This is a genomic window from Ottowia thiooxydans DSM 14619 (genome assembly GCF_000422885.1).
GTDB classification, from domain to species: Bacteria; Pseudomonadota; Gammaproteobacteria; order Burkholderiales; family Burkholderiaceae_C; genus Ottowia; species Ottowia thiooxydans.
The window spans coordinates 57,165-113,610 of the sequence record NZ_AUGX01000016.1; the positions used below are offsets into that span (position 1 = coordinate 57,165).

The window sequence follows — 56,446 nt, forward strand, 5'->3', positions numbered from 1 at the left end:
GGTCGTATGTTCGTACGCCCAAATGACCCTGTCTATGAGGGCATGATCGTCGGTATTCACAGCCGTGATAACGATCTGGTGGTCAACGCCACTCGTACCAAGCAGCTGACCAACTTCCGCGTCAGCGGCAAGGAAGATGCGATCAAGATCACGCCACCGATCATGCTCACGCTGGAATACGGCGTTGAGTTCATTGAAGACGACGAACTGGTCGAGATCACTCCGAAAAGCATTCGTTTGCGTAAACGTTACCTCAAGGAAAGCGAGCGCAAGCGCGCTGGCCGCTAAGGCTAACTCGCTTGCCCTTTAAGGGTGTGCTGCGTAAATCGAACGCTCGATTTACGCAGCACATTCTTAGAGGCAATTTGAATGGTCTACTCAGCTACCCCCGCCTGGAGCCATGCTCGCGCCGTATGGAGCATGGTCGCCGTCACGCTGATGTGGTCCATTGCTGGTGTCGTCACGCGCCAGCTGACTCAAGCAGGGGGCTTTGAGGTCACCTTCTGGCGCAGCTTCTTCACGCTGCTGGCTTTACTGGTCATCTTGCCCTTATGGCAGGGCGCGGGTTGGTTCCGTGCAGTGCACTGGCGCAACAAAGCATTGCTGCTCTCAGGTGTGTGCTGGTCTTTGATGTTCACCGCCTTCATGCTGGCCCTGACGCTGACCAGCGTGGGCAATGTGCTGGTGACCATGGCGGCAGGACCGCTTTTGACCGCGCTGGTAGCGCGAATCGCGATCGGTCATCGTATGCCTGCCCGTACCGCATGGGCGATTGTGGTCGCTGGTGCTGGAATTTTCTACATGTTTGTGCGCCAGTTCGATGCTCAAGGCTCGCTGGCCGGTATGGCTGTAGCGCTTGGAGTTCCTATAGGCAGTGCCATCAACTGGACGGTGGTGCAACGCAGCCAATCTCATGGCGAACGCGTAGATCTGGTGCCTGCCGTCTTGGTGGGCGCTGTAATTTCCACGCTTGTGACCTTACCCTTGGCTTTTCCGTTCACAGCGACACCGGCGGATCTAGGCTGGCTCAGCCTGCTAGGCGTCGTTCAATTGGCCATTCCATGTGTGCTGTGCGTTCTATGCGCGAGCGTCCTGAAGGCGCCGGAGGTTTCGCTGCTGGCTTTGCTCGAAGTGATCTTCGGCATTCTCTGGGCCTGGCTAGGTGCTGGTGAAGCGCCTGCGCGAGAGGTATTGATTGGCGGATCTCTCGTAATCGGCGCACTTCTCGTCAATGAGCTGCTAGGCTGGCGCAGCAGGCAAAGCACACCTCGCATTCAAGTGTCGGAGTAGCGCGAAACCTCGCTCCCTCTCCCGCTTGCGGGAGAGGGTTGGGCGGGGCCGGCCAACCGGTGAGGGGAGCGCTAGCGCTCTACGGCCATTCTTAAATAGCGGAAGCATCTAGAAGGCACCTAACGCTCCAAACCCCAAAGGAAATTACGGCTTCGCAACTTTCCAGTTACCACCCACGCCGTCGCCAGTCTTATCTCCGACCTTAGCGTCCTTCACAAAGTAATAAAGCGGCTGGCCTTTATAAGCCCATTGGCGTTTGCCGTCGTTGCGAATGATGATGTTGTAGTCACCGATAGGCTTAGCCGTTTCGGCGACAGCAAGGGGTGGCCAGTTCGTGGCGCAGGCGTCGTAGCACTCGGAAGCGCCACTGCCTTTGACATCCTTGGCGAAGAAATACAAGGTCTTGCCGGTTGGTCCGATCATCGTGCCATCAGCTGCTTGGGTGGGCGTGCTGGGAGCAGAAGACGAAGTCCCCATGCTGCCGCAACCCGCCAATGCCAGAGCGCCGAGAAGAGCAATACCAGAGAGTTTCATGTGTTTCTCCATTGTTGAAAGACCTCAGCAGTTTACTCACTGGCCTGCCAGATTTGTGTCAGGAAAAAGGCATTTCAATGACAAATGAGCGGGTGTCTCGACGCATGAGCGTTGTCAAGTCGCTATGCAACGCCCATGGATTTGGCATAGCTTGCAGGTGTCAATCGTCTCACCAGCGCGATGGCCACTGCGACGCAACCCAAGTGCAGCAGCCACCCGACCACAAAGCTGCCTGTGTATTCATGAAGCACGGCCACAATCCAAGGCAGAATAGCTGCAATCAAAAATCCCCCACCTTGCATGAGTGCGGAAAGCGCACCAGCTTGAGCCGGATCGGATAGGTGGTCCAGCGCCACAATAAAGGTGAGTGCAAAGCAACCACCCAACCCGGCTCCCAGCAGAATGGCCCAAAGGGTAGGCGCACCTTCAGGCCAAAAGCTAAGCGCAGTAAAGCCCAGCACCTGCATGGCCAAAACCAACCAGATCCACGGGCGCCGGTCTTCGTTCTTGCGAGCGAACACCGGCATAAGCAAGGCCGAGGCCGCCTGGCTTACAGCCAGGATTGCCAGCAGGCTGCCGCTGGCAGGCGCGCTCCATCCAAGCTCTCTGTAGAAGGGCGATAGCCAAGCCACCACGGTGGAGTAACCTCCATTCACTAGACCAAAGCAGGCCATCAGCAACCAGACGCGGGGCCGTCTCAAATACGAACCCACGGCGATGCGGCCCGTTTTCGCGGCGGTATCCGCGGGGAGAGTAACGGCTCCCAAGGCGAGAGCAAGGGCTGCCAGCAAAGCCATCCAGGCCAGGCCCATATGCCAGTCGCCGCTGAGAGCTGTCACTAGTGGAGAGATTTGAGCGCCCAGCGCGCCTCCTCCCATCAACATCGCGGAATACAAGCCCATCACCAAGCCCACTTGGTGCGGAAACATCCGCTTGACGATGCCTGGCAGCAAAGCCTGCACCACCGCCGTGCCGAGACCCAGCAGCGCTGCCGTACCTACCAATTGCCACCCACTGGTCGTGAAGAGGCGCAGGAACGAACCAACCACAAGCAATGCAAGCGCCACCAGAACGGAGCGCCGCTCTCCCACCTGGTTCTGCAAGAAAGGGCCTGCAAACGCGAACACCCCCATGAGCAGCATCGGCACCAGCGTAAGCAGTGCCATGCCCTGCAGTTGTAGCCCCGTGTTTTGACTGATATCGATGGCAAGCGGCCCAATGCCGGTCATGAATGGCCGCAGGTTCAGTGCGATCAAAGCTATGGCCGTCAGCAGCACGATGCTGGAAGATTTCTCGCGCTTCACGCTCATGTTTTTTCGGTCTGCGCGTTGTGCTTTTTCGCCCAATGCGCATAAAGACCGGGCTGGTCCTCGTGGATCGCAGGCGCATGCCGAATGCGCATGCTCTGCATAGAGAACGGCGCCGCGCGGGCCAGTTCAACGGCTTGGCGCAGGAAGCTTTCTTCGTTCGTCGTATTACTCATCTGGATCCAGATTATGAAAGATGAACATGGTCGCGATGGCAGCACGGCCGCTGGAATGGTTGTGAACTCCAGCGGCGCATATGTATGTGATTTTTTCTTCGTCGACTACCCCGAGTGCGCTCAATAGCATTGGCTTCAGAGGTTGTAGCGTTCTGCTGCCTCCTCGCACATATCGCAGTACTTGAGGGAAGCACAACATGAAAAGTCAAAAACGCAACGCAGTCTTTTTCGCCGCCTTGGCACTCACCGCCAGCCTGTCCTGGGCTGACAGGCTCGGCGATATCAAGAAGGCCGGCGTGGTCCGCGTGGCCGCATTCGATGCCAATCCGCCCTTTGGTTCGGTCGATGGGAAGACAAGAAAAATCGTAGGTCTTGATGTCGACTACGCCAACGCGCTCGCGAAAAAACTAGGGGTGAAGTTGGAAATCGTTCCCACCAATCCGGCCAATCGCATTCCGCTTCTTACTTCCGGCAAAGTGGACCTGGTGCTTGCCAACTTCACCATCACCGAAGAGCGCACGAAGGTGGTTAATTTCAGCATCCCGTACTTTGCTTCGGGCACGCAGTTCATTGCCAAGAAAGGGACACTCAAATCTCCTGAGCAGTTGAGTGGTCTACGCATTGGTGTCGACAAGGGAACAACCAACGAAATCCAGCTGCGCGACAAATTCCCCCAAGCCACGTTGGTGGCATACGACGACACGCCCTTCGCATTCACTGCGTTACGTAACGGCAATGTTCAGGCAATTTCCCAGGATGGTCCCAAGCTGATTGGCTTGTTGGCGAACGTTCCTGATCGCGAAAAGTATGAGATCCCACCGTTCGCTATTTCGCAAGACTACATCGGAGTAGGTGTACCCAAGGGCGAAACCGCGCTGACGGAGTTCGTGAACACCACCTTGCGTGAGTTGGAGGCCAATGGCCAAGCGCAGAGGGTTTACGACACATGGTTTGGCCCCAAGACCAAGACGCCGCTCAAGCGAATCTTCAAGATCGGCGATCACACCTGAATGAGTCTTGGCTGCGATGGATTGTCATGACGGCGACCGTCGTAGCTCAGCAGTTGATGCCTTCGTTTTTGAACAGCATAGGGGAGGGCTGGCTCTCTCCCAAATACCTGGGTTGGTTGTGGGACGGCTGGCTTATGACGCTGTGGGCGTCGCTCGTCGTCACGCTCGGCGCACTGGCGTTCGGCACCTTGATTGCCGCTGTGCGCGAGAGCGGCCGCACCGTATGGGTGGCTGCTACTGAGGTCTACCTCTCGGTATTTAGAAATACGCCTTTATTGGTGCAACTCTTCTTCTGGTACTTTGGCGTCCCCGCCGTTCTCCCGGAAGGAGTCTTGCCATGGCTCAACGAAGTTCATGCGTTGACCGTGGCGGGGTTCGAGATTCTGCGTTGGCCATCTTTCGAGTTTTTGGCTGCCATCGTTGGCTTGATTTTCTACTCCAGCGCCTACATCAGCGAAGACATCCGCTCCGGCTTGCGCGGTGTTCCGGCCAGCCAACGCGCGGCGGCACAAGCGCTGGGGTTCGGCCCGGTACAGGTGCTTCGCTATGTGGTTCTGCCGCAAGCGATGCGCATTGCCACACCTGCATTGGTGGGCCAGGTCATGAATATCGTCAAGAACACCTCATTGGGTATGGCGGTTGGATTGCTTGAGTTGTCTTACCGAGCCCGCCAGGCAGAGGCCGAGAGTTGGAAAACTTTCCAGGTCTACGGTGTGGCCACCGTGCTCTACATCGTTGCCATCGCGCTCCTGGAAGTGATGGGCCACTGGCTCCAGCGTCGGCAATCCAGATCTCTCGTGCGCTGAGGCGAACACTAAACTGGCCATCATGGATTTCTCGTTTCTCAATGACGATCTGACTTACCTCCTGTGGGGCACTTTTCCTGAAGGGCCGCCAGGAGGCGCTCTGTTGACCTTGCTGCTGAGTCTCGGTTCGGGCATGGCATCCGCCGTGCTTGGGCTTGCATTCGGGGTGCTGCTAGTGTTGCTGCGTGGCACCGCGCTGGTGGCATTGACCGCTGTGTTGGGTTTCTTGCGCGCTATTCCAGTACTGATGCTGATCTTCTGGACCTATTTCCTCTTGCCCGTATTGCTTGGCATCTCTATTCCCGGGGTGTTCTCCGTCATGGCCGCGCTGGCTTTGGTCAGCGGCGCTTATCTGGCGCACGGCGTTGCGGCCGGCATCAGAGGTGTAGACGATGGCCAGTGGAATGCGGCGCTGGCGATGGGTTTCACCCGGTGGGGCGCTCTGCGCCACATCATCTTGCCTCAGGCCTTGCGGATGATGCTTCCATCGTTCATCAACCAGTGGGTCACGCTGGTGAAAGACAGCTCACTCGCCTACATCGTTGGTGTGAATGAGTTGTCGTTCCTGGCGACGCAGGTGAATGCGCGCATCATGATCCACCCCATGGAAGTCTTCCTCTTCGTGGGTGCCGTGTACTGGGTGCTGTGTACCTTGTTGGACCTTGCCAGCCGCTTTGCGGCGCGTGCTGCCCGAAACTCCGTGTTGCAGCCAGAAGCTACGCCGGCGAGCACTCATTAAGTGTGTGTGGCTGTCATTGGACTGGTCCTAGGCATTTACGTTCGCGCTTGCCCGATCAGACCCTTGGCGGTTTCAACCCAATAGCCACACATAGCCCACCAGCAACGCTGTTGCACTTCGGCTATTGCGCGAGTCAATGCTCGCTGTTTGCATTTTGTTCTACGATGGGGGGAATAGACGGCGCGTCGGCGTGCCGCCCTTACAGACTGACTCGAAGAATCGCGCCTTCGCTCGAAACGATCAAGGTTCGATCATCTTGCGCATGCAAGCTCGAAACCACATTAAGTGCGCCAGGAAGCGCCCCAAGTCGGACACCAAGTTGATTGGGCCCTTCGCTCCCAGCTACAACACGCAACGTCCTCCCCGGCCCCACCGTGTAGATGACGCTTCCTCCGCCCGAGATGTACGGTACGGTATATGACCCAAAGATCTGCCCTGAAGGAGAAACCGAAACTTGGGCGAAACGAGGTGAGGTCCCCTCCGTTCCCCATACCTCGATAGGCTGACCACCTGCCCCGTCAATGCGATGGATGCCTGCATTCGTGCCGAATAAATACACTCGCCCTAAGGTATCGACTTTGATACCGGTCCAAAGTTGCCACAATGGTGATACCCGCTCAAACCCCTGTTCTATCACTTGCCCAGGTGTTCCCGCGTGGGTAGTAACCGATCCGTCCGGTGCGATGCGGCGTATGGTTTGGCCGTACCAGATGCGTAGTAACCGCTCGCTGCCCGGCCATCCCGAGAGGCTGTCTGGGTCATATTCCTTCACCGGAACGTCAATGACCCACAGGTTGCCCGTCTGATCAAAGCAAAGGTGCCGAGGTGAGGCAAAGCGGGCGTTTGAAGCGGGTCCGTCGGCAAACCCTTTTTCCTGGACACTTCCTGCAAACACAGCTAAGGTGCCGTCGGCCTTAAGCTGCATGATGGCGGAGCCAGCCCAGTAATAGAGGTTGTCGTTGGCGTCAGCAACAAACGCGGCCCAACCCGAAGACAGTCGGCCAGGAAGTGTCGAGACGACCCCATCAGCCGTTATCTTCCTGGCGACCTGTTGCGCATCTTTGGTTCTAATCGTGTCCGGATCAAAATCCAAAACGTAAACAGTGCCTTTGGTGTTAGTGACCACGCCGTCCATATTTCCATTGAATCGAGCACTGGAGCCGACTCCATCTTTGTGCACCTTGTCAAGGTTGGCACCCACCCAAGAGGTGACTTGCTTCGTTTGAGGGGTAATCCGACGCAGCGCCGCGAGACCTTCGGCAACCAACAGGTCGCCTCCCTGCAAACCAACCATAGATCTGGGGCGCTCGAAACGCACATCCTCACCCACACCATCCTTGACGTCCCATATAACTTTATTTTCCTCGCGAACGCCCGCAATCGCAGAGATAGTGCCATCGAGCGTCAAGAGCACGATTCTGTTGCCCTGCAAACCATAAAAAGACGTGGCACTTGCTTGTACCAAGCTGCCGACATCGAACGCACGCGCCTCATAGTTCTCTAGGTTGGAGATGCTGCTGACGTTTCCATCCAACGTGACGCGACGAAAGAAGCCACCGTCAAAGGCAACTATTGAGCCGTCTGCTTGCGGAATAAGCTGCCGCAGCCCGGCAAACCTTGCAGCGCTGCCTTGGCCGTCTTTCCAACCAGGTTCCACTCCCGGCTGGCCTGCAACCGTGACAATCTGGCCACTGCTGGTGAGTTTGCGAATGGTCATGGTGTCGGTCAGGCCCACCGACGTGCCTGTATCGATAAAGTAAAGGCTGCCGTCCGCAGCCAGTACCGGGGAAAATATATTTCCCATACGTGCAGATGTACCCAAACCGTCTTGGTAACCCGCCTCTGCTTCATCAGGGTGGCCTGCAATCAATGTCCAGCCGGCCGGGCTTTGCCGGTAAATAAATCCCCAACCAAACGCGTGCAGGTGCCCGTTTGCGTCAGCCACATAGTAAGGACAGGAGGCCGGGGGAGATCTGCCGTAGCTCAATTTCCCATCCTGGTCAATTATGGCTAGGGCTCCGCCTTCAGTCCGTGCATAGATCAGGCCATTTGGCATGATATTCAGGGGCTGATTGACGATGCGTAGGCGGGCTGCGGGTCCCTTGCCCTCAAGTACCCCAAAGCCGCCGAGCTGGCCGGCGAGCAAATAGACGCCTGGGTCGCGCGAAACCGGATCAGGTGGAGGAGGCGGTGGTGGTACGGGTGGTTGACTTGAATCAGAGCCACCGCCGCAGCCTGACAGCACCAGAGTTCCACCGATCATCGAAAGAAAAGTACGCCGTGTAGGTACATCACCTGAAGGAGGGATGGGTTCGGGCTGACCGTTTACTGAAAGATTCAAGGCAATTTCCTCGCTCTAGTCGATGGGGCATAAGCCACACGAAATATAGATCATGAAAGACTATGGCAATAGCGATTCTCAAAGACGATCTGACTTGCCTTCTGTTCCTTGCGACGCAGGTGAATGCGCGCATCATGGTCCACCCCATGGAAGTCTTCCTCTTCGTGGGTGCCGTGTACTGGGTGCTGTGTACCTTGTTGGACCTTGCCAGCCGCTTTGCGGCGCGTGCTACCCGAAACTCCGTGTTGCAGCCAGAAGCTACGCCGGCGAGCACTCATTAAGTGTGTGGGGCCGCAAGCGCTCACGCAAGCCCTCGGAGAGGTGCTCCGCCAGCGTTGACAGCCGAGCAGACCCATGGCGGTTGCGCGGGTAGACAAGCGAGAGCGGTCGAGCTTTAGGCGCATAGGCCTGCAGCACAGGAACCAATTCTCCCCGCTCAATCGCTCCCAGCACCTGATAGTGAAGAAAGCGGCCGAAGCCCTGACCAGCCATGCAGGCGGTAAGGTTGGCGCCTACCGTGTTGCACCCCATTCGCCCATCGATCTTGATGCGCTCGCGCCGGCCTGCGCTGGAGAACTCCCACAGTCGGGCGTCGCCGAAACCATCGAAGCGAATGCAAGGCAAGCTGGCCAGATCTTGTGGCTGCTGAGGTTGCCCCCACGACTCGATCAATGCAGGGCTGGCCGCGATCACCTGATGCACGTCGGCGACATGTCGGGCGACCAGTGATGAATCAGGAAGAGATGCAATGCGGACGGCCAAATCAATGCCTTCCTCCACAAGGTTGACCACACGGTCCAACAACAGCAACTGCAATTCCACGCTTGGGTAACGCTGCAAATAGCTGGCGACTAGCGGAGCCACATGTAATTCACCGAACTTCACGGAGGCCGTCACCGTGATGCTGCCCGTGGGCTCCGCCTGCGCGCGGCTCATCGCTTGTTCTGATTCAGCCACTGCCGCACGAATAGCCAATGAGTGCTCCCGATAAACGCGGCCCTCTTCGGTAATGGCCAACCGGCGGGTATTGCGGTTGAACAGCCGCACGCCCAGGTGGCGCTCAAGCGCCGCCAAGGTGCGTACCACGCTCGGCAAGGAGAGCGAAAGTGCATCTGCAGCCCGAGTCAAGCTGCCGCGTTCAGCAATTTCAAGGAACACCTCAATAGCGTGCAGCCGGTCCATGGAGAATGAATTACTTCGAAAAGTGGATTAATTAAATTAAGTCTACGGCATTTATTGTTGTCTGGCGAATGGATAAATTTGCTTTCACGGCGGCACCAAACCTGTTCAAACCTAAATTCAATCCCCGCGCCGCCATTGAAAGGAATCCTTATGAAAACCGTCATCGTTGTGTTCTCCGATCCCAAGTCAGGCAGTGAAGAGGCCCTTGGCCGCGTCTTCAACGCGCTCTTCCTAGCCTACGAACTCAAGGACAAGGGGCAGGAGTTCGATCTGGTATTTCAGGGTACGGGCGTCCGCTGGCCTGCCGAACTGGCGAAAAATGATCATCCTGCACATGCGCTTTATGAAGCTGTGCTTGACCACATCGTGGCGTGCGGTGGCTGTGCCGATGTGTTTGGCGCCGGCGCTGGCTTGGCTCCGACTGGCATCGCCCTGGTGCGTGACAAAACCATTCCCGGTACCACTGGCGTCCTTGACCTATCTCGACACCTCGATGCTGGGAACCGACTTGTGACCTTCTGAGCTTTTCGGTTGCCGCTAAAGGAGCGATATGAACGACACCATCTTCCATCCAGGCGAGCGACTGGTTCAGGAGCGCACGGGCGAGCGCAGTGTGGCGCTCATCAATAGCCGTCACATCAGTTCGGCCATCCCGGCGCCAGCACGGGCATTTATTGCTCAGCAACCCTGGTGTGTCATTGGCGCGGCCGATGCCTCAGGCGTTGTCTACGCCAGCCTTCTCATTGGTGAGCCTGGTTTCGTGCTTGCCAGCGACGACCTCGCAACCTTGCAGGTTGTTTTTGACGACCCCCATAGCCGGTTGGCAACTACGGCTCCGTTTTCCAGTTTGGAGTCTGGTCAGTCTATTGCGGTGCTGCTCATTGAGCTGCAAAAACGTCGGCGGCTACGCGTCAACGGCCAGGTTGCATTTGCCTCGGCTACAGGGTTTGAAGTGGCTGTTGGCCAAGCATTCCCTGTGTGCCCCAGATATATCCAGAAGCGCGAGCCCGAGGCCGACCAGCCGGCTGACCGAGCGCACGGCGCGGCGCCTGTGGCTGGGCACACCCTCGACGAAGCCGTATCAGAGTGGATTGCCGCGGCTGATACGCTCTTTATCTCCACCCTGGGCCCTGCGAGAGAGGCCGATGTCTCGCATCGCGGCGGCCGGCCCGGCTTTGTAAAACAGCAAGATCAGGTGCTGCGTATCCCTGATTTCAGCGGCAACAGCATGTTCAACACGCTGGGGAACCTTGCCGTCGAATCGCGGTGCGGCTTGGTCTTTCCGGATTTCGAGGGCGCGAGGCAATTGCAGCTCACGGGACATGCACGGGTCTGTTTTGACGTGATTGATGAGATCCAACTTACGGGCGGGACCGGCCGATGGATTGAATTCACGGTTGATGCCTGGTGCATTTCACCGCTCAATCTTCCACTGCGGTGGAGCTTCGTTGAAGCGTCGCCCTACAACCCCTGAAGACGATTTGCTCCCGGAGGGCCTCTGGAAAGAAGAGCGCTCTTGCTGGCAGTCGTGATTCGTGGCATAAGCTGCGGTGTGATCTGACCCCAACGAAGGAACCACCTATGTGCGATGTGAATGACCAGGAAGAGCAGAGCAAATACACCCGCCGCGACTTTGGTACGTGGGCCGCATCCGCCGGCCTGCTGGCCGCGCTGCCCAGCGTGGCCAACGCCGTGGCTGTATCTGAGCGCGAGGTGAGCATCACCACGCCTGACGGCGTTTGTGACGCGTACTTTGTCGCACCCACGTCGGGCTCCGCGCCTGGCGTGCTGATATGGCCAGACGTGTTTGGCCTGCGTCCAGCCTTCAGGCAGATGGGGCGGCGGCTGGCCGAATCTGGCTACAGCGTGCTGGTGGTCAACCCTTTCTACCGGCAGAAAAAGGCGCCCACCGCTGCACAAGGTGGCCAGACGCCGATCGAAGAAGTGAGGCCGCTGATGCAGGCCCTGACGCCAGCCATGCACCTGAGCGATGGCAAAACCTTCGTCACCTGGTTGGATGCCCAGGCCGAGGTAGACAAAACGAAGAAGCTCGGCACCAGTGGGTATTGCATGGGCGGACCGATTGCGGTACGTACTGCCACCGTAGCACCGGACCGCGTGGGCGCCGTGGCCTCCTTCCATGGCGCAGCCATGGTGACGGCTGCGCCGGAAAGCCCGCATCGCTTGGTGGCTCAGACTAAAGCGCGCTACTTGATCGCGATTGCGGAGAACGACGACACCAAAGAGCCAGAAGCCAAAAATACCCTGCGTGCCTCGCTCGACAGCGCAAAGCTGAAATCCGAGGTGGAGGTATATCCCGCAGCGCACGGCTGGTGCCCGCCGGACTCCAGGGTCTACGATGTCGCCCAATCAGAACGCGCCTGGACGCGCCTGCTGGCGACACTTAGCAACGCATAGGCCTGATCTAAGAAGGTAACTTGCGCACCCACCCGGCACCTTGGTGCCTGGGTGTGGTCATGCGCATAGCGAAGATCCGCACTCTTTTTAGATGCCCGAATCGGCTTTATGAGGTCGCGGTTCGCTACGGTTGTTGCTTGAACAAAGCGCAGAGCTCATGCAAGTTCGTGACTTGCAGGTCTGGCGCCACCTCGTGAGTCCAAGAGTGGTCACCGCGGTTCACCCATGCCGTTTTCATGCCTGCAGCGTGTGCGCCAAGCACATCCAGCGAGGCATCGTCACCAACGTGCAGTATGTTTTCTAGCGGAACGCCAACCACATCAGCCGCCGCCTGAAAAATACGAATGTCGGGCTTTCCCACGCCGAACTTGCCCGCGGCAAGGGCGCCACGGAAGAGATGCGACAAGCCAATCCGGCCAAGGTCTGCATTGCCATTGGAGACCGCAATCAATGGAAAACGACCCGCAAGGTACTGGAGCGATTCCAGGGAGTCTTCGTACAGTTCGACCTCATTGCGCATGTTCATGAACACGTCAAAGGCCGCATCTGCCAACGACTCGTCGTCACCAGCGCAGAGCAGGGCGGACCGAATGGCTTCACGTCGTAATGAGGCGAGGTCATGGGCCAGTTGAGGGTTGTCTTGCTCAATTTTTTGGCGAATCGCTTGGCGCTTCTCAACGTCCCGGAGCAGTTCGCGTGTTGCTGCCGCGTTCGTCAATAGCCAAGTATCAAGCGCTGCTTCAGCCTTCTCGATAATGGGCCAGATAGGCCAGAGGGTATCGTCAAGATCGAGCGAAATGGCGCGAATTTTCGTGGTGTCAAGCATGACTCCAGAATACCGCAGATGTCGGCGTTGGGCTCCAGTGAGGCGCTGTGCATGTGCGAGCGGGCTATCGCACTGCCTTACCACTCACCCAAAACCCAACTGCTGGCCACGGCAAAGTACTCTCTTAGCCAGACATTGAAACGAATGATAGGCGGCGTAGGCGCGCCCACGCCAATTGGCTGAGCATAGCCTTGGCGCTTGGCAATCCGCAAGGCACGCCACAGGTGAAAGTCACTGCTCACAACAGCAATCGGCTGGTTCATATCCACGCCGCGTTGTTCAAGCAGAGGTTTGGTTAGCGCCAGGTTGAGTTCAGTACTGGTGCTGACTTCTTCCACGACCAAGGCGTTCTGAGTCAGCCCATGCTTGGCCGCCAGATAGCGCGCCATGATGATGCCTTCGCTCTCTTTTTCGCCAAAATCCACGCCGCCGCTGACAGCAACGACAGCCCGGGGCTGAGCCGCCGCCAGTTCAGCCGCAGTATCCAGCCGCAAGGCGAGTGGTGCACGCGGTTGACCGTCTTGCGTGCCGCTGCCCAGCACCACCATAGCCACTACCGGCGGAGCGGTTTGCGGATCTGAGCCCAGGCCAGCAATTACAGCCCACAACCAAGCCACGCTAGCGCACCAGAGCGCCAACGCACTCCAACCAGCGCGCCAGAGCCAAGCGCGCCAAGGTGTTGCTGCACGCCAGCATTGCACCGCCCGCCAGCGCCATACCAGCAGCAAACCACTCATGCCCAGCGCAAGCGGGACGACTACACCCAAATGCAAATTCCCGGTGACCAGCGGCGCAACTCCCAAGGCCACCAATATCAAGCTCACGATAGCTATCAGGTATCTCATCAGTCCTTATATCAATTACTCAAAATCACCGTGAATACTTGTCACACGAAGCAGTTTGCCAAATCACTCCAGAAGCATGCGGCTGCGCTTGGAGGTGGGCGCCACTGATCTCGCAACCACAGCATCGCCCTTCAATTCACTTTCATGGATCCTATGGGCGTCAACGCCAGCTTTTTGTCTGTTGGCAAAGCGCCGAGACTACGGCTTTAACTCAGACCATTGGGGCCTAAGTGCGCCAGAGCGGCACGGCCCAGCGGGCTGTCGGCATCTGCCAGCGTCTCAATGATCTCAAAATGATTGAGGCCTTCGGCCGTTACCAAGCGCACGGGCTTGCCAGCCGTTGCAACTTCCGCCGCAAAGTCATGCGATTGACGCAAAAATTCGGGCGTTTCCAGCGTGCCGCACGCCACGACCAGTGGCGCATTGAGATGCGCGATATGGCGCTGCGGACTAAACGCCTGCTCTGAATTTTCGGTGATACGTATATATCTGCTGCGCGCAGACAGCCGCACGGGTGCCAGGTCAAAAATACCGCTGCAGCACAGCCCGCTCTTGATGAAATCAGGCGGCAGCCCAAACTCGCCGGCCCAGTCGGTGGTCAGCACTACCCCCGCCAGGTGCGCGCCCGAAGAATGGCCCAGCACGTGTACACGCCGCCCATCGCCGCCAAAGCGCGCTGCATGGCAGTGCACCCAGGCCACCGCCCGCCTGACCTGCGCCACCATGACGGTAAGATCGCCACCAACATCCTGCACCGCGGCAAAGTCCGGCACCACCAGGTGCACACCGGCGCGCACAAACAGTTCAGCCGCAAAGGCATAGTTGCAGGCAAGGCCAGCGCGCCATGCACCGCCATGAATGAAGATCGCCACGGGCGCATCAGCTTTGTCGGTGGTGTAAACGTCAAGCGCCTCAATGGCGCTGTCGCCATAGGCAAATCGCAGCGGCTCACCCAGCCTACTGCGCATTGCCACGCTGTTGTCGGCATAGCGCTGCAACACCTCGGCCTGGTTGGGTGCGTAAACGACCTGGTTGTAGGACGCGTCAAGTGCGGGTTGGTCCATGCCCAGCCACACTGCAGGGGTCGCCGCACCTGCCGCGCGACCCAAACCCATCAAGACAAGCTGAGCAGTAAAAAGTGCGCTGGCCGGGTCAGCCCATTCGAGCACTGCATCAAAATGATGGCGGCCAGTTAGCGCCATCAAGGTGGATTGCCCGCCCAGCGCCTTCCAATAGTCCGCCACCTCACGGCTTTGCCTGAGGTAGTCAGTGGTTTCATGCCCACCCACAGCTACTAGCAGCGGGCAACTGGCCACTGCACCGTGCCGCAGCAACGACACCTGGGCCACCAGGTCTGGCGTGAGGCCCAGCTTCTCGTTGCGAAACGACAGGCGCACCGGCTCCAGATCACCCAGCCCGCTCATGAACACTGCGCTTTTGACGAGGTCTGCGGGAGCACTGAAGTCTTTCACCCAGTCGGTCATGAGCAACTGGCCGACGAGATTAGCGCCTGATGAATGCCCGGCAATGTGGATTCGACTCGGGTCACCCCCATGTGCCCCAATGTTCTTCCATACCCAGTACAAAGCGCGCCTGACCTGCGCGCCCATCTCCGGCAAGGTGGTTGCGGGCACCAGCGTGAAGTCGAGTGCCACAAACATCGCGCCTGCGTCCACAAAAGCCGGTGCGGCAAACCCGCTGTCTTCTTTGGACAGGGCACGCCAGTCGCCACCATGCAGAAACACCATCACCGGTGCGTTTGGCGTCAGGGCTTGGTAAATGTCGAGCCTATCATCGGGGCCATCGCCATAGGCCATGTCTTCAACACAGCGCAGAGACGCTTTGGCTGCAGCCGTGCGGCTGGCGTATTCATTCAAGTAAATGCTGACATCCGGCACCGTGCCCCGGCTGTTGTACTGGCGATCAAGTTCAGCCTGGTCGTATGCACGCCAGACAGCGGCAGCCGAAACCGCTACGCGATTTGCCACGGCTATTCGACTCTAGCGCCAGAGATTTTCACTGCGCGCATGTTGCGCACGCTATCGCCCACTAAAAAAACCGCAAATTCTTCTGGTGTGCTGGCCACAAGGTCATAGGACTTGGCCACGACTTCCTTCTGTATAAACTCCGGATCTTTCATGATACGGGTCACCTCTGCATGTAGCTTCATCACAATCCCGTGCGGCGTGCCCGCTGGGGCAAACAGGCCAAACCAGGCGTTGGCCGGTACATCCGGGAAGCCGGACTCCGCAAAGGTCGGAACATCGGGCAACAGCGCCATGCGCTTTTTGCCGCCGACGGCCAGCGCCTTCAGCCTGCCGGCTTTGATGAATGCCTGCGATGACGCCGCGCCGGAAAACGTTAGCTGAACTTCACCCGCCACCGCCGCTGGCACCGCCTGCGGAATGCCTTTATAGGGCACATGCAAGATGTCTATGCCGGTCTGGGCCTTGAGCGTTTCCATCGCCAGGTGCGGCTGGCTGCCGCTGCCGTAAGAGGCGTAATTGAGCTTGCCCGGGTTGGCTTTGGCATAGTCAATCAGTTGCTTCAAGTTGTTGGCTGGCACCGCGGGGTTGGCCAGTAACAGTTGGTTGAGTAGCACCAACTGTGTGATGGGCGTGAAGTCTTTCACCGGGTCATAGGGCAGTTTGGCATAGAGGTGCTGGTTGATGGTCATGGTGGAGTCGGTCGTGATCATCAGCGTGTAGCCATCTGCAGCGGACCGCGCCACAAACTCCGCACCCAACAGCGTGCCGCCACCAGGTTTGTTGTCGACCAGCACCGGCTGGCCCAGGGCGCGCCCCAGGCGCTCGCCGATCACGCGCGACAGGACGTCGAGGCCGCCACCCGCCGGGTAAGGCACGACGATGCGTATGGGCTTGGTCGGGTACGGGGCTGCGTCCTGCGCGAATGCCATCTGAAATGCGGACGCGGCCAGCAGCACCGCGGTCAGGGAAGCTTTGTACAAGGTCATGGTGGGCTCTCTGGGTAAGCTGGCGTGCAGAACGCTCAGCGAAATTAACATGCGCTAAACGAAGCAGTTGTACCTCAGGTTTGGACCGCTCTTGCACGAACGAGTGATTCTCCCGTTACCAGAGATTCATTAATACTTGAAAGCTCTCTCGGAAATTCCCGACTGGAATCGATGCATCCTCCCTCGCGGTAAATACCGGTCAAATCTCGGTAACGCAACATTTGAGTGAAAACCTGTTGCTGCCTCACCGGATTAAGTTGCGTTGCTGCAACTTTGGCATCTACCAGATTTTCATCCATTTGCAGCATCCGTTGGTCGTCGAGATAAGCACAGTCGCGCCAATGGTAGATCTCCATCATTTTGTCTTGGAGCGTGTAAGGGGTATTTCGCTTCCAGAAATTGCCGAACCATCCGCCGCCAAGGTAGATGGTCCAGGAGCCTTCATATCCAGGGGTATCCGATGAGCGTTCATCGGGATTTTTGAACCACACCCGATCCCCCGGAACATAATAATTCATGGGTATAGGCGCGTCAGCAGTGCCGTATTCGGAAAGAAAAACCTCATGAAATAAACCAGACTTGATGCATCGCGTCCTGGCAGTATTCTGTAGCAGCTCGTACAGGCTTGGCCGCGAGTTCTGAGTTTCCTGTGCGATGCCAAGCAAAATGACGTATTCGGTCGCGCGATAACAAGAAAAGTCATATAGCCGCCCGGTAATATCGGGCTGCGTTGCGGCGATCAGTGCATCCGTCAGGCTGACCTGTGGCTTGAGCAAGAATCCTACATCGGGCTCATCGTGCCAGAAAGCGCTGGGTCTTTCTGCTGCATCGGTTTTGAATGCAAGCGCAGTTTTTTCGGCGGCTAGGGCAATGTTGCACCGAATTCGCACATGCGCTTGCAGTTCTTCGAGGTCTGCAAAATCAATCCTGACCGGCGCACCGAGCAGGGCCACCCACACCTCAAGCAGCAGCAGATCATCGCCACCAAGGTCTGTAGACTGGGTTAGCCGCTGGCGCAGTTCCAGCGTGTCATGTGCTGGCATTAACGTAGTGAAATGGCGTTCCTTCAAGCGCAGACGCAGGACTCGACCTTGCGCCAAGTACAGGGGCTCCCTTTCACACCACTCAAACGCTCCCAGTCCCGACAGTACTCGGGTGATCTGGTAGTACATGTGATCGGCGTCTGATCCAGAAGGCAATCTGATGCTGATTCCTTCCGGCAGTGAACCGACATTGTCCATACAGTAGCCTCCAAGAGGCTGTTTTCAGCCTTCATTTTTTAATGCATCAAGCCTCGACTTGACCCGCGTCTACGTCAGTGTTTTGAACACAGTTCCTCAAGACACAACCGCCCAATCACAGTGAAACTCTGTTTGTGAATTGGCAATGCCTCCGTGCATGAATCGACCCGCGTCACTGACCACTTCAAAATACTGACCTCCCAGGTCATCTTACTGCATCATTTCACCAATATTCGCCAATGATGGATTAGATTCCCAAGGGTTAATCCTCACAAGGAATGAGTATTGGAATCATTTCTCGCCGGCTCCAACCACACGCGCAGTTGAACGTGATCCATGGGGCGCTCTTGGCTTACCTCAGAGACGAGACGGCCAGAATTCTTTAACTAATCCTGAACTTGGGATGTTTTCATTGAGCAGAATGAATGCAGGCATTCTCTGTCTTCCGAGCAACTGTCAGCAAAGATAGAAAGGTCTCGCGGTCTTCGCGACGAGTCCGCGATCGCGAGCGAAGTTCCGGCGAACATCACTAATACGGGGCAGGGTGCCCGCACGCCAGTTTCAAGCCGAAGGACTTCTTATAAGGCCGTGATCAGGAGCCGTCTCGGGGCGTTTTCTGCGGGCCCTCTTGCGGGCCATGAGGTTTCGCCTCTAAAGGGAGTCCTCGATGGGCACCTTCTGCAGGATGCGCCGTAGACGGGACAAATAACCAGTCAATGAGCTTCACGGTGTCTGCTCGCGGGCCTTCTTCGAACTTGGATGCAAGTCAGGCGACTGCTTCCTGGCTGGCTGCGATCCTGCCTCGCACTCCTGCTTTGTATATGATGCGCATGTTTTTATTTTCGCAACAATAGTTACAAAAACTTGCGCCAGCTTTGGTGCGTCCAATCGTAAGGAAAATCCAATGGCAGTTTCCGTCAATCGCCTTCCCTTAGGCCTTACCGGCGTCGTTCTTGTCGGCGCGATGCTCGGGCAAACCGCACTTGCGGGGAGTTGTGCATTCACTTCTGCCGGAACATCGGCCACAACGCCTTATAGCTGTGCCATTCCTGCTGGCGTCACGTCGATCAACGTGACGGCAGTCGGTGGGGGCGGGGGCGATGGTAGCGTCAGCTCGTCTGGTGGAAACGGGGCTCAAGTGGTGGTTACCCAGCTTGCTGTGGCAACCCCTGTCACCGCCTCGATTGTCGTAGGCGGTGCCGGCATGGCGGACTATAACGGCGGCGGCGGTGGTGGCTCCTCCAGTGTCACTCTGGGCGGCGGCGTCAATCCCACCATCATTGCTGGTGGGGGCGGTGGTGGTGGCGGTTTCGGGTCCTCCGGCATTGGAGGCAACGGCGGCGATAACGGCTCCAGCGCCGGCGGAAATGGCGGTGGTGGCGCGAATGGCGCGCCAGGCACTAGCGCCACCGGTGGCGGCAGCGGTGGAGCCGGCTATGGCGGGCCTGGTGGAAGCGGGGGTAACGGCGCTGCGGGCGGCGCAGGTTCAGGCAGTGGCAAAGGCGGCGACGCCAATTCTGGGTTTGTTGGTGGCGGCGGTGGTGGGGGTTATGGCGGCGGTGGCGATGGTGGAGTCGGCGGTGGTGGCGGTGCGGGCGGTTCGCTAGCTGTCACGGCAGGCGGTGCCACCACGGTGTTCTCCGCAGCGAGCAACATGGGCGTAGACGGCTCCGTCACCATTTCATGGGCTGACCCGGCCCCGCCTGTCGTAGCAGCGGTTCCCACCTTAGTAGCGGTTCCCACCTTAGGAGTGGGGGGCCTAGCGGCATTGGTGGGATTCATGCTGATATCTGCGCTCGTTCTTGTACGGAGCAGATCCCGGGCCTGATTTCAAGTCTTACACTGCGATGCTGGATTTGATCGCGGTGTGGCGGAGGGGATGTCGTCCCAACGATCTCGGCCGGACCAAACCAGTACTCGCGAAATGGTTTGGCTTGGGACCCTATGCCTCAGTTATCCTGCTTGAATCGCTCGAAAATCATTGTGAATTTTCGAGTCCAAGGCGTGCCAAGCGTCTAAAGGCTCAAATCGCCCAACGCACCCAACGCACAATGCTTTCCGATACGCATTCGTAGCCGATATGCCCCCGATCCGTTCCTCAGACGTTGGTGATCGATACTGCGCGAGTGTTCAGGTAAGCGTCGACGGCCTCTGGGCCACCTTCAGAGCCGTAGCCCGAATCCTTGATACCCCCGAAGGGCAGTTCGGCCGACGGCAGCGCCAACTGGTTGACCCAGAGCATGCCTACTTCGACGCGACGCGCCAGGAGGTCGGCGTTCTTCAGTGAATGAGTGAAGGCGTAGCCGGCAAGGCCGTAGGGAAGTCGGTTCGCCTCGATAATCGCGTCTTCGAGCGTGTTGAATTTGCGGATGGCTGCTATCGGGCCGAAGGGTTCGTCGTTGAAGACCTTGGCATCGATCGGCACGTTGGCCAGGACGGTGGGCTGGAAGAAGTTGCCCGAGTCACCGATACGTGCGCCGCCGGACAGCAACTCGGCCCCGCGCTCGATTGCGTCCTTGGCGAATTCATTTATGGCAGTAAGGCGACGCGGGTTGGCCAGCGGGCCCATCTGTGTGCCTTGTGTGAGGCCATCACCCACCTTGAGCGCCGACGCCTGCTTGGCCAGTGCGGCGCCGAATTCGTTAGCAATGCTCTCGTGCACCAGGAAGCGTGTGGGTGAGATGCAGATCTGCCCTGCGTTGCGGAACTTGGCCGCGCCTGCGGCCTTGACAGCCAGCGCGATGTCGGCGTCTTCGGCAACGATCACCGGAGCATGGCCGCCGAGTTCCATGCTCACGCGCTTCATGTGCTGGCCCGCAAGTGCGGCCAACTGCTTGCCCACTGGTGTGGACCCGGTGAAGGTGACTTTGCGGATGATCGGGTGGGGGATCAGATAGCTTGAGATTTCAGCTGGATCACCAAAGACGAGGCCCAACACACCGGGCGGCAAGCCTGAATCGGCGAACGCCTGGATCAGGCCAGCAGGTCCAGCCGGGGTTTCTTCAGGTGCCTTGACCAGTATCGAGCATCCAGCGCTCAGAGCCGCCGCCACTTTCCGGACCACTTGGTTGATGGGGAAGTTCCACGGCGTGAAGGCGACGACCGGTCCGACCGGATCCTTTAGCACCATCTGGCGGATGGCGAGGTTGAAGCGCGAGGGAACGATGCGGCCGTAAACGCGAAAACCCTCGTCGGCGAACCATTCGATGATGTCGGCAGCGGCCATGGCCTCGCCTTTGCTTTCGGCGAGCGGCTTGCCCTGCTCCTGTGTGATCAAGCGGCCGATGGTTTCGGCGCGCTTGCGCAGCAGGCCTGCGGCCTTGCGCATGATTTGGCTGCGGGCTGAGGCGGTCATGTCGCGCCAGGTTTCGAACCCCTTCTGTGCGGCAACCAGAGCGAGGTCGAGGTCGGCCTTGCTGGCATGTGCGACGTGGCCGAGTTCCTTGCCGGTGGACGGATTGACTACGGCAATCGTCTTGCCGCTAGCGGCGTCTAGCCACTTGCCGTCGATGAAGAGTTGCGTGTTGGAATAGGTCATGTGTGTCTTCAAGCTGATGGCAAGGTGATTAAGTCTCGGCTGTCGATTCACGGCGTTGCGAATTGATGTCGAGGTTTGTCAAGTGACTGCAAAACCCAAGCGAGACTCTGGTTTAACGACGGGCCTCATTGGAGAACTCAAACTCGTTTGAGAATCGCTGTAACGCGTTGCCTCACGCGGACGTGCTTTGTCATTTCCAGAGCTACGCTGCGTTCATGAGGTGGCGGCCGATCACAAGCTGCTGAATTTGCGTTGTCCCCTCATAGAGACGAAGCAGACGCACGTCGCGGTAAAAACGTTCAACCTTGTACTCATTGATGTAGCCAGCCCCACCGTGAACCTGGACGCCCCTATCCGCCACGCGTCCGACCATCTCGGTAGTAAACATCTTCGCGCAGGAAGCTTCCATACTGACGTTAGCGTCAAAGGTACCCGTTGGTTTTTTGTCGTAGCGGCGCGCGACCGACTGAACCATTGACCATCCTGCTATCAACTCCGCTTGGCTGTCTGCAAGCATCGCCTGCACAAGCTGAAAATCACCAATGCGCTGGCCAAACTGACGACGCTGTTTTGCATAGGCAATGCTCTCATCAAGAATTCGTCGTGCCATTCCGCAGGCCAGTGCAGATACATGTAGGCGTCCGCGATCCAGCACCTTCATCGCCGTCTTGAATCCGTGCCCCGGTGTGCCGCCTATGACGTTCCCGCTCGGAACACGTACTTGATCCAGAAGCACGTCACAGGTCTTTGTACCGCGTTGCCCCATCTTTTGGTCGGGCTTTCCCAAGGAAATTCCGGGCAGATCTGCAGGGACAATGAAGGCAGATATCCCACCGGGCCCTGGACCGTCAGTACGAGCCATGAGCGTAAAAGCCCCTGCACGCGGAGCATTGGTAATGAATCGCTTTGAACCAGTGAGGACATAGTCATCACCTACCTTTTCGGCGCGTGTCTTGATTGAGGCAGCGTCGGATCCAGAATCTGGTTCGGTCAGTGCGAAAGAGACGATCAGATCACCACTTGCGATACGCGAGAGATACGTTCTCTTCTGCTCTTCAGTACCGTCCATCAGGATGCCCTGGGACCCGATCCCCACATTCGTGCCGATCACAGAACGAAAGGCAAGCGCAGTTTGGCCCAGCTCAAATGCGATCTCGCATTCCTGCGCCATTGTCAGCCCAATGCCACCATACTCATCTGGGATCGAAAGGCCGAAGAGCCCCAGCTCCTTCATGTCTGAAACGATGTCATCCGGTACGACATCATGTTCTTCAACTGTGTCTTCTGCTGGCATGAGGCGTTCTCTAACGAATCGCGTGACGCTATCCTTCAAAATCACAAACGTTTCTTTATCAACTGACATTCTTTATCCCGTTCGGATAGGTTTCGAACTGTCCTGGTCTTCACCGACTCTTCCCTGTGTGGTGAACTAGGGCGTGTTCACACTAGATTTGCCCCCGCGTGAGGTTCTGGCGAGCCGCAATCAAGGCGCAAACCGCAGCCGGGTTGGACACCCGGGGAGGGTTTGGAACGCCGAGTGCGGCTTGCTAGAGCCTCACCCTTCGGGCCGGGGTTTGCCGGGCAGCATTGCCGCGTTGCGCCTCTTGCCAAGGATCGCACCTTGGCGGCACGGCGTGCCTCGCACTGCAACCCGGCAAACCCCGGCGCGGGGGTGAATTTAGTGTGAACACGCGCTAGATAACGCCCTTAGTCTTCAGCTGCGCCAAATCATCTGCTGTAAGTCCGAGCTCGGAGCCGTACACTTCAGCGTTGTCTGCTCCCTTAGACCTCCCCGCAAATCGGACTTTTCCCGCTGTTGCTGAGAAACGTGCAAGTACGTTTGGCAAGAGCGCTTCTCCAAGCTCATCGTCTGCGATCCGAACGAACGCCTGCCGGCTTTTCAGTTGCTCATCTTCAAGGAGCTGCTCTGCGTCGTAAAGAGGTGCATGCGCGACTTTATGAGCCTCAAGTGCCGCAATGGCCACTTGGTAGGACGTGCGGTTGAACCACTCCTGAAGAACTTGTTCGATTGCGTCGACGTTCGCGAGCCGATCTCTGTTAGTGAGGAAGCGAGGATCTGCGGTGAGGCCAGGCATGTCCATCGCAGAAGCCAAACTGGCAAAGGTACTGTCATTACCCACCGTCACCGAGATCCACAAGCCATCGGCAGTCTTCCACGCGCCTCGTGGAGCGAGGTGGTTGACTCTGTTTCCCTGCCGCTGCATGGAGGTTCCAGTGACGCTGCGTGTCAACGACTGAATGCCCAGAACAGCAAGAAGCGGCTCAACCAAAGCGAGATCGATCTCCTGGCCCTCACCCGTTCTTTCGCGATGGAATAGAGCCATCATTACCGAGAATGCCCCGGCAATGGCGCCAATGTTGTCGCCCAGTGCAAGCGGGGGCAGCAGAGGCGGTCGATCGGGATAGCCAATGAGATGGGCCATGCCGCTCATTGCCTCGGCTAACGTGCCATAACCGGGACGGCCGGAGTATGGCCCCGTCTGACCAAACGCCGTCACATGCAGCATGATGAGATTCGGCCTAATCTTGCGCAGCGACTCGTAATCGACGTTGAAACGCTTTAGCGTTCCTGGCCTGAAGTTCTCGACAACGACATCCGCTTCGGAAACCAGCTTCCGGAAAATTTCTTGTCCTTCTGCGTGGTGTAAATCCAGCGTGACGTTTCGCTTGTTCCGGTTCACCAGCTTGGACCAGAGTGAAATTTCGTTATGCACCGGCTCAAAGAATCTAGCTTGATCTCCATCCGGATGCTCGATTTTCAGAACCTCTGCCCCGAAGTCAGAAAGATAGGCAGCCGCAGCAGGACCGGCAAATACCGTCGAGCAGTCGACGATCTTGATACCCTGAAGCAACATGGGAGGAAGACCATGCTGATTCTTGCTCACGTCTTTGTGATCATTTGTCATTAGATCTCACTCCGCCTTGATGTTCGAATCTCGGATCAATGTCTCCCACTGATCTAGCTCCCGGCGTATGCGTTCCTGCAAGCTGCTACTGGATTCAACAGCTTGTGGAACTTCAACGCCAAGGGTGGCGAGGCGTTCAACGACATCGCCTCGCCGAAGAACTTGCGAAATCGCGGTCTGAAGCTTGACAACTGATTCCTTAGGCGTTCCTGCCGGGGCAAGCACGGCGTACCAGGTCACTGCCTCGTATCCCTTCAAGCCTTGTTCAGCCACAGTCGGCGTATTCGGCAGGAGTGGTGATCGTTTCGTTGATGTCACCGCAATCGGACGCACACGGTTTCCCTTGATGAAAGGGAGGGCTGGAGCCATTGTTGACATCACCAGTTGAGTTTGGCCGGCAATCAAATCGGTAAGCGCCGGGCCGCTGCCCTTGTAGGGTACATGGACCATCTGGAATTTGCCCATGCTCTTGATGAGTTCGCCTGATAGATGCGGACCTGTTCCCGTGCCCCCACTGCCGTAAGAAAGCTTTTCGGGGTTTGCTTGCGCGAATGTAATGATTTCCGGAACGGTGCTTGATGAAAAACCGGAATTGGTTAATAGGACGTTGGGGGAGGTGCCGACGAGCGCAATGGGAACAAAGTCCATCACCGGGTTGTACTTGGCATTTGCAGGGGTCAACTTGGGCCCGATGGTCAGCTCCGCAGATGTTCCCATCAGAAGCGTGTATCCATCCGGCAACGCCCTCGCGACGAAGTCTGCACCTAGCATGGCGCCGGCGCCTGGCTTGTTCTCAACCAGTACGGTTTGCTTTAGCGCTTGCGATAGATTCTCGGCCACCAAGCGGCCAACAATATCTGTTCCGCCGCCAGGCGCAAAGGGAACGATGAGCTTGACGGGTCTTTCCGGATATTGAGCCCATGCCGAGAACGACATGCTCAAGGTCCCTAGAACCAGACTCATTGAGAGTAAACGACGCTTCATTAATTAGTCTCCTGGAATGTCGAGCTACGGCTCGATCAGCGACAAGTCTCCTTTCGTGAGCTGGTAGGCGACATACCTGACAGCAGGTATTCACGCCCCCATTTGCCAGGGATATAACATCTTCTCGCACTGCGAGATCTCCTTCAAGTTCTAACTCGGTCGTCGAGGACGAAGGGTCAATGAAATCGGGAAGCAGAGCCATCGCAAACGGGAATGCCTTGACACGTTTGCCCAAATTGAGAAAGTGAGAATGGAGACATGCAGAAGGAAGATCGCGGTGCATCAAGAAGATTTGATTTCCTGACACTGCAGATGTTTGTGACCGTGTGCGATGCAGGGTCAATACAGCGTGCCGCTGAGCGTAAGTTCATTGCTGCATCGGCGGTTAGCAAGCGAATTGCGGATCTCGAGGTTGCACTGAATGCACACCTCCTTTACCGGCATGCACGCGGGGTTACCCCGACCGCTGCAGGGATCACCCTGCTTCATCACGCGCGCGCGCTCCTCTTCAAGTTAGACAGAATGCAGAGCGAGCTAAGCGATTACTCCGTCGGGATCAAGGGACATGTCAGACTTCACGCAAACATCTCAGCCATTCTCCAATTTCTTCCCGAGGACATATCTGGATTCCTTCGCCGGAGTGCTGGTATACGAGTGGGACTGGAACAGCAGGTAAGCTCGCACATCATCCGTAACGTTCAAGTGGGAGAGGCTGACATTGGTATCTGCAATCCGCAAGTGAACATGTCGGATCTGCAGCGTCGTCCTTATCGCGAAGACCACTTGGTGCTCGCGGTTCCTAAGCATCATCCATTGGCACCGATGTCCGGCGTGCGCTTCTCAGAGACCTTAGATGAGGATCACATAGGACTCCCGCATGACAGCGCACTCTATCTCGGAATGAGGCGAGCCTCCGCAGAGACAGGAAAAGCCATGAAGGTTCGCATCCATGTCAATGGTCTGGATGCAATGTGCCGAATGATCATCAACGGTCTTGGCGTCGGTGTACTACCCAACCGGGCGTTCGAACTGCTTGGCGCCGCAGGGGATCTCGTGGCTGTCCCGCTACTTGACGAGTGGGCAAATCGTACTTTGTACCTTGTCGCCCGAGATTTCGAAAATCTTCCTGTTGCCGCCAGGCTGTTTGCGGCGCACCTGCTGGCAGGGAAGAGCGCCGCCACCACTAACAGTTAGCCCTTGACCGTCCGTTTACCTGTGCTCATCCGAGCCTCGATGAGTACGGGCCCATCGGTCATTAGTGCATGCTCTAGTGCGTCCGAGAATTCTTCAGCTGTCGATGCTGAGAGTGCCTTCACACCCATCCCACGCGCGAGAGCTATCCAGTCCAGCGAGGGATTCGCTAGCGAGAACATAGAGGCGCCACGTTCACCCAAGGGACCGAGGCCATGTCGTTTGATCTCATAGTCCAAGATGGCGTACCTGTCATTTTTGAAGATGACGTTCACCACTTTTGCGCGCTCCCGCGCTTGGGTCCAAAGGGACTGGACGGTGTACATGGCTCCTCCGTCCCCGTGGAACACGAAGACCTGCGATTTCGGCATGCCGATAGCTGCACCCGTACCCGCAGGGAGTCCCTGTCCAATTGAACCGCCCGTCAGGTTCAACCAAACATGTCGGGGTGCTCCCCTCATCGCATCATCGGCACCGACCGAGCTAACGCCCGCCTCGTCAGAAATGATTGAATTTTCCGGCATCAATCGATTTACAGCGCTCCAAACAGCCTTTGGAGTCAACGGCCCGATGGCGGAACCTGATTTACTCGGCTCCGCCACACGCGGGGAAAAGCCGGAGGGGATCAACGCACACATCGCACGCAGCAAGGAGAGTGGTGACTGTCTTTCAGCAGTAGACTGCACTGCAGTACTTCCTCCGGTCAACTCGCTCGAGCCTTCTGGACTACCGAAGAACGCAACAGGCGGCCGGCTACCGACCAACAGCAAGCGATCAAATCGGGCGAGCTTCTCTGTAGCTGCTTCCTGGAAGTATGGGAGTCGCTCTACATAAGCCACGCCTGCGCCTCGCTCTTGCCGACTGTTGAATGTCTCGGAGAGGGCACTGCATCCTGTCGCTTGTACCAGTATGTCCGCCAATCCGAGCGCTTCAGCTCCAAGGGCTTCACCGCCCAGGAGCATTGCGGAACTTCCCGCTTGAATGAACTTAAGAGCCTCTGTGGCCGATAGAGTTCCCTCGTCATCGTCGTCGCCTGTGCGGCGAGAGGCGAGAGTACTTTGAGACTGGTCTTTCTCGACCGGTGACCACATTACGTCAGCATTCGCCACCACAACCACTGGTCCGCGAGGATGTGCCATTGAAAGCTCAACAGCCCCCTGGATAGTTTGCGCCAGATCATCGCCCGGCTTTATGCTGACTACGGCTTTTGCGGCATAGCCAGCCAGAGCTTGAAGATCACTCTTAAGAGGTGTGTCATATTTCAAATGGCCGCTTGCGTGCTCGCCTACCAAGACCACCATGGGGCTCCGTGCCTTCATCGCGTTGTGAAGGTTTGCCAACCCGTTCGCCAGACCCGGTCCCAGATGCAAAAGAACTGCTGCGGGTTTTCCGGTTGTGCGGGCGAACCCATCGGCCGCCCCTGTAGCAACGCCTTCAAACAGGCAGAGAACCGACCGTGCTTTCGGGTTGTTGTCGATAGCCGACACCAGATGAATTTCCGAGGTTCCCGGGTTGGCAAAGAACGTGTCCACCCCTGCTGCGACAAGCGCGTCTACTACAGTGTTTGCGCCAAAGACGGCATTACTCATGAGATGTCTCCTATTTAGATTCAGACATCTTTCCTTCCCGCGGCGCGAACGTCTGTCCCCGAAATCAGGTATCTCGTTGCTTGGCGAGAAGTAGCTCAAATGATGTGATGTAGCCAGCAACCGCGCTTGCGGCTACTGTGGACGGGCTGGCCAGCCAGACTTTCCCTGGACCAGAGCGACCCGGGAAGTTTCTGTTTATCGCGCTAATCGTGACATCTTCTGCAGACAGCGATTGCCCGGGACCACAGTTGGCGCATGCGCCGCATCCCGGTAGGATAATTTCTGCGCCAATTTCACGGAACGCATCGGTATAACCTCGAGCTTCACAATAGGCTCGAACGTCAGACGTTCCGAATTGCAGATAGAGACGGACATTCGAGGGGATTTTCCGCCCAGTTTTCAGCGCCCACTCAAAGACTTCGTAGTAACGATCAAAGTCTTCTTGTTTACCTCCGGTACAGGATCCTCCATATGCGATTGTGATCGGCAAGGGAGGTTCAGCGAGTCCATCAACAGGTATCCCGTTCCCAGGATCCCCGGGCTGCGCGAGCATCGGCCGGAGGGATGAGCCGTCAATCGTGATCGTACTTCGATACTGCGCCCCGTCATCGCTTGACATCCACGGTTCGATTTGAAAGTCGATACCTCGGCGTTCGCGTAGGAATTGGACCGTCTTGGCGTCCGGCGCGACGATTCCAGTGAAACCTCCCAACTCGGCCACCATATTGGTAAGGGTTGCGCGCTCATCGACGCTCATGGCCTGAACAGCATCTCCGCAATACTCGAAGACCGCACCGATTGCCCCTCCATTTTTCACCTCGTCCAATCTCAGCAGATGCAGCACCACGTCTTTTGCCATGACACCAGGAGTGAGTTTCCCAAGAACTTCAACGCGCACCGTATCTGGAACCTTACAGCGTGCGTAGCCCGTGATCCAGCTGTTGGCAACTTCTGTCGCCCCCACACCGAAAGCGAGGCAGCCGAGTGCGCCTGAATGAGGTGTATGAGAATCCGTCCCGACAACGACCTCACCCGGTAACGCATACTTCTCGGTCATCAGCGCGTGGCAGATACCGTCCGCGCCTGCTTCATTCAGCAATGCTCCATGCCGACGCACCGGATACATTTTGGCGAACTCATCGTGCCCACGGGTCAGGTCTCTGACGCCTTGGAGGAGTCCGCCTTTGACATGCGGCACGCTTTGCGGCGCAAGCACCAAATGATCCTGGAACGCGATTACCGTTGACGGATCATGCAGAGGGGCAGGCAGGCCGAAATCACGATGCATGAAATGTGCAGCCATGCCCGTGAAGTAGTCATGGCTGAACCTCCAGTTGCATCGCACAAAAACGCCAGAGCCACGCTCGACTTTTGGCGTCACGGGGTGACGATTTCGCAGCAGAATTTTCTCGACGAGAGTTCTCGCAGACTGCCTACTCTCACGCGGTTCTGAGTCTGTGGAGTTCCAATCCACAGTTTTGCTGAATTGCAGTAGTCCGCCTGCCCGGATGATCTGTTGAGTGAGTGGGTCTCTGCCAATCAGGAATTCCTCGATTGGAATGGTTTCACCTGCAGCGATCCTGTCTAACAAGCCAAAGTCCGTACTGGTTAGAAGCCCCAGGTTGTCGCAGTTCTGTTGATAGATCCGCTCGAAGCTTTCGGCGATCACCAAACGGATCCCTGAATAAATTTCAGCCAAGGGACTGGACTCCCGCGAAGAGCCCTTGCCATATCGCTTACCGGCTACGGTGATCGCAAATCCAGCATGCCGGACAGCATCGACGCTGACGGGCTTTATGCCTTCGATTTCAAGGCCGACGTAAGGAAATTTCCCAAGCCGTTCATCGTGAGTCATCATGACCGTAACAGGCGTAATCTCATCGGTTGATACATTGTCTCGGAGCACGCCTGCACTAGTTCGCGCGAAAGTCTCGCCACCAAGCTGGCGCCTCATGACGTCAAGACTTCGTGAGAGAAACAGCGGTCGGCCTGAAATTTTTACGTTATCCATGGTGTAACTGTCCTTTGACTCCGAGCCTAACTCCCCCGCAGCGCCGTCCCATCTCCTTTTGATATGCCTCCTCTCTTCATCCGTGCATAGCTATGGAACCACGGGGGCAGTCATCTCACAATCAGATGGGTCCGAGCTCAAATCTAATTAGCATCTCTGGATGCCAAGAACTCTTTACGACAAGCTTTGGGACACACATGTGGTCACCATTGGTGCAGATGGCGTGAGCCTTTTGTACATCGATCGCCATCTGATTAACGAGGTTTCAAGCCCACAGGCATTTGAAGCACTGCGCGAGGCTGGGCGAAGCCCCTGGCGTGCCGGAACATGCCTTGCAGTCGTCGACCACAACGTCCCTACGACTGATCGCCGGGCTGGTATCTCGGATCCCTTGGCGCGTGAGCAGGTGGCCGCGCTCGAGAGTAACTCCCGACAGTTCGGCATTCGGTACTTTGGTGCGTTAGACGTACGCCAGGGGATCGAGCATGTCATTGGCCCCGAACAAGGGGCGACATTGCCGGGCATGACGGTTGTCTGCGGCGACTCCCACACATCGACTCATGGCGCCTTTGCCTGCCTTGCCCATGGGATAGGTACATCCGAGGTTGAGCACGTACTGGCAACACAGACACTCGTAACCAAGAAGATGAAAAGCATGGTCGTCCGCCTCGATGGCGAACTAGGCTTAGGCGTTACGCCAAAGGATGTCATCCTCGCACTGATCGGGAAGATCGGTGCCGATGGCGCAAGCGGTTACGCGATTGAATACGCCGGTAGCACGATTGACGCCATGTCGATGGAAGGTCGCATGACAGTGTGCAACATGTCCATCGAGGCTGGGGCTCGAGCAGGGATGATCGCCGTCGACCAAACTACCTTGGACTATGTGAAGGGCAGGCCACTATCACCAAAAGGATCACTTTGGGATCTGGCGGAGGACTACTGGCGCAGCCTGTACTCCGACCCTGATGCGCGCTTTGATGCTGTCGTTGAGCTGAAAGCGTCTGAGATCGAGCCGCAGGTAACCTGGGGGACCTCACCGGAGATGGTGATTTCTGTTGGTGGTTCCGTCCCAGATCCAGAGCTAATCGAACACCCAGTAAAGCGCCAGGACATGATTCGGGCGCTGAGCTATATGGGTCTTCAGCCCAATACGCCCATCACCAGCATCAAGCTGGACAAGATATTCATTGGCTCATGCACGAACTCCCGCATCGAGGATCTGCGGGCGGCTGCAAAGATCGTAGCGGGGAAGAAGAAGTCGAGCAACATTCAACTGGCCATGGTGGTTCCTGGCTCTGGACTTGTGAAGTCTCAAGCCGAAGCGGAGGGACTCGACCAGGTATTCCTCGATGCGGGCTTTGAATGGCGCGAGCCAGGCTGTTCTATGTGCATGGCGATGAATGCAGATCGACTCTCACCAGGCGAGCGCTGTGCCTCAACGTCGAATCGCAACTTCGAAGGGCGCCAGGGCACCGGTGGCCGCACTCATCTTGTCAGTCCCGCTATGGCCGCTGCTGCGGCCATAGCTGGCCATTTTGTCGATGTTCGGCAACTACCGTAGGCCTCGCCATGCAAGAGTTCAAAATCCACGTCGGCTCCGTTGTACCTCTCGATAGAGCGAATGTTGACACCGACGCAATCATCCCCAAGCAATTCCTCACATCTATTCGACGTGTAGGTTTTGGACAGAATCTCTTTGACGAGTGGCGCTACGAAGATCGCGGCGAGCCAGGTCAAGATTGCGAAACACGTCCTATTCGCCCTGGGTTTGTTCTCAACTTGTCGCGCTATCGTGGCTCATCAATTCTTCTCACAAGAGCGAACTTCGGATGCGGCTCCTCACGTGAACACGCCGCATGGGCACTGCTCCAGTTCGGTTTTCGCGTTATCGTAGCCCCGAGTTTTGGGGACATCTTCCACCAGAATGCACTAAAGAATGGGCTGCTCCTGGTCCAATTGCCTGAGCGCGACATCGAGGAGCTTTTCCAGCTGTCTCTAGGATCCGATTCCGCATTGGAGATGACGGTCGATCTTGACGCTCAAACCGTTCAAATCGGTGGCTCGGAAAACTCGAGTCCACTCCATTTTCATGTTGATCCATCGCGCAAGAAGTGCCTGCTGTTGGGGCTCGATGATGTTGCGGTGACGCTGAGCGAGATGGAAAAAATCAGTGATTTCGAACAGCACCATTGGAGCAGGTTTCCATGGCTTCAAGAAGAGACGACTGCACTGCCCGCATGAAGCTTGCACTACTCATATACCTGAATTCGGGGATCGCGAGGAGCTGAAGCTGTTGCAACACTCCTCCCATCACCTAAACAAGGAGCATAAGTGATGGAAACAAATTCGATTCAACCCCGCCGTTGCATGCTGCTGGTACCAGGCTCCAGTTTGCGCATGATCGAGAAAGCTGCGGCTTCTGATGCGGATGTCATCATGATCGATCTCGACGACGCAGTCGTCTACGACGATGTCTCGAAGACGGGCGCTCAAAAGACGTTGATCGAGTCCATGAAAACGATTGACTTCGGCCAGAGGCAGGTAGTTGTACGCATAAACTCAACGGATATGCCTTGGTGGCAAGACGATATTCGGGCATGCGTTACTGCCGGAATTGGGACAATTGTTCCGCCCAAATGCGATACCCCCGAAGATCTGATGAAGATCGTCCGCTTTCTGGAGTCCATTGACGGCGCTGAAGAAATGCGCATGTGGCCGATGATCGAAACCACAGGCGCCATCATCCATTGCGAGCGGATCGCCGCCGAAGTGCCCAGGCTGACGGGTATGTGCTTTGGCATTGGTGACTACACCGTGGCCGTTGGGGCGCATTTTGTTGACATTCCGGACCGTGTTCTCTATCCGCTAAGTAAGCTGGTATGCGTAGCCCGTTACCACGGGCTCGTTGCACTCGCTCCGGCGGTGGCATTCTCCAACATGAATCGGGATTCGATCATCGAAGAATGGGGAGCATTCTTGCGTCGACTTGGCTTTGACGGCGCTCTCGTTGTCCATCCCAAGCACGTTGCCACGATCAATAAGATCTTTACACCATCTCGTGAGGAGATAGATGCGGCTTTGGAGATGCGGGATGCCATCGCCGAAGCACGCGCGTCCAACAAAGCCGCGGTGATCATTGGAGGAAAGTTGATCGAGAAGGTCAATATCGACCTCGCGCTGCGCACCCTCTACATCGCTGAGCGACTCGGCTTGCTTGACGGCCAGCCGGTCTAGGCTCCCCACTAACGCTCACAAGCAGGAACCAAGCCCCATGAGCTCTTCATCGGCAGCCCCTCCATTGTTGGAGCGCCGCGGTCAAGCGAACCGGCTAGAGGAGCTCCTTGACAGGAGTTCATCAGGTCAAGCTTGCTTTGTGAGCTTGGTCGCAGAGGCTGGTGCTGGAAAGTCCCGACTGCTGGAGGCGCTGCAAAGCTCGCGTGGCGAGAATGTAGTTTTTATGATCGGCCGGGCATTTCAGGCAACATCAACGACACCCTATTCAGTTTGGGTGGATGCACTGGAGCCATACCTCCGACAGCTCTCACGTAGGGAATTGCTGCATCTACTTGGCAACTGCTCTGACCTGCCACGCCTTTTCCCTTCGTGCAGCCACCTTCAGGTGGATCTTCCTTCCTTGCCCAGCGGGGATATGGGGCTGGAGCAAACGCGAGTATTCGGGCAGATTGGCTCGATGTTGGCGCGTATGTCACGGGATCGCCTTGTCGTTGTAGCGTTGGACAATCTGCAATGGGCCGACGCGAGCTCGATTGAGCTTCTGCATTCTGTTGTTCGGGCATCGACTGATGCCAAGTTGTTGATCATCGGTCTGCTACGTGATGACGACCTGCTAATTGAGTCACCCCTGAGTACCTGCCTGCGTTCTCTCGGCCAACTTGGTTTGGAAGAACGTTTGACTATCCCTCCCTTGTCCTTGGAAGCCACGTCCGAAATTCTTGCGGAAGAGACCGGACAGCAATGGCCGCGGGAGGATGTGATCAATCTTCACCGCTTAACTCAGGGAAATGCACTGTTCGTTCATGAGTTTGGGCGCCACGCTGCGGCCAAGAAGAAGAGTGCTCCACTTTCTCAGATATCTTTCGAAGATCTGCCAAGTTCGGTTCAGGCGCTTCTAAGTGAGCGCCTCCGTGAACTGGACGAGGACTCTCGTCGCGTTCTCGCTTTCGCGTCCGCATTCGAAGCGCCGATTAGCTACGAATTGCTGCAGGCATTAACGGCTTACTCAGAGGAGCGGCTCCTGGACGCGCTGGATCGGCTGTGTTTCCTCAGGTTCCTCACCGAAGCTGTACATGAAAGCTCGACTCAGTATGAGTTTCACAAGCCTTTGGTTCAGGCCACGGTCTACAGGAGCATGGGCATCGCTCGGCGCCAGTTCCTCCACCGATTGATCGCGGAGGAAGCAATCAGATCTGGACGGTTGGACTCGGCCACGATTGCACGTCATCTGATTGCTGGCGCAAGGACCAATGACAGTACGGCAGCATTGCCATATCTGATTCAAGCATCGCAGGATGCCGTCCGGTCGTTTGGCAATCACGAAGCCGTCTCCTTGTTGAAGAACGCGTTGAAGCTCATGATCTGGGATGAGCAGACAAAGGTTCAGCGGGCTCAGCTTCTTCTCATGCTTGGCGAATCGCACAAGCGACTTGGCCACTTCGATGACGCAGTAGGCGCTTGGACGGAGGCGCTTCCGTCAGCGACATCTTGCCTGTCTGCGACTCTTCATCGGTCCATAGCCCGGACGCACTGGCAGGCCGGTCGCGAGAGCGCCGCCATTGTTACCATCGAGAACGGTATTGCGTGCCTGGCTGATGCGGAGTTCACTGAGGAGGCAGCCTTTCTTCGGCAGGAGTATGCACTCGCTCTGGCACGCCAGGGCAGGCTCCGGGAAGCGCGCATCGAAGCAGCATTGGCCCTTTCTCTTTGTGACGAAGAACGTCATCCGGAGGTGGTTGCGCGTATTTATATCGTGATGGGTCTTATTCGCGGTTATGCCGGTGACTTGCGCGCGGCCATGCAGTCCGTCAACAAAGCCATTAATCTCTGTGAGGATCTGGCTTATCCTGGAGCCGCTTTTCTCGCTCACTACACGCTTGCTGGTCTGCTTCGATATGAAGGCGACTTTTCTGTTTTCGAGCAACAGTGTGAAGCATGCATGAAGATTGCCGATCGCATGCACTCCGTGGCATTGGCTTCCTGGCCCCTCTCCATGTGCGTCGAGCGTTACACACTAGAAGGAAGAATACGCGAGGCAATTGAAAAAGGGGAACGGGCACTTTCCCTGGACCGCTCTACCAGTCAAGGTGCGGTGCTGCCTAGAACACATTCATTTCTCGCCATAGCCTATCGTTTGTCGGGTGATGTAGCAAAGGCCAAAGCGCACTTAAAAGAGTCCAGCCAATTGGTCTCATCGCTTGATAAACGAGAGTTACGCGTGGTTGCTGTCCACACCTATTGCCAAGCCTACGTTGAGTTTCTTGAAGGTAACTTCGAGTTGTGTCTTTCGCTTATTGACAGTCTGACAAGCTCGAGAGCGGGGGAGGGTGCTATTGCGTTCTACGCCTTGCATCCGTACTCCCTGCCGCTAGCCGCGGAAGCAGCGGCTCGACTGGGAAGAATCGAAACGGCAAACGAATTACTTCAACAACTTTACGACCTACGCCGCAGCGGAACCTCATCGTGTGAAGGTTCGATCATGCTTGTCATGGCACTGCTGAAGGCGGCAGCGTCTGATTACCGAGGCGCCTGCACCGAGATTCAAAAAGCGATAACCGTGTGGGAATCAAAAACTCGCCCATTCGAGACTGCGCGTGCAAGAGTAGAGCTGGCGGGTTGGCTGGAAAATCAAGAGAAGTTGGAACAAGCAGTCGACCAACTCAATGCTGCCGGGATGGTCTATACACGCATCGGTGCGTCAAGAGAAGCAGCATCTGTCGCTCAGAAGCTTCGAAAGCTGGGTCGGCGCCCACTGTTTGGGCAACAACGCCATTCTTCTGGTCAACCTATCAGTCAACGCGAAGAGGAGGTGGTTTCGCTTGTGGCTCTTGGAAAATCGAACAAAGAGATTGCTGCGGCATTGTTTCTAAGTGAGCTGACCGTCGAAACTCACATGAAGAACATACTGAGGAAGTTGAGCCTGAAGTCGCGAGCACAGGTCGCCACATACGCCGCGACTCAGCATAGCGCAGGAAATCTTGCAGGAGCTCGAGTTCTCTCCTTTGAAGCTGCGCAGATAAGGCGAGCCTGAGGCAGAGGATGGGAGTCTTCCTCGGCATGAAGCAAAAACTAATGTATGCCTGGATCGGAGCAGTGATGCACGCCGGGAAATCTGGTCACGCGAGCTTTGCTCACACGGTAACCTTACACGGTTTGCCGGGGTGCTACCTCTACCTTGGGCCTATTTTTCACGGGAAGCGCAAAGAAAAAGGGTTAGCAGATAAGTACCTGCTAACCCTTCTAATGCTTGGCGGAGAGGGTGGGACAAATGTGCCCAACCTCAAAAACCTTTGTAAATCAACTACTTAGGCGGTAGCGGTGTCTAAAATTTTGCTACTAGCAGTGCTACCAGTAGCCGCGAATAGCGCTTATACCACGGCTTTTAAGCTGTTTTGGGGGGTGTTTCGGCGGCTACATTCGAAGGAGCGGCAGGGATTCGAAACTTCTCAATGTCAGCGCCCGCAGCGATGACCCACGAGGGCTTACGCCCTCTACCACCTGCCCAGGTCTCCCCGGTCGTGGGATTGCGGTATTTGGCTTCTGCCGTGGGCTTTGCCGCTTCGCCCTCTTTGGCTTTGTTGGCTGTGCGTGGCTTGCGCTTGGGCTTTGTCTGCTCGAACAAGTCAGCGGCGGTAAAGCCGTAATCAGCAATTTGTTTTTTAAGCTCTGCGCGCTTTGCGTCGCGATTTGCGGCGCGCAATGCGGACAATTGCGCTTCAATGTCTTGTAGCGCTGCAATGCGCTTAGCGTGTTCCGCTTCCAATTTCTCCAATTGTGCCGTGCTAGTGTCAGCCATGATGCCTCCGAATTGAGGCAATCAATGTATCACACAATTGCAATCAAGAAAAGTCTAATTCTAGGCCTGGAATTAGGTCTGAATAGTCTTCTTGTGCTTGTGGCGCAGGCTTCGGTGCTGGGTGCATGTAGCTGTAAGTCGTGGCGCGGTACTCTGCAATTGCGAAGGTGCAATGGCTGTGAATTTTTGCGCAGAGTTTTTCTTTTTCTTCGTCGGTGAAGCTTGATTTAATTAGTTTTGCAAGCGTTTTAGCGTGCTTGAATTTAATTTGCTCAACATCGGCTTTGATGGTTTCATCGCACATCCGCAAAACCATGCGTTGAGTTGTGCCGGGGCGTGCTGCTTCGTTGCGTGCGGCTCTAAGTATGAAAGCTAAGCCCGCCCGAGGATTTGCGGGACTGGTTGCAATCATGTGTTGAGGTTGAGGGTAAGAAATTAGAAGGCGCTGAGGGTCTACTTTTGCGATACCCTCGGGCTTTTTCCACTCTGAGGGACAAGGAATTCCGAGTTTTTTCGCTAATTGGCCTACGTTCCAACGGTCACGGCCTTGAATTGCACGGGCTGCGCGTATCCAATCGGCTGAGGCTTGTTTGTCGCCTTTTGCGCTGCCGTCCAGCAACTGAAATAGATTTTTTAAGTCACTTTTGCTTTTGTCTTTTGTGTCATAAGCGGCCAGTTCTTTTGCGACATAGCCTATATCAAACTTGCCCTCCGGTTTAATGTCAACCCCGTGACTATTGCAACTTAAACCGAATTTTTTTAACGCTGCTTTCCAGTGTTTCAAGACTATTTTTTGAAATTCTTCTAGGTCTGAGCTGGGGGCGTATGTAAAGAAATCATGAATATGAACATGAATCCCATTGGAGCCTACGGGGGATTCCATACATTGTACGCGGCCAAGGCTACCAATTTTTAAAAAGCTGCGACGCATAGCAACGTTAAAAACAGCCAAGGCTGAATAGAAATTAGCTACGTGCAATGCCCAATCACAATCGCGGCGATGTTTTGCCGTTAGCGTCAATAAGCCAATACACAAATTTTTTGCTTTGGCGGCGGGTGCAAATGCGTTATCAGACCAATCACGCAGGGTAGCAGCTTTATAGCTTGCGCAATGCGGGCATAGATGTGCGTTGCCACATTGGGCGGCATCGTGCATGCGGGCAACGTTTACGATTTGCGTAATGTATTTGCCGTTAATTTTTTCCTTGATGGCCTTTTTTTCGACAATGACAAAAGCTGTTTCAGGGTGTTGGCTGTTGTGTGCTTTTGCTCGTTGACAAAGCTTCAAACCATCGCCAAGAATGTTTTTACCCGTTTCTAGAAAATCGCGGGTTAGAAGCTTTGAAGCTTCGTGTTGTCGTATTGCAGTTAAATTGAATTTCATGTGTGCATCCATTTCAGTTTTGCAAAACTGAAATTAAACTTTTACGCCTCACATTTACTTGACAATTAGCGGTTTATTGCTAAAATATATAGTGAAAGAGATTGACGGTAGTGCGTTTACTTTCAGTCTTGGGCAAGTCAAGCTAGTCACTTGATTTGCTCCAATTAGGTTATCATTTTTTATTTTGTAAATCAAGAATAAGCCGGGTGCAGAAGTGCACTCGGCTTTTCTTTTGTCTTTTCGATTTTTGATGATGTTCAAGGAGTCGATTTCTGGCTCGTAGTGTGATATCAAAAGTAAATGAAGTTACGGACAAATTAAATCGCTGAAATCCGCTTGTTTATTGGGTTTGCTCAAATGTGTGTATGACTAATACAATTATTCCCTAGGCGCTGCGCCCCCCAGCCCTTCCGGGCAGGGGCCCCCCGCTAAGTTTTACTCTTTTTAAATATGGGGTGCGAACCAGCTAGCCGAACCAGCTAGCCCCAGTCCCCACGGCGTTCGGGATGGGGGAGCAGAATTTACAAATGAGAAAAGCGGCTCTTATCTTTGGCCAATCCTCTCCAAATTCCGGTTGATAAATTTTTAGGGGCGGAAAGGGCCGGACAACAAAAAAACCCCAGATGCAAAATCTGGGGCTTATCTTTGTGGAGCCTGTTTTACTTGGCCCGTAGATATAGGTTCTTCATCGTTTGGCCCGGCGCAGTGCGTTCTTCCGTAACGAAAAGGTCTGTTCTGGCCTTCACCAAGTCAGACAACTTCTTGTAGCCATACAGGCGGGAATCGAAGTCGGATTGCAGCTTGCTCAAATATCCACCGAATGTTCCCAAGTGTGCCCATCCGTTTTCATCGGATGACTGTTCCAAAGCGTCCAGCACGAATTTTTTGGGGAATTCTGGCTTTGAATTGACTACCGGGGTGGGCGTTACAGGTGCAACGGTCTTTGCTAATACAGTTTCAACCTTGGGCGATGCTGTAACCGGCTCCGGAACGCTTGGCCGCAAAACTTCGGTAAAAATGAACTTGTGGCAGGCATTACGAAAGGCGTCTGGGGTCTTCTGCTCTCCAAAGCCTAAGACCGTCAATCCTTCTTCCCGTAGGCGGGTTGCAAGGCCGGTAAAGTCGCTGTCGCTTGTTACCAGACAGAAGCCGTCAAATTTGCGGGTATAGAGCAAATCCATCGCATCAATAATGAGTGTGCTATCGGTGGCGTTCTTGCCTGTGGTATATGCAAATTGCTGCACGGGCTTGATGGCGTATTTTTGGAGAACCTTCTTCCAAGATGAACTGCCTTGGGAAGTGAAATCACCATAAATGCGTTTTACGGTTGCTTCTCCGAACCGTGCCACTTCTGCCAGGATGCCTTCAATGACGGATGCCTGTGCATTGTCAGCATCAATCAGCACCGCCAAACGAGCGGTCGGTTCCTCTGATTCAATTTTCGCTATGAGCCGGGGTGCAACCATTGTCTAAAATTCCTCTCTGCAATAGGAAATAAATTGTCGCATATGATGATTGTCTAGTCAATCATGGTTAAGGGTGAAATGTTTTTAAATTTACTTGAATACGATTTCTCTTGGATGGCGTAGTGATTTTAATATTCCATGCCTCCCAATTGCGAGGTTCGGGTGAAGTTTTGCTCAAATTTATTTCTTGTAGGGTCACAACCCACCGTCCAATCTTGATAAGGCTCGGACAATTGCCGCGCTTGTTCTTCGGCTAATTCGCGTTCGCGTTCCAATTTCGCGGCATTTGCAATTTTTGCTTGTGCTTCGTATTCCGAGATTTTGGCGTTGTGGTCAATGGCTGCGTTGTACTGCTCAATAAGCGCCAATGAATTTTTGTCGCCAAGAATTTGGTTATACAAATTTCTATTGTGTGCAATGTTGGATAAAGATTTTGTAGCTTGCGATAGCTCAAAGTCATAACGCTCAATTTTTGCGGTGCTTAACCCGATTTTTGCAAAAAGTCTCTGAGTTCTTGTCGGTTCACTGGCTAAAAGGTCACCATGTTTTTTATACCAGTCCTTGTATAGTCGCTCATTTTTATCGCGTTTTTTAATTGTGTCTTGATGCTTTTGGTAAGCCTTTTCGCATTCAACGGGGATTTTTTTGCGTCTAAATGGGCTTTTTGGCTCGGCATGTGGGGTAGGCTCAACCCTTTTTAAATCGACGCTCTTAGGGGCATCTGGCGCGGGTGTGATTTCAGGGGTTTTCAAATTTAAAGCGTTAGAAAGCTCTGCTTTCAACAGCTCAGATTTTTTTTCATGCGTGGCTAGATTGGCGCGATGTATTTTTACCTGAGTGTTTTGTGCTGTGATAGCGGCTCGGTATTCTTTGCCTGCATTGATTGAAATGTGCTTGGTAGGTATATGATTTTTGTCAATGTCGGAAAATTTCCCGGCGTAGACATAGAAATCTGAATCTAATTTTTCGGCGTGGGTGTTGACAATTTTGCAAATTGCTTCCCGAAGCTTTGAAACTTCGCCAGTCTTCATATCATCAAGAATTCGGGTTTTTTTGCCAAATTGTCCTAATTCGTCCACCGTGCGGGTGGTAAACATCATGTGAACATGGTTGTTTCTATGATGCTTGTTTGGGGCGTGAATTGAACCAGATACGGCTACGCCGTATGTATCGCGCAAATGTTGCGCGATGTCGCGGACGCATTCGCGCCGCTCGTTGTCCGTCCATTGGTCAGGCAATGGGAGCATCAATTCACGGGCCACCGTAGAATTTTTTCGAGTCTCTGCTAATTCGGCTTTGTTCCAAAGCTCCGAAATATCATCAGCACCAATTAGGATAGTTTCAACGTGCCCCTTTTTTTTGGTGTAGTCGTGAATTAGCCCCGTAGTTTGGTCTATGAGCTTTACACACGCACGATATGCGGCAGCGGCTACGGCGCTACGCCCAGCGCTGCGCGATATGGTTTGTAGAGACGGAGTAAACCACACGGCAAGAGATTTAGACATGGGCTAAATCTCCAAGGTTGCGAAGCAATGGCCCCGCAGGGCGAACGCAAATCTCCCCCTTGTGGGGAGTTTGCATAAGTGAGCCCTTGCAGGGGGCTAATAGATGATGACCATTTAATTTATCCGCTAACATATATTTCATCTGCTAATTTCAGAATAGCAGAAAAAATCACAATATGCGAATTTAATTAGATTTTGAGTTAGGTTTGTGCTAATCTGATTTCATAGAGGGCAATCAAAATGAAGTCAGAGGAAATAAAAAGCAGGATAGAAAAGTTAGAAATTGAGAAAAAGCAGCTAGACAAACGTCAGCGAAATCTCGAAGCACTCATGAACGAAAAGAAGAAAAGCGAGGACACTAGGAGAAAAATTATCCTAGGCTCTCTCATATTAAAAGAATTAGAAAAAAATAAAGGCCTAAAAAATTACGTTTTAGGCCTTATTGAGTCGCTATCTGAACGCGACAAAAAATTGTTTGAACAAATTACATCGGGTCAACAAGCTCAGAAAAATCAGTAACCAAGCCCTCCCAAGGGGCTTTTTTTTCGTCTATCAGGTCGCGGAATTTTTCGAGGGTCGGGAAAACTGCGGCGGCAAGTGCGTCAATGTTGATTTTATTTGTGTATATCGAGACATTCACGTTTTCAATTTCATGCCCAATGAACTGACAACGATTCTCTAAACTAACCCCATTTTTCATGAGTTCATTGTTCACAAACTTGCGCAAGCTGTGAAAGACTAATTTTTCTCTGTTAATTCTTGCGCTCTCTAAATTGCGGGCGAATTTTTTACCCACTGCATTGCCGCTCCCTTTGCCTTCTTTTTCTACATACTTGAAAAGTTTGTCAGTCTTCTTATCAAGAAATTCTGAAACACGTTCCATCAAGTGCGGATGTAGCGGAACTTCACGAATCCCGGCCTGTGTTTTGCTATCACGGATGACTAAATAATTTATACCGCCTGAGCTTTTTTTGAAATTATCCTTTTTGAGGCTTGTAATTTCTCCAATGCGGCAGCCAGTAAACAAGCCGAAAAGTACGGCGGTTGTATAGTCTGGGTCTTTTTCTTCTTGCTCTTTAAAAAATTCACTTTTGAAGAACTGCTCAATTTCTTCTTTTTCAAAAATGGCGTAGCCACCTTTAAGGCGCTGCTTTTTTGTGAGTAGGGCGCGGTTCTCGGCAGGATTACCGCTGCGGGTATAGCTTTGTTTTATAGCGAAATTAAAAATGGCTCGGACAATTGAAATTTTATTGTCAATTGTGCGGATGCTGTTGCCTTTTTTTACTCCATTTTCCTTTTTCGCCAGAAATTCTTGATACCGCGTAATATCACTGGCGGTAATTCGCGTAATGGGGGGATTTTTTAAAAAATTGGCTAATTCGTCAATGCAATTTTTGTACGCAATAGCGGTAGCCTGTGTCACTTTTTTAAGCGACAAGAATTTTTCGAGCAATTCAGCCAATTTCAGGGCTGTGGGGTCGTCAGCCTGGGCCTGTGCCGCAATTGGTGCGGGTGCTTGGGGTTGGGCTTGCTGCATCTGCTGCATTGCTTGCAGGGCTTGCATTAGCCTGGCGTGGTCGGCGTCGCCGTCAGCTTTGAGGATGCCCCGAGACAAGTCCAGTTCGTAGGTGCTGAGGTTGCTTAGGTCGGGCTTCTTGTGCATCGTCAGGCCGTTCAATAGGTTGATGGCTCTGATGATAGCTACGCGCTTGTAGCTCGTGCGCAAGGAGCGCTTGACCTGCTTACCACCTATGCGGGTGTGTAGGTAGTAGCTGGAACCCAAGAGGTAGATGGGCAGGGGCAAAGACATGGATTGCTACCAGTTTTGCTACCACCCAAAACAAGAAAACCCTTGTAAGTGCTTGACTCACAAGGGTTTTTTGCGTTTGGCGGAGAGGGCGTAATTTAATGTTCGTACGCCACATGAGGCTGTCCGGCTTGATGTCCGGGCGCGGCCAATCGGCCGCCCATGACCCTAAGAGCCTGTTCATAATCTTTTCGCGGCCCTGGATGCCCGGGGCCCGAAAAGATCTTGAACGCGTTCTAAAGAAGCTGGCCGTCTTCGCCTAGGGCTTGGTCGAGCCGCACAAGCAGAGCGCTCAATGTCGTTTGCTCAGCCACGCTCATGCTCGGTTCGAACTCGCCGTGCGGCGATTGGTCTGTGGCTTCGCCTGCGGCTGGCTTTGGGTCTGTCAACTCGAAGGCGAGGTTCAGCGCCGCCAGAACAGCAATGCGGTCACGCGCCTTGATTTTGCCGGCATCCCGGATCTTGCACATCGCGGCATCCAGGCGCTGCACCGCTTCATTCAGCCGATCTTCTCCGCCTTCCGGGCAGCCGAGCAGATACCCCTGGCCAAGGATTTTGACTTCGAGCTGTTTCATGCGCCTCCCTTGTCGTCAGGCAAAAGTACGCCTGCGGCCGCCGGAAGGCGATCGATCAAGGAGTCGACCCGGGCACGCGCTGCCATCAGACGCGATTTGAGGCTGTCGCGCTCGTGCGTGAGCGATTCGACCTGCTGCACCAGCAACTCGTTGGTACGGCGCAATTCCTCGTGTCGTACGAGCAACCGCTCGACACGCTCGGCTATCTGTTCGATCAAAGGAGGGTTGGTCATGACGCGTTGGCAAAGGCAGTGGGGATGCTCTGTTTAACCTGACCCACTAGCGTGAAGTTAAGCAGAGCACCCCTAATTGTATGGTGCCGAGCCTTACAATGGCCGAGTTGGTGCTCGCGCTCGTGGTTCGCACGGCGCAGTTCAACGGGAAGCAGGGAGGCGCCGCGCATCGCGCGTGGAGAGCCTAACCTGCGCTGCCCCCGCAACGGTAAGCGAAGGGAGTGTTCTTTGTGCACTCCCGCCCATGCCTCATACAGCCACTGAATGCCCTGAACAAGCACTCGGGAAGGCGAGACAAGGGAGTCCTTCGCCAGCCCGGATACCGGCCAACGAGGAGGGAGGGTGCTTTGCTTTCGAGCAAGGCGCGCTGCTAGTTCACCCCATGTGCCGGCGGGGAAGCCGGTTGGGGGTTTGTCACCCACGTTCAATGTCATGAGAAGATTTCCGCTTCCTTTCAAGCAGGCGCTGATACCGCTCGCCTTGGCCTCTGCTTTCGCCGCGCACGCCCAAACCAACCCCCAAATCCCGCCCACCGCCACTTTAGGCGAAACCATGGTCACAGCCACTCGTGTGGCCCAACCCTTGGCCGATGTGCTGGCCGATGTGACGCTCATCGACTCGCAGGAAATCCAGCGCAGTGGAGCAGTCAGTATGGTTGACCTGCTGGCGCGTCAACCGGGTATTGAGCTGTCGCGCACCGGCGGCCCTGGCAGTACCAGCAGCTTGTTTCTACGAGGTGGGGAGAATCGTTTTACGGCGGTCTACATCGACGGCGTGCGGGTTGACTCGCAATCCACGGGCGGAGCGCCTTGGGAATCTATTGCCCTTGGCCAAGTCGATCGCATAGAGATCGTTCGAGGCGCAGCGGCGGCGGTATACGGCTCCGATGCCGTTTCCGGCGTGATCCAGATTTTTACCCGTAAAGGTGAGGGCGCTTTCAGCCCCTACGTTGGGGTAGGTATTGGCAATCGCGGGCGTAAGTCGGTTGAGGCCGGCTTGTCTGGAAAGAGCGGCGCGGTGGATTATTCGCTGGGACTCGCGCGCGATACCAGCCACGGTTTTGATAGCCGTCCGGGCACCAACCCGGATATTGACGGGTATCGCAATACCAACGCCAGCGCTCGCGTCGGCTGGCAGATCAATGATGCCCATCGGGTGACTGCCAGCGGTACGTACAGCAACATGGATGCTCAGTACGATGGCTTTACGCCCAATCTTGACGACCATGGCCTGAACCGCCTGCGCACTGGCGGCCTGAGCTGGTCCGCCCAATGGACAAAAAATTACAGCACTCGCCTGTCGGTTAGCGAATCGCGTCAAATCTACGAGACGAAACCAAGTGTTTATCGCAGCGAAACCACTTTGCGCGATTTCCTGTTTCAAAACGAGTGGCGCAGCGGCGGACATCTGCTGACTGCCGGATTGGAGCGGCGAGGAGACCACATGGTTAACTCACCAATCAATCAAGGCAGGCATCAGAATGCGGTGGCTTTGGGATATGGCTACACGGGTGGTGCACACACCGTGCAGGTTAATCTGCGCCGGGACGATGACAGCGAATTCGGTGGCCAGAACACCGGCGGCGTTTCCTATGGCTATGCGTTTGCGCCGGGATGGCGTGCAACGGCTGCAGCCAGTACGTCTTTCCGCGTGCCTACGCTCTATCAACGCTTCTCGCAGTACGGCCAACCGGGGCTCCAGCCAGAGAAGGGCCGCAACATCGAGTTGGGCGTTCATTGGGCTCAAGGCGGCAGCCGCCTGGGTGCAACGGTCTACCGGAATCGCGTACGCAATCTGATCACCTTCGGCGCTGCCGGCCCTTGCGGAGACCCCTTCGGCTGTTACGAAAATACCGGCCGTGCGGAGTACATGGGCGTAACGATCTCTGGCGCGCACAAGCTGGGTGTGGTTAATCTCAGCGGCTCGCTCGATCTTCAGGACCCCAAAGACCTGAACACCGATAAGGCGCTGGCACGTCGGGCGAAGCGCTTGCTGAAACTGGCTGCGGATACCCGTATTGGCGAGTGGACACTGGGCGCAGAAGCTGTGGCCTCGTCCATGCGCTTCGAAAACGCCGCTAATACCACCAAGCTGGGCGGATATGGTTTGGTTAACCTGTATGCCACCACCACGATCGCACGCGAATGGACACTGCTCGCGCGCATTAACAATGTGGCAGACAAGAACTACAACTTGGCGCGCGGCTATGCTACAGCGGGACGGGAGTTCTACGTAGGCTTGAAATGGATGCCGAAATAAGCTCGTTTGAAGCGGCAAGGGGGATCTCCCCCTTGCGAGCAGGCCGACGGCCAAACCTGGCTATTTGCTTTGGCAAGCGTTTGAATTGCTCATGGCTGAACTGAACGTTGCGCGTAGCGAGCTGATCCTCGGGGGGCAGAAAAGCGGGAAATCCCGGCGTGCCGAGGAGCTTGCTGCTGCTTGGCTACGCGCAAGCCCTACTCATAAGGCGGTGCTCATCGCTACTGCACAAGCGCACGATGAAGAGATGCGTCAACGCATCGCGCGCCATCAGCGGGAGCGGACCGAACGCGTGCCTGGACTGGTTACCTTGGAAATGCCTGGAGACGTGCATGCAGGCATAGCGGATACAGGCGGCCCAGAGACGATTCGCGTGGTTGATTGCCTGACCTTATGGCTCACCGGGCTGCTGATGCCTCTTGAGCCTTTGAGTGAGCAGATGATGGCTTCACAAGAAGCCATTGATTGTTTCCTCCGAGCGGTTGAATCCTCTCCTGGCCCCGTTGTGCTGGTTGGCAATGAAATCGGCTTGGGAGTGATACCTATGGGGCGTGAAGTCAGAGCGTTCGTCGATGCGCTGGGCGTCCTGAATCAGCAAGTGGCCAAGCGGTGTGAGCGTGTGGTTTTGATGGCGGCCGGATTACCGCTGTATTTGAAAGGTTCACCATGATGCGGTGGATGATTTTGGTAAAGGCTCCTATGCGAGCAGCTCGGGTTTGGCCCTTGATGGCTGCGTTGCTTTCGCTCGCCGTGCTTCCGGCAGCCCATGCTTACCAAGTGATTGATGACCAAGGCACTGTCATCAATCTGACTGCTCCGCCGCAACGCATCGTAAGCCTGCTTCCATCGCTCACGGAAACCGTTTGTGAACTCGGTGCGTGCGCGCGCCTGGTCGGTGTTGACCGGTATTCCAATTGGCCGGCTTCAGTACAAAAGCTGCAGCAGGTGGGCGGAGGCCTCGATCCAAACATCGAAGCCATTGTGGCACTCAAGCCCGATCTGGTGCTGATGGCCACTTCTTCGCGCGCTGGCGATCGGCTCCGCGCGCTGGGCTTGAAAGTGGCGGCACTGGAACCCAAGACCGGCGCGGACGTGCGCAGGGTCATAGACAAACTCGGTCAAATACTGCGGGTGCCTGGTGCGGAGCGTGTGATGCAGGCCATTGATGACGGCGTCGCACAGGCGGCGAAGTCGGTGCCTGAGCCTCTGCGGGGCCAGCGGGTTTATTTTGAGGCGAGTCCTGGTCCACACGCGGCGGGCCCTGGCTCGTTCATTGGCGAGATGCTCAAGGCATTGGGCATGCGTAATATCATCGAACCCGAACTGGGTCCGTTTCCCAAAATCAATCCCGAATACGTGCTGCGCGCTGATCCCGATCTCATCATGGCAGGCGAGCGCAGCTCCACTGAACTCGGTAAACGCCCCGGTTGGAAAAATCTGCGCGCGGTGCGGGGGCAGCATATGTGTATCTTTGATGCGGCGCAGGTTGACGCCTTGTTGCGGCCTGGGCCACGCATGGCCGAGGCAGCGCGCCTCATGGCCAGTTGCGTGATAGAGAAAGGGCCGTCCTTGAAAGTAGCCCGGTGAATTCTCGCGCGGCCTGGTTGGCCTTTTCATTGATGGCGCTCTCAGTCTTGGCACTGGCAGTGGGCGCCGGCATTGGTAGTACCGGCTTCGAGAGCGTGTTGCGCATGCGAGATGATCCCGTCGCGTGGCAAATCGTAGGGGAGGTTCGCCTTCCGCGCACGGTGGGCGCGTGGCTGACAGGGGCCTTGTTGGGCTTGGCCGGCGCCGTGGCACAAGGCTTGTTTCGCAACCCATTGGCGGATCCGTTCCTGCTTGGCAGCGCATCAGGTGCGATGCTGGCCGTCGCGATTGCGTTGGCACTCATGGGCGGCGGTACAGACACAGCCTCCTGGGTCGGTAGGTTGGGCCTGACCGGCGCGGCCTTTCTTGGTGCCCTGGGCGGGGTGCTGCTGACCCTTTTGTTGGCGAAAGGCGCGCAGCACACCATGCGCTTGCTGCTGGCTGGCGTGGTGGTGGGTTATGTGCTTGGCGCCCTGAAGGATCTCGTCACACTGTCGGCGCCGGAGGTGTTGTCCGCCATGGTGGGCTTTGTGCTCGGGAATACGGCCTTCATAGGTTGGAGCGCCTGTGCGGTGATGGCTGGGGTGTTGCTGCCAGCTATGGGATTAGCGTGGATGTTGGCCCGTGTGCTTGATGGATTGAGTTTGGGGGAGTCGACTGCGCAAAGCCTGGGGCTGCCACTGGCGCCGATGCGCATTGCCTTGGTGGCGGTGCTGGCGCTGGCCACGGGCACTGCGGTGGCTCAGGCGGGATTGATTGGGTTTGTAGGACTCGCGGCGCCGCATTTGGTGCGGCCGTTGGCGCGCGTCACGCATGGGCCTTTGGTACTGCTCTCCGCCATGATGGGCGGGGTGTTATTGATGCTGGCGGATATCGCTGCGCGAGCCCTTATCTGGCCGCAAGAGTTGCCGGTGGGCGTGCTCACGGCTGTACTGGGCGGCGGTTACCTGCTGTGGCTCATGTACCGGAGAACGAGGTGAACATTGTGGCTGCCAACGCTGATTCAGTAGCCATCTCGGTAAGCTCGGCTGCGACCCGTATCGGCGCTACTCCCATCCTTCACGAGATCGATCTGAGCCTGCCATCCGCCCGGTGGACCAGCATTGTGGGCCCCAATGGTGCCGGCAAATCCACTCTTTTGCGTGCGATGGCTGGGCTGCTACCTACGGCCGGTCGCGTGCTGCTGCAGGGGCGTCCGCTTGGTGAATGGACCGCACGTGCGCGCGCTTGCCAATTGGCTTGGTTAGGGCAAGGTGAGTCGGGCGGAGACGATCTCACCGCCTACGATGTCACTCTGCTTGGCCGCTTGCCCCACCGCAGTTGGTTGGCGCCAGCGTCGTCAACCGACCATGCTGCGGTGGCGCGTGCGCTGCATGAGACACAGGTCTGGCATCTGCGCGATCGTCGGCTGGGCGATCTCTCGGGAGGGGAGCGCCAACGTGTACTTCTGGCGCGTGCCTTGGCAGTTGAAGCGCCGGTGTTGCTGATGGACGAGCCTTTGGCTCATCTTGATCCGCCGCATCAATCCGATTGGCTTGCTATCGTACGGAGACGGGTGTCCGCTGGCGACACAGTGGTCAGCGTGCTGCACGAGCTTTCCGTGGCGTTGCAGGCGGACGATCTTCTTATCGTGCGCGATGGCCGTATCGTTCATCACGGCCCTTGCGCAGACCCCACCACTCATGCAGCCCTGCAGGCTGCGTTCGACAACCGAATCACCATCCATGCCCTGCAGGGAGGGTGGGTGGCATTGCCGCGCGCGCCGCGGGAAAAGGCTATTCATGCAGATTGAAACTCCCCCTACCGAGAAACGTTACGACAAACCCGCCGGAGAACGGCGAGGCCTGATCATTGTGAATACAGGTGATGGCAAGGGCAAGAGCACGGCTGCCTTTGGCCTCGCGCTGCGCGCCTTTGGGCGGCAACACGTGCATGGCAAGCAAGTGGTGATTTTTCAGTTCATGAAAGTGCCTTCTGCTCGCTTCGGCGAACACCGCATGTTTGAGCAAATCGGCCTGCGCATTGAAGGGCTGGGCGATGGCTTTTCCTGGAAGAGCAAAGACCTTGAGCACTCAGCTCAGCTGGCTCGTGATGGCTGGGAAAAGGCCAAGGCGGCTATCCTCGGTGGCGAGCATTTCCTGGTGGTGCTCGACGAAATCACCTATCCGCTCATCTACGGCTGGTTGCCCTTGGATGACGTGTTGAAAACCCTCAAGGAACGGCCTGCCGACGTGCACGTGTGCTTAACCGGCCGGCGCTGTCCACCGGAGCTGATTGAGTTAGCTGACACCGTCACCGAAATGACGCTCATCAAGCACGCGTTCAAGGCCGGAGTGCCGGCGCAGCGGGGAATTGAGGATTGAGTATTCAGTATTGAGGATTTTTGGTTTCCGGGTGTGAGTGGAATTCGATGGACAATCCCCTCAAATTTCTCGATAGAACGATATGTCCGACCATACCCTGCATACCTATCCCACCCCGGTGGGCGAAATGATCGCTGTGTTTTCGCCTCGGGGGTTGCGCATGCTCGAATTCATAGGGCAGCCACGCGTCGACCGCGAGATGGCTCAGGTGGAGGCTGCGGCCGGCGGGCCGGCAGTGGCAGGCCAGAACTCGCTCACCGAACAATTGGGTCGTGAACTCGCCGAATACTTCGCCGGTGCGCGGCGTGTTTTCGATGTGCCTCTGGATTTACTGGGCACACCATTTCAGATGCGCGTTTGGAAGGCCTTGCTGGAGATCCCGTACGGCGAAACCTGGAGCTACGGTCAGGAAGCCCGGCACATTGGCAGCCCCACGGCGAGCCGAGCCGTGGCTGCCGCCAATGGGCAGAACAAGGTATCAATCGTCGTGCCCTGCCATCGTGTGATCGGTAGCAACGGCACACTCACGGGGTATGGCGGAGGCCTGCCGCGCAAGCAATTTCTGCTCGCGCTGGAGGAGGGCGCTGCGCAACCCCAAGGCAAGCTTTGGAGCATCCCTGAGTGACGGGGGTGCTTTGGCCATGGTGGGGGGAATTCTCTGGTACCACGCAGACCAATGTGCTGCTGCTGGCTTGTGCGCCTGCTTTCGCGATCGCCATTGATCGACTGTTGGGCGAACCACCTGTGCGTTGGCATCCAGTGGTTTGGATGGGGCGTTGGCTGGGGTGGGCTGGCACCCGGCTAGCACCAACCGAAGATGAATCCGCGTTGTGCCACCCACTGCGTATTTTCTGGTTGGCTGCCTTGTCGTGGTGCGCCGCGGCGGCTGCTATTTTCTCGCTCAGTTGGCTGATTCAGTCGTGGGTGCTGACTCAGCCTTCCTGGTTGGCCGCTTTGGCGCTGGGTTTGTTGCTGAAGCCGCTTCTTTCATGGGCAATGCTTCATGATGAAGTGCTGTCAGTAGAGCGAGCTTTGGCGGAGTCACTTGAAGCCGGCCGTCTGCAACTAAGCCGCCTGGTCAGCCGCGATGTTGAGGCGTTATCTGCCGAGGAGGTCCGTGAAAGTGCTATTGAATCGCTGGCCGAGAACCTCAACGATTCCGTAGTAGCCCCCTTATTTTGGTTTGTCTTGCTGGGCCTGCCAGGGGCAGCCCTTTTTCGATTCGCTAACACGGCAGATGCCATGTGGGGCTACAAAGGCATCCGAAATGGGCGTGATTGGCAGTGGGCAGGTAAGTGGGCAGCGCGTGCTGACGATGTGTTGGGATGGATTCCTGCGCGCATCACGGCGCTGCTCATTGGCCTGTGGGGCGGGCTGCGTGGCTGGCATCGTTTGCCCTCTCAGGCTGGCCGCACCTCTTCACCAAACGGTGGCTGGCCCATGGCTGCCATGGCACTCGCGTTGGGCACGCGGTTGTGCAAGCCGGGTGTGTATGCGCTGAATGAGACTGCTCGGGCGCCTCAACCCTTGGACACCTTGCGCGCATGCGCGATCGGCTCACGTACCGTTTTGGCCGCTGCCCTGATGAGCTGCGGTGCTCTCCTGGTGGCATTGGCATGAGTGCATTGGGATCTCTTACGGAGACGCTTGATGTAGGCGTCACTCATGGCGGGCCGGACATGATGGGTGTGCCACCGCACGACCTTTCTTCCAATTCCAACGCCTGTGGCCCTTACCCTCCTGCCGCACAGAGCCTGCGGGAGGCCGATGCGCGGCATTACCCAGATCCTTCCTACACTGAGCTCATCGTTCAGTTGGCCACATGGCACGGCGTGGCGCCCTCGCGTATCGTGCTCGGAGGCAGCGGCAGCGAGTTGATCCAGCGTCTCAGCGTGGCAGTGGCCATCCATGCATCGGCATCCGGTCAAGTTGCCTCGGTCTGGGTGCCCGTGCATGCGTACGGGGACTATGCCCACGCCGCCAATGCCGCGGGGCTACGGCGCGTTCCCGGTTCTGAACAAGCCACCCTGATCTGGGCCTGCGATCCTTCCAGCCCCTTGGGCCTGGCGCACGAGAATCTTGCTCAGCAAGTGGCCACCCTGCAAGCTACTCAGACCATGGTGCTGGACCAAGCCTACGCGCCATTGCGCCTTAGTGGGGCGTTGGCGCTGGATGAATCGGGGCTGGATAGGGTCTGGCGACTCATTACACCTAACAAAGCGCTGGGATTGACGGGGGTGCGGGCGGCATACGCCATTGCTCCACGCCACGAGAGCGCGCTGCTTGCACGGGTTCGAGCCTTGGCTCCGTCATGGCCAATCGGTGCCCACGGCGTGGCGCTGCTGCAATGCTGGGCTACCGTGGATGCTGATCAATGGCTGGCTGAATGCCGCAAAACACTTCAGATCTGGAAAGCGCGCCAGATTAGGCTGCTTAGCGCGTCTGGTTGGAGCGTGGCTCCCAGTGACGCCAATTTTTTTGTGATCGCTCGCGGGCATGAAGCGCGGGCTGAAGGTGAGTTCGATATGAAGACATCTCTTGAAGCCCTGCGCCTGCGAGGGATCAAGTTGCGCGACTGTGCCAGCTTCGGTTTGCCCGGTCGCGCGCGGATGGCGGTAACCAGCCCTGCAGTGCAAGATGAACTGATGCGCGCACTGAGCGAAGAGGGCAGAGCATGACCGCCCGATGCGTCATGGTGCTGGGCACCAGCAGCGGAGCCGGCAAAAGCTGGATTACCACTGCGCTTTGCCGTTATTACGCCAACAAAGGCCTGAAGGTAGCCCCTTTCAAGGCGCAGAACATGAGCAACAACGCCAGGGTGGTTGCCAGTGTCGTCTCAACTACTCCTGACACGCCAGGTGGGGAGAAATGGCAGAAACAAGCGATGCCCGAAGCGGGCGAAATCGGTTCTGCTCAGTACTTTCAGGCATTGGCTGCAAAAGCTGAGCCCGAGGTGCGTATGAACCCCTTGCTGCTCAAGCCTGAAGCAGACACGCACAGCCAAGTGGTCCTGCTGGGGCAGGTGAGCCCTGAGTTGACCGCGCTGCCTTGGAGAGGTCGAAGCGAGCGCGTCTGGCCTCAGATCGCTGCGGCTCTGGATGCCTTGCGCGCTGAAAACGATGTGGTGGTCATAGAAGGCGCGGGTTCGCCGGCTGAAATTAATTTGATGGCCAATGACGTGGTCAACCTTCGCGTGGCCCGCCATGCTGATGCGCGTTGTCTTCTGGTGACCGATATCGATCGCGGTGGCGCCTTTGCTCATCTCTACGGTACTTGGGCGCTCTTGCCCGAAGAAGACCGTGCACGTATCAACGGCTTTGTGCTCAACAAGTTCCGCGGTGATGCGGCGCTGCTCGCACCGGCGCCAGAACAGATAAGGGAATTGACTGGCGTGCCTGTGGTGGCTGTGGTGCCTATGCGTTTTGGCCACGGTTTGCCGGAAGAAGACGGCTTGTTTGACGAGCGCGCCATAAGTGGCCCGTCTCTCGTAGAGGAGAAAAAGAGTGGGGTCACGGGGGCTTCGTCTCCTGCTCAAGGAGAAGACACCGCCAAGCTTCGCCCCCGCCACATTGCCATCATCGCCTACCCGCGTATCAGCAACCTGGATGAGTTTCAGCCCCTGAAGAACGTTCCCGGGTTGCATGTTTCCTGGGTTCGCACGCCGTCCCAGATTCAGGGCGCTGACACCCTTATCTTGCCAGGCAGCAAATCCACCGCGTCTGACCTGGCCTGGTTGCGTGAGCAGGGGCTGGACGCCGCCATTGCTGAGCACGCCGCGCGTGGCGGAAGGGTGCTGGGTATTTGCGGTGGCCTGCAGATGCTGGGTGAGGCTTTGATTGATGTCTACGGTATAGAAAGCCAAGGAAACGCGCCCGGTCTCGGGCTGCTTCCGTTGGTAACCTCGTTCGAGCCGCAGAAGACAGTGCGCCGTACTCGTGTTCGCTTTGATGAGTTGAAGGGGCCGTGGGCAGCTCTTTCATCGATCGAAGCAGCCGGCTACGAAATTCACAGCGGCCAGACTGCTCAGCATCCTGCGATGGCGGCGAAAGGCGATGTGGCGCGCGAGATTGCTGCAGGACTTGGGTGGCAGAACGTGGCTGGCAATGTGCTGGGTGTTTATGTGCATGGCCTCTTCGAGGATGAGGCGGTACTGCGTGCGCTCTTTGGGGCGCAGGTCTTGTCGCTGGAGGATGTGTTTGAGCGGTTAGCTGCCGGTATCGAGGCAGACTTTGCTCCAGGGGTGTTGGACGCCTTGATTGCGTGAAGGCTTAGCTCCCTTCCTCCCTCTCCCTCTGGGAGAGACTGATGCAGGCGCGCCTGCGGACTTGAGCCCCAGAACCAGAGGCTGTGAGCTGGTTTTACTCCCTCTCCCTCTGGGAGAGGGCGGGGGTGAGGGCAAGCGGCGGTTGATTTAGCGCTGCCGTTGTAAATTACCTTCTGCTCTTCTCTTTAGGTCGGAGGCCGGGATTGCGCCCGGCTGCGCAGTCCCTTTCTTTGCTCGCACCCGGAGCGCCGGCCGAAAGCAACGAACCAAAGAAATGCGACCCCAAGTCCGTGTCCCTGCGCTGCGCTCCGGGCACCCTGCGGTGCTCGGTCAAGGGGCCGGCCATCCGGGGGCGGTGCGGCAGAACTCGCTGCGTTCGCTTCGCTCTCGACGTTCAAACAGCTGCCGCAAGCTAGTTCACGAAGCAAGAGCATCTTTCAGTGCTCTTGCTCGCCCCCGGATGGCCGGCCCCTTGACCTGCGCTCCTCAGCACGGCCAAAAGGGGTGGGGAACCTGATTCGGGCCATTGCTGCGCTCGGCCTTCGTGTAGTTAACCTTTCCCTTGCTGGGAAAGATAAGTTCAAGACTCGGCAGCAGTCGTCGGGTTGCTCTAGACACGCCTTGAGGGATTGTTCCAAGAACGAAAACACGTTCTTAAATCCGCCCGCAATAGTAGGCCTGCGTCTGATACGGCACACGTACAACCTCACGCCCCTTTAACTCCGGATGAGATGCAATCAACGACTCAACGCGTCCACGCACCGATGCTTGCTCCTGCTCCGGCAGAGTCGCGATAAAACTCACAGACATGACCCGATCCAAGATCACCTGCTGAGGGGAGCCTATGTGGGCATGCTCGAAGCGGGTTTCCTGGAGCGGGCTAAAGGCGTGATGCGGAAACGCTCGGCGCCAGTCGCCCTTGTAGAACCGGGGAGCGTCGCCCTCATAAGGAGTCATGATGTTGGTCAACTCCGCCACCCAATCCACTGATTCATCGCGGACATTCCACACCAGCCCAAGCGACGCACCAGGTTTCAATACACGAGCAAACTCGTCCATAGTCTCGCGATTGGCGAACCAGTGGAAGGCTTGCGCGCAAACAATGGCGTCGAGCGAAGACGCTGCAAGGGGAATGCTCTGCGCGGTGCCAGCCAGTGTGCGAACGTTGGGTTGCGCAGATGCAATTTTTTCTCGCATAGCATCAACTGGTTCCACAGCGGACACATCAGCTCCGGTAGCGGTCAGCAGCGGGGTGAACTTGCCTGTGCCCGCGCCCACATCTGCCACTTTGCGACCGGGTCCTAGATGGAGGGTTTCTTTCAACCAATTGCCCAACTCGGCTGGATAATCAGGGCGGCCCCGCGAATAGGCTTGGGCTTGTTTTGAATAACCTTCCTGCGCGGCAACGTGTACTTCATTCATGGCGCTTGAATTCCAAATAATCGAAGACCTTCATGATGCCGCATTGGCGGCCAGCGTGCAGCGCAAGCTGGATGGCAAGACCAAACCTCTTGGGGCTCTTGGTCGTTTAGAGGCGCTGGCACACCAGCTAGGCATGATCCTCGGTAGTGAGTCGCCGGTGCTGCACGCGCCTCAGCTTCTGGTGTGCGCCGCCGATCATGGCATTGCCATGCGCGGCGTATCGGCCTATCCCAGTGACGTCACCTGGCAAATGGTGGGTAACTTCCTGGCGGGCGGTGCGGCGGTGAGCGTGCTGGCACGCCAGCACGGCATCACGCAGACGGTGGTTGACTGCGGGGTCCGGCGCGATTTCCCGCCTGCACCTGGGCTGTTGGTCAAGAAAATAGCCTCTGGTACCCAAGATGCCAGCCAAGGCCCTGCCATGAGTCTTGCCCAATGTGAGCAAGCTGTCGTTAACGGTATGCAGATCGTGCAAGACCTGCCTGGGAATGCGTTGTTGCTCGGCGAGATGGGCATTGGAAACACCTCGGCAGCAGCCTTGCTGCTGGCTAGGCTGGCGGGCATTGATGTCGCTGAGTGCGCTGGTGCGGGAACCGGTTTGAACGAGGAGGGCGTTGCT

General features: G+C 56.4%; 51 protein-coding genes and 1 riboswitch (2 of these 52 only partly in view). Of the genes, 27 read left to right on the top strand and 24 right to left on the bottom strand.

Annotation, left to right across the window (positions count from 1 at the left end; all coding sequences use genetic code 11):
* Both typA and G518_RS0115485 read left to right on the top strand, forming a co-directional pair.
* Positions 1–288: the final stretch of a translational GTPase TypA gene (typA, locus tag G518_RS0115480; RefSeq protein ID WP_028603332.1), read on the top strand. 1,533 nt of this gene lie to the left of the window's left edge; 288 of the gene's 1,821 nt are visible here — the last part of the coding sequence; its start codon lies off the left edge, out of view; it ends in the stop codon at positions 286–288.
* 81 nt (positions 289–369) lie between these two features.
* Complete coding sequence (locus G518_RS0115485) at positions 370–1,290, top strand: DMT family transporter (RefSeq protein ID WP_028603333.1); 921 nt, start codon at positions 370–372, stop codon at positions 1,288–1,290.
* Between the two features lie 144 nt (positions 1,291–1,434).
* Here the strand turns inward: G518_RS0115485 and G518_RS0115490 are convergent, their stop codons facing one another.
* From G518_RS0115490 to G518_RS39970, 3 genes are all read right to left on the bottom strand, one after another.
* A complete protein-coding gene (locus G518_RS0115490; protein WP_028603334.1) occupies positions 1,435–1,824 on the bottom strand; it encodes a COG4315 family predicted lipoprotein in 390 nt (129 codons plus the stop codon).
* A gap of 122 nt (positions 1,825–1,946) precedes the next feature.
* Entirely contained in the window at positions 1,947–3,134 is a 1,188-nt protein-coding gene (locus G518_RS0115495) for a cyanate transporter (RefSeq protein WP_036594872.1), read from the bottom strand.
* On the bottom strand, positions 3,131–3,307 hold the full coding sequence (locus tag G518_RS39970; RefSeq protein WP_156909413.1) for a hypothetical protein: 177 nt from the start codon (positions 3,305–3,307) through the stop codon (positions 3,131–3,133). Before G518_RS39970 ends, G518_RS0115495 begins: the two co-directional genes overlap by 4 nt.
* A 197-nt stretch (positions 3,308–3,504) precedes the next feature.
* Here G518_RS39970 and G518_RS0115510 point away from each other — a divergent pair, with 197 nt between their 5' ends.
* Genes G518_RS0115510 through G518_RS0115520 form a run of 3 tightly spaced genes read left to right on the top strand, consistent with a single transcriptional unit; the run spans position 3,505 to position 5,862 of the window.
* Complete coding sequence (locus G518_RS0115510; RefSeq protein ID WP_028603336.1) at positions 3,505–4,317, top strand: ABC transporter substrate-binding protein; 813 nt, start codon at positions 3,505–3,507, stop codon at positions 4,315–4,317.
* Between the two features lie 56 nt (positions 4,318–4,373).
* Positions 4,374–5,123: an amino acid ABC transporter permease gene (locus tag G518_RS0115515; protein WP_028603337.1), complete on the top strand. Its 750-nt coding sequence runs from the start codon at positions 4,374–4,376 to the stop codon at positions 5,121–5,123.
* Positions 5,124–5,145: 22 nt separating this feature from the next.
* Positions 5,146–5,862: an amino acid ABC transporter permease gene (locus G518_RS0115520; protein ID WP_028603338.1), complete on the top strand. Its 717-nt coding sequence runs from the start codon at positions 5,146–5,148 to the stop codon at positions 5,860–5,862.
* A gap of 199 nt (positions 5,863–6,061) precedes the next feature.
* Here G518_RS0115520 and G518_RS0115525 read toward each other — a convergent pair whose 3' ends face one another.
* Entirely contained in the window at positions 6,062–8,203 is a 2,142-nt protein-coding gene (locus G518_RS0115525; protein ID WP_156909414.1) for an NHL repeat-containing protein, read from the bottom strand.
* Between the two features lie 62 nt (positions 8,204–8,265).
* Here G518_RS0115525 and G518_RS0115530 point away from each other — a divergent pair, with 62 nt between their 5' ends.
* Positions 8,266–8,484 carry a hypothetical protein gene (locus G518_RS0115530; RefSeq protein WP_028603340.1) on the top strand — a complete coding sequence of 73 codons (219 nt, stop codon included), beginning with the start codon at positions 8,266–8,268 and terminating at the stop codon, positions 8,482–8,484.
* On the opposite strand, the gene G518_RS0115535 is transcribed toward G518_RS0115530, so the two are convergent.
* Positions 8,462–9,385: a LysR substrate-binding domain-containing protein gene (locus tag G518_RS0115535; RefSeq protein WP_028603341.1), complete on the bottom strand. Its 924-nt coding sequence runs from the start codon at positions 9,383–9,385 to the stop codon at positions 8,462–8,464. The two genes, G518_RS0115530 and G518_RS0115535, sit on opposite strands and share 23 nt — an antisense overlap.
* A gap of 150 nt (positions 9,386–9,535) precedes the next feature.
* Here G518_RS0115535 and G518_RS35355 point away from each other — a divergent pair, with 150 nt between their 5' ends.
* The 3 genes from G518_RS35355 (at position 9,536) to G518_RS0115550 (ending at position 11,803) form a co-directional block, all read left to right on the top strand.
* On the top strand, positions 9,536–9,907 hold the full coding sequence (locus G518_RS35355; RefSeq protein ID WP_051236767.1) for a DsrE family protein: 372 nt from the start codon (positions 9,536–9,538) through the stop codon (positions 9,905–9,907).
* A 28-nt stretch (positions 9,908–9,935) separates the two neighbouring features.
* Positions 9,936–10,859 (top strand): pyridoxamine 5'-phosphate oxidase family protein, encoded by a 924-nt coding sequence (locus G518_RS0115545; protein ID WP_028603342.1) that lies wholly within the window; start codon positions 9,936–9,938, stop codon positions 10,857–10,859.
* A 107-nt stretch (positions 10,860–10,966) separates the two neighbouring features.
* Complete coding sequence (locus G518_RS0115550) at positions 10,967–11,803, top strand: dienelactone hydrolase family protein (protein ID WP_028603343.1); 837 nt, start codon at positions 10,967–10,969, stop codon at positions 11,801–11,803.
* 124 nt (positions 11,804–11,927) lie between these two features.
* On the opposite strand, the gene G518_RS0115555 is transcribed toward G518_RS0115550, so the two are convergent.
* From G518_RS0115555 to G518_RS35365, 5 genes are all read right to left on the bottom strand, one after another.
* Positions 11,928–12,629: an HAD family hydrolase gene (locus G518_RS0115555; RefSeq protein ID WP_028603344.1), complete on the bottom strand. Its 702-nt coding sequence runs from the start codon at positions 12,627–12,629 to the stop codon at positions 11,928–11,930.
* Positions 12,630–12,706: 77 nt separating this feature from the next.
* Positions 12,707–13,474, bottom strand: coding sequence for a YdcF family protein (locus G518_RS0115560; protein WP_036594875.1), 768 nt, complete (start codon positions 13,472–13,474; stop codon positions 12,707–12,709).
* A 206-nt stretch (positions 13,475–13,680) separates the two neighbouring features.
* Entirely contained in the window at positions 13,681–15,462 is a 1,782-nt protein-coding gene (locus tag G518_RS38525; RefSeq protein ID WP_051236770.1) for an alpha/beta hydrolase, read from the bottom strand.
* A 2-nt stretch (positions 15,463–15,464) separates the two neighbouring features.
* Positions 15,465–16,448, bottom strand: coding sequence for a Bug family tripartite tricarboxylate transporter substrate binding protein (locus tag G518_RS0115570; protein WP_028603346.1), 984 nt, complete (start codon positions 16,446–16,448; stop codon positions 15,465–15,467).
* Between the two features lie 74 nt (positions 16,449–16,522).
* On the bottom strand, positions 16,523–17,689 hold the full coding sequence (locus tag G518_RS35365; protein ID WP_051236772.1) for a hypothetical protein: 1,167 nt from the start codon (positions 17,687–17,689) through the stop codon (positions 16,523–16,525).
* A 904-nt stretch (positions 17,690–18,593) separates the two neighbouring features.
* On the opposite strand from G518_RS35365, the gene G518_RS41305 reads away from it, so the two are divergent.
* A complete protein-coding gene (locus G518_RS41305; RefSeq protein ID WP_051236774.1) occupies positions 18,594–19,517 on the top strand; it encodes a hypothetical protein in 924 nt (307 codons plus the stop codon).
* A 270-nt stretch (positions 19,518–19,787) separates the two neighbouring features.
* Here G518_RS41305 and G518_RS0115585 read toward each other — a convergent pair whose 3' ends face one another.
* The 4 genes from G518_RS0115585 to G518_RS0115600 all read right to left on the bottom strand — a co-directional run bounded on the left by G518_RS0115585 (position 19,788) and on the right by G518_RS0115600 (position 25,138).
* A complete protein-coding gene (locus G518_RS0115585; RefSeq protein ID WP_028603347.1) occupies positions 19,788–21,227 on the bottom strand; it encodes an NAD-dependent succinate-semialdehyde dehydrogenase in 1,440 nt (479 codons plus the stop codon).
* A 202-nt stretch (positions 21,228–21,429) separates the two neighbouring features.
* Positions 21,430–22,590, bottom strand: a complete 1,161-nt coding sequence (locus tag G518_RS0115590) for an acyl-CoA dehydrogenase family protein (protein ID WP_028603348.1) — start codon at positions 22,588–22,590, stop codon at positions 21,430–21,432.
* A 331-nt stretch (positions 22,591–22,921) separates the two neighbouring features.
* Positions 22,922–24,154 (bottom strand): CaiB/BaiF CoA transferase family protein, encoded by a 1,233-nt coding sequence (locus tag G518_RS0115595; protein ID WP_051236777.1) that lies wholly within the window; start codon positions 24,152–24,154, stop codon positions 22,922–22,924.
* A 6-nt stretch (positions 24,155–24,160) separates the two neighbouring features.
* Positions 24,161–25,138 carry a Bug family tripartite tricarboxylate transporter substrate binding protein gene (locus G518_RS0115600; RefSeq protein WP_028603350.1) on the bottom strand — a complete coding sequence of 326 codons (978 nt, stop codon included), beginning with the start codon at positions 25,136–25,138 and terminating at the stop codon, positions 24,161–24,163.
* 258 nt (positions 25,139–25,396) lie between these two features.
* On the opposite strand from G518_RS0115600, the gene G518_RS0115605 reads away from it, so the two are divergent.
* Positions 25,397–26,332: a LysR substrate-binding domain-containing protein gene (locus tag G518_RS0115605; RefSeq protein ID WP_028603351.1), complete on the top strand. Its 936-nt coding sequence runs from the start codon at positions 25,397–25,399 to the stop codon at positions 26,330–26,332.
* Here G518_RS0115605 and G518_RS0115610 read toward each other — a convergent pair.
* Both G518_RS0115610 and G518_RS0115615 read right to left on the bottom strand, forming a co-directional pair.
* Entirely contained in the window at positions 26,329–27,918 is a 1,590-nt protein-coding gene (locus G518_RS0115610; RefSeq protein WP_028603352.1) for an acetolactate synthase large subunit, read from the bottom strand. The genes G518_RS0115605 and G518_RS0115610 overlap by 4 nt on opposite strands.
* Before the next feature lie 64 nt (positions 27,919–27,982).
* On the bottom strand, positions 27,983–29,929 hold the full coding sequence (locus G518_RS0115615) for an aconitase family protein (protein WP_028603353.1): 1,947 nt from the start codon (positions 29,927–29,929) through the stop codon (positions 27,983–27,985).
* 160 nt (positions 29,930–30,089) lie between these two features.
* On the opposite strand from G518_RS0115615, the gene leuC reads away from it, so the two are divergent.
* The 4 genes from leuC (at position 30,090) to G518_RS0115635 (ending at position 36,197) form a co-directional block, all read left to right on the top strand.
* Positions 30,090–31,493 carry a 3-isopropylmalate dehydratase large subunit gene (leuC, locus tag G518_RS0115620; protein ID WP_028603354.1) on the top strand — a complete coding sequence of 468 codons (1,404 nt, stop codon included), beginning with the start codon at positions 30,090–30,092 and terminating at the stop codon, positions 31,491–31,493.
* An 8-nt stretch (positions 31,494–31,501) separates the two neighbouring features.
* The gene (gene leuD, locus G518_RS0115625; RefSeq protein WP_028603355.1) at positions 31,502–32,173 is read left to right on the top strand and encodes a 3-isopropylmalate dehydratase small subunit; all 672 of its coding nucleotides are present in this window, start codon (positions 31,502–31,504) and stop codon (positions 32,171–32,173) included.
* 93 nt (positions 32,174–32,266) lie between these two features.
* On the top strand, positions 32,267–33,166 hold the full coding sequence (locus G518_RS0115630; protein ID WP_084651866.1) for an HpcH/HpaI aldolase/citrate lyase family protein: 900 nt from the start codon (positions 32,267–32,269) through the stop codon (positions 33,164–33,166).
* A gap of 37 nt (positions 33,167–33,203) precedes the next feature.
* A complete protein-coding gene (locus G518_RS0115635; RefSeq protein WP_028603357.1) occupies positions 33,204–36,197 on the top strand; it encodes a helix-turn-helix transcriptional regulator in 2,994 nt (997 codons plus the stop codon).
* Between the two features lie 351 nt (positions 36,198–36,548).
* On the opposite strand, the gene G518_RS35375 is transcribed toward G518_RS0115635, so the two are convergent.
* From G518_RS35375 to G518_RS38530, 4 genes are all read right to left on the bottom strand, one after another.
* Positions 36,549–36,962, bottom strand: a complete 414-nt coding sequence (locus tag G518_RS35375; RefSeq protein WP_084651876.1) for an H-NS histone family protein — start codon at positions 36,960–36,962, stop codon at positions 36,549–36,551.
* A 43-nt stretch (positions 36,963–37,005) separates the two neighbouring features.
* On the bottom strand, positions 37,006–38,346 hold the full coding sequence (locus G518_RS0115650; RefSeq protein ID WP_156909415.1) for a hypothetical protein: 1,341 nt from the start codon (positions 38,344–38,346) through the stop codon (positions 37,006–37,008).
* Positions 38,347–39,005: 659 nt separating this feature from the next.
* A complete protein-coding gene (locus G518_RS0115655; RefSeq protein WP_028603360.1) occupies positions 39,006–39,812 on the bottom strand; it encodes an NYN domain-containing protein in 807 nt (268 codons plus the stop codon).
* Positions 39,813–39,940: 128 nt separating this feature from the next.
* The gene (locus G518_RS38530; RefSeq protein WP_051236782.1) at positions 39,941–41,317 is read right to left on the bottom strand and encodes a MobA/MobL family protein; all 1,377 of its coding nucleotides are present in this window, start codon (positions 41,315–41,317) and stop codon (positions 39,941–39,943) included.
* A gap of 240 nt (positions 41,318–41,557) precedes the next feature.
* On the opposite strand from G518_RS38530, the gene G518_RS0115665 reads away from it, so the two are divergent.
* On the top strand, positions 41,558–41,836 hold the full coding sequence (locus G518_RS0115665; protein WP_028603361.1) for a hypothetical protein: 279 nt from the start codon (positions 41,558–41,560) through the stop codon (positions 41,834–41,836).
* Here G518_RS0115665 and G518_RS0115670 read toward each other — a convergent pair.
* From G518_RS0115670 to G518_RS0115680, 3 genes are all read right to left on the bottom strand, one after another.
* A complete protein-coding gene (locus tag G518_RS0115670; RefSeq protein WP_028603362.1) occupies positions 41,802–43,127 on the bottom strand; it encodes a phage integrase in 1,326 nt (441 codons plus the stop codon). The genes G518_RS0115665 and G518_RS0115670 overlap by 35 nt on opposite strands.
* A 233-nt stretch (positions 43,128–43,360) precedes the next feature.
* The gene (locus tag G518_RS0115675) at positions 43,361–43,699 is read right to left on the bottom strand and encodes a cell division protein ZapA (RefSeq protein WP_028603363.1); all 339 of its coding nucleotides are present in this window, start codon (positions 43,697–43,699) and stop codon (positions 43,361–43,363) included.
* Positions 43,696–43,932 carry a hypothetical protein gene (locus G518_RS0115680; protein ID WP_028603364.1) on the bottom strand — a complete coding sequence of 79 codons (237 nt, stop codon included), beginning with the start codon at positions 43,930–43,932 and terminating at the stop codon, positions 43,696–43,698. The genes G518_RS0115675 and G518_RS0115680 overlap by 4 nt, the downstream gene beginning before the upstream one ends.
* A 91-nt stretch (positions 43,933–44,023) precedes the next feature.
* Positions 44,024–44,277, top strand: a riboswitch (cobalamin riboswitch).
* 87 nt (positions 44,278–44,364) lie between these two features.
* Between G518_RS0115680 and G518_RS0115690 the strand changes: the two genes are divergently transcribed.
* The 10 genes from G518_RS0115690 (at position 44,365) to G518_RS0115735 (ending at position 54,405) form a co-directional block, all read left to right on the top strand.
* On the top strand, positions 44,365–46,191 hold the full coding sequence (locus tag G518_RS0115690; RefSeq protein ID WP_051236786.1) for a TonB-dependent receptor domain-containing protein: 1,827 nt from the start codon (positions 44,365–44,367) through the stop codon (positions 46,189–46,191).
* Positions 46,192–46,282: 91 nt separating this feature from the next.
* Positions 46,283–46,861 (top strand): bifunctional adenosylcobinamide kinase/adenosylcobinamide-phosphate guanylyltransferase, encoded by a 579-nt coding sequence (locus G518_RS0115695; RefSeq protein ID WP_051236788.1) that lies wholly within the window; start codon positions 46,283–46,285, stop codon positions 46,859–46,861.
* Positions 46,858–47,778, top strand: coding sequence for an ABC transporter substrate-binding protein (locus tag G518_RS0115700; RefSeq protein ID WP_425414287.1), 921 nt, complete (start codon positions 46,858–46,860; stop codon positions 47,776–47,778). The genes G518_RS0115695 and G518_RS0115700 overlap by 4 nt, the downstream gene beginning before the upstream one ends.
* Positions 47,779–47,810: 32 nt before the next feature.
* A complete protein-coding gene (locus G518_RS0115705; protein ID WP_084651878.1) occupies positions 47,811–48,758 on the top strand; it encodes a FecCD family ABC transporter permease in 948 nt (315 codons plus the stop codon).
* Entirely contained in the window at positions 48,755–49,570 is an 816-nt protein-coding gene (locus G518_RS0115710) for an ABC transporter ATP-binding protein (protein WP_425414288.1), read from the top strand. The genes G518_RS0115705 and G518_RS0115710 overlap by 4 nt, the downstream gene beginning before the upstream one ends.
* Positions 49,560–50,141 carry a cob(I)yrinic acid a,c-diamide adenosyltransferase gene (gene cobO / locus G518_RS0115715; RefSeq protein WP_028603370.1) on the top strand — a complete coding sequence of 194 codons (582 nt, stop codon included), beginning with the start codon at positions 49,560–49,562 and terminating at the stop codon, positions 50,139–50,141. Before G518_RS0115710 ends, cobO begins: the two co-directional genes overlap by 11 nt.
* Before the next feature lie 82 nt (positions 50,142–50,223).
* Complete coding sequence (locus tag G518_RS41015; RefSeq protein WP_028603371.1) at positions 50,224–50,766, top strand: methylated-DNA--[protein]-cysteine S-methyltransferase; 543 nt, start codon at positions 50,224–50,226, stop codon at positions 50,764–50,766.
* A gap of 5 nt (positions 50,767–50,771) precedes the next feature.
* A complete protein-coding gene (cbiB, locus tag G518_RS0115725) occupies positions 50,772–51,761 on the top strand; it encodes an adenosylcobinamide-phosphate synthase CbiB (protein ID WP_425414289.1) in 990 nt (329 codons plus the stop codon).
* Complete coding sequence (locus G518_RS35385) at positions 51,758–52,819, top strand: aminotransferase class I/II-fold pyridoxal phosphate-dependent enzyme (protein WP_051236791.1); 1,062 nt, start codon at positions 51,758–51,760, stop codon at positions 52,817–52,819. Before cbiB ends, G518_RS35385 begins: the two co-directional genes overlap by 4 nt.
* The gene (locus G518_RS0115735) at positions 52,816–54,405 is read left to right on the top strand and encodes a cobyric acid synthase (RefSeq protein WP_028603373.1); all 1,590 of its coding nucleotides are present in this window, start codon (positions 52,816–52,818) and stop codon (positions 54,403–54,405) included. The genes G518_RS35385 and G518_RS0115735 overlap by 4 nt, the downstream gene beginning before the upstream one ends.
* A gap of 654 nt (positions 54,406–55,059) precedes the next feature.
* On the opposite strand, the gene G518_RS0115740 is transcribed toward G518_RS0115735, so the two are convergent.
* Complete coding sequence (locus G518_RS0115740) at positions 55,060–55,827, bottom strand: class I SAM-dependent methyltransferase (RefSeq protein ID WP_028603374.1); 768 nt, start codon at positions 55,825–55,827, stop codon at positions 55,060–55,062.
* On the opposite strand from G518_RS0115740, the gene cobT reads away from it, so the two are divergent.
* A protein-coding gene (gene cobT / locus G518_RS0115745) for a nicotinate-nucleotide--dimethylbenzimidazole phosphoribosyltransferase (protein WP_028603375.1) crosses the window boundary here: on the top strand, positions 55,826–56,446 show its 5' portion. Its footprint extends 426 nt past the window's final position; the window shows 621 of its 1,047 coding nt (coding positions 1–621); it begins with the start codon at positions 55,826–55,828; its stop codon lies beyond the right edge, outside the window. The two genes, G518_RS0115740 and cobT, sit on opposite strands and share 2 nt — an antisense overlap.

What these genes read in the sequence shown, in the direction of transcription:
- G518_RS0115485 (WP_028603333.1), top strand. Translation starts at nt 370, where the DNA reads ATGGTCTACTCAGCTACCCCCGCCTGGAGCCATGCTCGCGCCGTATGG.
- G518_RS0115490 (WP_028603334.1), bottom strand. Translation starts at nt 1,824, where the DNA reads ATGAAACTCTCTGGTATTGCTCTTCTCGGCGCTCTGGCATTGGCGGGT.
- G518_RS0115495 (WP_036594872.1), bottom strand. Translation starts at nt 3,134, where the DNA reads ATGAGCGTGAAGCGCGAGAAATCTTCCAGCATCGTGCTGCTGACGGCC.
- G518_RS39970 (WP_156909413.1), bottom strand. Translation starts at nt 3,307, where the DNA reads ATGAGTAATACGACGAACGAAGAAAGCTTCCTGCGCCAAGCCGTTGAA.
- G518_RS0115510 (WP_028603336.1), top strand. Translation starts at nt 3,505, where the DNA reads ATGAAAAGTCAAAAACGCAACGCAGTCTTTTTCGCCGCCTTGGCACTC.
- G518_RS0115515 (WP_028603337.1), top strand. Translation starts at nt 4,374, where the DNA reads ATGCCTTCGTTTTTGAACAGCATAGGGGAGGGCTGGCTCTCTCCCAAA.
- G518_RS0115520 (WP_028603338.1), top strand. Translation starts at nt 5,146, where the DNA reads ATGGATTTCTCGTTTCTCAATGACGATCTGACTTACCTCCTGTGGGGC.
- G518_RS0115530 (WP_028603340.1), top strand. Translation starts at nt 8,266, where the DNA reads ATGGCAATAGCGATTCTCAAAGACGATCTGACTTGCCTTCTGTTCCTT.
- G518_RS0115535 (WP_028603341.1), bottom strand. Translation starts at nt 9,385, where the DNA reads ATGGACCGGCTGCACGCTATTGAGGTGTTCCTTGAAATTGCTGAACGC.
- G518_RS35355 (WP_051236767.1), top strand. Translation starts at nt 9,536, where the DNA reads ATGAAAACCGTCATCGTTGTGTTCTCCGATCCCAAGTCAGGCAGTGAA.
- G518_RS0115545 (WP_028603342.1), top strand. Translation starts at nt 9,936, where the DNA reads ATGAACGACACCATCTTCCATCCAGGCGAGCGACTGGTTCAGGAGCGC.
- G518_RS0115550 (WP_028603343.1), top strand. Translation starts at nt 10,967, where the DNA reads ATGTGCGATGTGAATGACCAGGAAGAGCAGAGCAAATACACCCGCCGC.
- G518_RS0115555 (WP_028603344.1), bottom strand. Translation starts at nt 12,629, where the DNA reads ATGCTTGACACCACGAAAATTCGCGCCATTTCGCTCGATCTTGACGAT.
- G518_RS0115560 (WP_036594875.1), bottom strand. Translation starts at nt 13,474, where the DNA reads ATGAGATACCTGATAGCTATCGTGAGCTTGATATTGGTGGCCTTGGGA.
- G518_RS0115570 (WP_028603346.1), bottom strand. Translation starts at nt 16,448, where the DNA reads ATGACCTTGTACAAAGCTTCCCTGACCGCGGTGCTGCTGGCCGCGTCC.
- G518_RS35365 (WP_051236772.1), bottom strand. Translation starts at nt 17,689, where the DNA reads ATGGACAATGTCGGTTCACTGCCGGAAGGAATCAGCATCAGATTGCCT.
- G518_RS41305 (WP_051236774.1), top strand. Translation starts at nt 18,594, where the DNA reads ATGGCAGTTTCCGTCAATCGCCTTCCCTTAGGCCTTACCGGCGTCGTT.
- G518_RS0115585 (WP_028603347.1), bottom strand. Translation starts at nt 21,227, where the DNA reads ATGACCTATTCCAACACGCAACTCTTCATCGACGGCAAGTGGCTAGAC.
- G518_RS0115590 (WP_028603348.1), bottom strand. Translation starts at nt 22,590, where the DNA reads ATGTCAGTTGATAAAGAAACGTTTGTGATTTTGAAGGATAGCGTCACG.
- G518_RS0115595 (WP_051236777.1), bottom strand. Translation starts at nt 24,154, where the DNA reads ATGACAAATGATCACAAAGACGTGAGCAAGAATCAGCATGGTCTTCCT.
- G518_RS0115600 (WP_028603350.1), bottom strand. Translation starts at nt 25,138, where the DNA reads ATGAAGCGTCGTTTACTCTCAATGAGTCTGGTTCTAGGGACCTTGAGC.
- G518_RS0115605 (WP_028603351.1), top strand. Translation starts at nt 25,397, where the DNA reads ATGCAGAAGGAAGATCGCGGTGCATCAAGAAGATTTGATTTCCTGACA.
- G518_RS0115610 (WP_028603352.1), bottom strand. Translation starts at nt 27,918, where the DNA reads ATGAGTAATGCCGTCTTTGGCGCAAACACTGTAGTAGACGCGCTTGTC.
- G518_RS0115615 (WP_028603353.1), bottom strand. Translation starts at nt 29,929, where the DNA reads ATGGATAACGTAAAAATTTCAGGCCGACCGCTGTTTCTCTCACGAAGT.
- leuC (WP_028603354.1), top strand. Translation starts at nt 30,090, where the DNA reads ATGCCAAGAACTCTTTACGACAAGCTTTGGGACACACATGTGGTCACC.
- leuD (WP_028603355.1), top strand. Translation starts at nt 31,502, where the DNA reads ATGCAAGAGTTCAAAATCCACGTCGGCTCCGTTGTACCTCTCGATAGA.
- G518_RS0115630 (WP_084651866.1), top strand. Translation starts at nt 32,267, where the DNA reads ATGGAAACAAATTCGATTCAACCCCGCCGTTGCATGCTGCTGGTACCA.
- G518_RS0115635 (WP_028603357.1), top strand. Translation starts at nt 33,204, where the DNA reads ATGAGCTCTTCATCGGCAGCCCCTCCATTGTTGGAGCGCCGCGGTCAA.
- G518_RS35375 (WP_084651876.1), bottom strand. Translation starts at nt 36,962, where the DNA reads ATGGCTGACACTAGCACGGCACAATTGGAGAAATTGGAAGCGGAACAC.
- G518_RS0115650 (WP_156909415.1), bottom strand. Translation starts at nt 38,346, where the DNA reads ATGAAATTCAATTTAACTGCAATACGACAACACGAAGCTTCAAAGCTT.
- G518_RS0115655 (WP_028603360.1), bottom strand. Translation starts at nt 39,812, where the DNA reads ATGGTTGCACCCCGGCTCATAGCGAAAATTGAATCAGAGGAACCGACC.
- G518_RS38530 (WP_051236782.1), bottom strand. Translation starts at nt 41,317, where the DNA reads ATGTCTAAATCTCTTGCCGTGTGGTTTACTCCGTCTCTACAAACCATA.
- G518_RS0115665 (WP_028603361.1), top strand. Translation starts at nt 41,558, where the DNA reads ATGAAGTCAGAGGAAATAAAAAGCAGGATAGAAAAGTTAGAAATTGAG.
- G518_RS0115670 (WP_028603362.1), bottom strand. Translation starts at nt 43,127, where the DNA reads ATGTCTTTGCCCCTGCCCATCTACCTCTTGGGTTCCAGCTACTACCTA.
- G518_RS0115675 (WP_028603363.1), bottom strand. Translation starts at nt 43,699, where the DNA reads ATGAAACAGCTCGAAGTCAAAATCCTTGGCCAGGGGTATCTGCTCGGC.
- G518_RS0115680 (WP_028603364.1), bottom strand. Translation starts at nt 43,932, where the DNA reads ATGACCAACCCTCCTTTGATCGAACAGATAGCCGAGCGTGTCGAGCGG.
- G518_RS0115690 (WP_051236786.1), top strand. Translation starts at nt 44,365, where the DNA reads ATGAGAAGATTTCCGCTTCCTTTCAAGCAGGCGCTGATACCGCTCGCC.
- G518_RS0115695 (WP_051236788.1), top strand. Translation starts at nt 46,283, where the DNA reads ATGGCTGAACTGAACGTTGCGCGTAGCGAGCTGATCCTCGGGGGGCAG.
- G518_RS0115700 (WP_425414287.1), top strand. Translation starts at nt 46,858, where the DNA reads ATGATGCGGTGGATGATTTTGGTAAAGGCTCCTATGCGAGCAGCTCGG.
- G518_RS0115705 (WP_084651878.1), top strand. Translation starts at nt 47,811, where the DNA reads ATGGCGCTCTCAGTCTTGGCACTGGCAGTGGGCGCCGGCATTGGTAGT.
- cobO (WP_028603370.1), top strand. Translation starts at nt 49,560, where the DNA reads ATGCAGATTGAAACTCCCCCTACCGAGAAACGTTACGACAAACCCGCC.
- G518_RS41015 (WP_028603371.1), top strand. Translation starts at nt 50,224, where the DNA reads ATGTCCGACCATACCCTGCATACCTATCCCACCCCGGTGGGCGAAATG.
- G518_RS35385 (WP_051236791.1), top strand. Translation starts at nt 51,758, where the DNA reads ATGAGTGCATTGGGATCTCTTACGGAGACGCTTGATGTAGGCGTCACT.
- G518_RS0115735 (WP_028603373.1), top strand. Translation starts at nt 52,816, where the DNA reads ATGACCGCCCGATGCGTCATGGTGCTGGGCACCAGCAGCGGAGCCGGC.
- G518_RS0115740 (WP_028603374.1), bottom strand. Translation starts at nt 55,827, where the DNA reads ATGAATGAAGTACACGTTGCCGCGCAGGAAGGTTATTCAAAACAAGCC.